Genomic DNA, 43,983 nt, shown 5'->3' with positions numbered 1-43,983 from the left:
AAAAAAACCCATCACAATGACAAAGGGCCCAAAAGCCCTCAAAGAGGGCCCCAGCGGCCCTCTTCGCGTTTAAAAAAACGCAAAACCATCGGTGACGCGGGGTGGAGCAGCCCGGTAGCTCGTCAGGCTCATAACCTGAAGGTCGTAGGTTCAAATCCTACCCCCGCAACCACCGCCATAGAACTGGACGCCTCGAAAAACCGCTGGCGCCTAGCGGCTTGAGCTGATTCACTGCCTTTGCACGACGGTGGAGGCGATGGTGGCGGGACAGCCGAGTTTCTTCGATCTTTCGGACCGATACGAGGCGTTGAGCGCGGCAGGCGATCCGCTTGAACGGCTTGCGGCTGTCGTCGACTTCAAGGTTTTCCGCGGCCCGTTGGTAGCAGCACTGCGGCGGAGTGTCCGCGGCAAGGGCGGCAGGCCGCCGTTCGATCCGGTCCTCATGTTCAAGATCCTAGTGGATTGATTCCAACACTTGTTGCCCGCGCCGTACAGCGGCTATAATTTCGTCCGGATCCGCCTTCCAGATGAAGGGTTGGGGATCCTCGTTATGCTCTTTGATAAAGCGGTTGATGGCGGCCTGCAGATCTACGACGGAATGAAAGACGCCGTTTTTCAGCCGCCGCCGTGTGAGCTTGGCGAAGAAGCCCTCGACGGCATTGAGCCATGAGCACGACGTCGGGACGAAGTGGAAGGTCCAACGCGGATGTCTGGCCAACCAGGCGCGGACCTTGGGCTGCTTGTGGGTCGCATAATTGTCGAGGATGACGTGGATGGCCTTGTCAGCGGGCATCTGGGCTTCGATCGTGTTCAGGAAGCGGATGAACTCCTGATGCCGGTGCCGCTGCATGTTGCGGCCGATCACGGAGCCATCCAGGACATTGAGTGCGGCAAACAAGGTTGTGGTCCCGTTACGCTTGTAGTCGTGCGTCATGGTTGCCCCGCGGCCCCGCTTTAGCGGCAGGCCCGGTTGGGTGCGGTCGAGCGCCTGAATCTGGCTCTTTTCGTCGACTGACAACACAATGGCGTGAGCAGGCGGCGAGACATAGAGCCCGACGACATCGCGCAACTTCTCGGCGAACGCCTTGTCGTTGGACAGCTTGAAGCTGCGCCACCGATGGGGCGCCAGACCGTGGTCGTGCCAGATCTTCACAACCGATGATGCCGCGATACCAATGGCTTTGGCCATCGCACGCACGGTCCAATGCGTGGCCTCATGGCTGGGCGGTTCCAGTGTCAGCGCGACGACCTTGTCGACCAAGTCAGCATCGAGAGGCGCGATCCCCGGAGGCCGGGTCTTATCGCGCAGCAGCCCATCCACGCCTTCGGCCATGAACCGTTCCTGCCAGCGCCAAACGCATGTCTTCGATTTTCCGGTCGCCGCCATGATCGCTTGGGTACCCAAGCCCTGAGCCGTCAAGAGAATGATGCGCGCCCGCCAGACATGCTTCTGCGCCGAACCCCGCGCCGCAACAATCGCCTCAAGCCGCTTCGTGTCCGGTGCAGTGACCTCGATCTCGATACCCGTTCGCATGCCGCATCGTCGCACGGCATCGAAAGCATGGGAATCCCTCAAGCGGACTCATTCGTTCCGATCAATCCACTAGGATCCAGATTCCGATCTCGGAATAGCCCAGATGGATCGTAAAGAAACCGATCTCGTCACGCACGCCCATGATCCCTCATCCATCTGCGCCTTCGCTCGAGCGAGTGCCTCGCGTAACAGATATGTCCCGCCAAGCGCTGGCTCGACAAGCGAGGTACGGGATCGCGCCTTGGTCACAGGCGCCATGGGTTCAGCCCCTTTCCAAGTGGATGAGTTGCACGCCGGTCACCCCTACGCTTCCAAAGCGGCAAGAAACTTCGTCATCAGATCTGCTACTCGGCGTTGTCGGAGGATGCGGAGGTTCTGCACCTCTTCATTACCTGCCGCGTCGGCGTCATTATCCTCAAAGCGGGCAACCGCGACCGGCCCGTCCCTGCGGTAGGACTGACCAGGATCATCGTGGATGAAACGGATCTTGAGCTTCGAGAGGGCCTCCCTCACTGCCTCGGCATGCGGCCCAGCCAGCGCTTCCTTGAACACCCCGATTGCGGCATCTAGGCCTCCCGGATGGTGCTCGAGGCAATAGACGAGATCGTGTGCGTCCTTTCGAGCGTTGCGATGATCGAAGGCGAATGCCTTAAGACAGGTGAAGCTGACGATATTTGCGTACCGGACCGTCTCGGTTGCGAGCCCTTCTCCATCGAGCAACTCGGCCGTCAGTTCGGTCTCATCGTGCAGGTCGAACACCATCGAGGCGTGCGGGATATTGAGCGCGGAGACGTTGCCGTCGGTGGGTAGTACCTTGACCTGCCCTCCCCCGAGTTCGGGATGCTCGGCCAGGAATTCGAGGATCATCGTCGCGCCCGTCTCGAGCCGCGCTTCCCAGCGCCATGAGACTTTCACTCCCTTCTCGTTAGTGCCGCGCTCGAACCCCATCGCTTTGAGGTTCTCCTCCAGCGTACTGTAGGCTTCGGTGTCGGTGAGGATCGCCACATCGACGACGACATCCACGTCTCCCGTGCCCGCATGCCGAGGCACTTCCGGCGGGCGTGCCGCGACGAGATAGCGAGGCGTCAGCCCGCCAACGAGAAAGACCGACTCTTTCCATGGTCCGAACCCGCGAAGGAGAGTGACGAGTACGCGCTCGCACGCCTCGGTGACACCGCCGTCATAGGCGGACATGGTCTTTGGTTTGGTCATTATCCTGACAGTCGTTCTGAACGGAAATGATCGGCCATTTCGCTGGCGCGACCCGAACCCTGGAGGAGATCGAGGTATATCTGGACAATAGGCGCGTAGGCGATCCCATTGAGCCGCTCGCCCACAGCAACGTCATGCTTGCCCACCTCAGCGATCACGCCGAAATTCCAACCCTCCGACACGGATCGCGCATCGAGGCGCGAGAGCACATCATGCTGAACCCGCCCCGCCTGGAGGCGGCATTTCAGCTGCGAGATCGACGAAAGATAAGGCGCATAGACCTGCGCCGCAGCCTCAGCCGTAATGGCATATTGCGCGCCCGCGTCGCGACAGGCGTCCTCGAGCCGACGCGCAATCTCGCCCGCGTCGTTCGCAGGAACATAGTATCGCTCTATCTGTGGTGGCTTTTGGGCCGCAATCAGACGCGCCCACTCGTCCAGAACCAGGGCGCGCTCGCGCAGGCGGCGGGTCTTGGCGGGCCCAGCACCATCGACCTCCAGCCAGTCACGACGCTCCATCTCGGTGAGCGTTTCAGACGTCGTAGCCGCCGAGACGCCCGTGGCTTCCGCCAAATCCTTCACGCTCACCCAGTTCGGAGCCGCCTCGATCACCGCTTGGACGACACGTGCGCGCTGTCCTTGGAAGATCGCCCCGAACATGCGCACCGCCTTCTTCGGTGGAGGGCGATCGATCAAGACATAAGCGCTTGTCGAAGGGATGAAGAGTGAGCCACCCGGATCGAAATAGCCGATCTTCTCTTGCTGGAGGATCTCGCGGGCACCCCTCGAGACTGCGCCGGCGACGAGCATCGCCACCTTCTCAGCCGGCCCATCCATGCCGTCGAGATAGTCCCGTAATAGCCAAATCTGCTGACGCACGTCCCTGGGGAAAAGCTCGCGCTTGGCTTCAACGACGATGGCAAGGTCGCTTTGATTGATGTGAACATCGAGCAGACCATCAGGCTCATATCGGCTGCCCGATCGAGGCTGGTTCATGCGCGGATGCGCGGAAGCCCCCGGCAACGCCGCTATGGCGCTACAGAGTTCCTCGACCAGCTCCTGTTCATCGTACCCAAAATCACGCATATTCGGCCACCAGTGAATAAGGCCATTATGCCGAATATTCGACCGATTGGCAATATTCACTGTGCAGCAAATCTAATTTAAGCGATTTGGACGTTTCACTCGCTCGTTGAAGAGCGGAACTCGAGTGAACGGCACCCAAGTGTCAGACATACCTCAACCGGCTGACGCAGAAGTGGCCCGGCTCGTCTGAACAGCCTTTGACGTTTGATAAGTGGATCGTCTGCGGGTTGGTTGTTCAAGCTGCCGCCTGCGGGGCGTCATGGAGGTCGGGCGTAGCCCGGCCGGAGTGACGCCCCGCAAGTCGCGGCCAATTCACGCTGCCACGGCCTGTGGCAGATTGTCAAAGTAGGTTTGATCGGGCGGACGCCCACCGAGGCTCGAGTGAGGTCTCCGGGCGTTATAGAAGCCCAGATATCAGCCGATTGACCGGCCCCCACCGAGTGGTCCGGGTTGTTTGTTAGTGTAAGATTGCCTCCGGCGCATGGCTGGCCGTAGGTGCAGCGTAGCGGAACCGGAGGGCAGCCATGGCGCCGTTGCCGTCTCCGGGGCCGGCGGTCGATACCCCAGCGAACTATGAGGCCTGACGGTGTTGTAGTGTCTGCGCCAGCCCTCGATCAGGATCCGAGCTTCGGCCAGGGTGTAGAAGATCTCCCCGTTCAAGAGCTCGTCGCGCATCGAGCCGTTGAAGGACTCACAGTAGCCATTTTCCCATGGGCTGCCGGGTGTAATGTAGAGCGTCTTCAAGCCGATCTTCGCCAGCCATTGCTGCACGGCATTGGCGATAAATTCAGGGCCATTGTCTGACCGTATGTGCGCCGGCGGCCCCCGTATGACGAACAACTCGGCGAGAGCCGCCAGCACGTCCTCGCTGCGCAGCCGTCGCGCGATGGGTAGGGCGAGGCACTCGCGGCTGGCCTCGTCGATGATCGACAGGATGCGGAACTTGCGGCCATCATGTGTGCGTCCCTCGACGAAGTCGTAAGACCACACATGGCCCGGATATTCCGGCCGCAGGCGGATACATGATCCGTCGTTCAGCCAGAGCCTTCCACGCTTCGGTTGCTTCTGCGGCACCTTGAGCCCTTCACGGCGCCAGATGCGCTCCACCCGTTTGCGGTTCACATGCCAACCCGCATCACGCAGCAAGGCCGTCACCCGGCGATAGCCATAGCGGCCATACTGCCGGGCAAGCGCGATGATGTCCTCGGTCAGGGCTGCTTCGTCATCCGCCCCACGCGGCGTTTTGCGCTGCGTCGATCGATGTTGCCCGAGCACGCGGCAGACCCGCCGCTCGGACACCGGCGTTATGCCCCGGATATGATCGATACAGCGCCTGCGGCGCGCGGGGCTCAGAAGATTCCCCGCGAGGCCTCCTGCAGGATCAACTTGTCCAGCGTCAGATCTGACACCGCCCGCCGCAACCGAGCGTTTTCCTTCTCAAGCTCTTTCATGCGCCGAGCCTGGTCCATCTTCAGGCCGCCATACTCCTTGCGCCAGCGGTAGTAGCTCTGCTCGGTGACGCCGATCCGGCGACACGCATCCACCACCGTTCCGCCCTGCGCCAGCACGATCTCCGCTTCACGCAGCTTCCCGATGATCTCTTCCGGCTTGTGCTTCCTCGCCATTCCAGTCCTCCTTCGTGGCCAAATCTAAAACAGATTTTGGGCCACTCAGAAGGGGGCAGATCAGTTGGCATGACATTGATGGGCGTCGCCTTGCAGCATGAGAGCAGTTAACGTTGACGGCTGATTTTATGCCTGAGGCGTGACGCGGGCATTGGCAGTTAATCGGAACCGGGTTCTACAGCGGAGGAATTCGGCCCCCGCAACCAACGTGAGTATAACTCACTCAAAATCCCGATTTAAACTGTGATCCAAACAGGGCATTGCCCTGCCGATCTCGGTTGTCCGCGCTCGGAACAGCGCCTCATCGAAAATCGGGAAGCTGGCCATTATGAGTCTCGGCGGAGATCGTGGCGCTGGACATAGCCGATGAGGGCCACCGCAACATTTGTGGCATTGAGATAAGCCCCAACCCGCGATAGGCGCGCGCTATGATGAACATTCCCTGGGATCAGCCCGCGACGCTGATCGATCTGGACGGCAAGACGCCGGTAATCGGATCGATGCTCGAATGCGTGATGCACTTTTCGATCTTCAAGCCATTTGCCAAAGAGCAGGCGCGCATCCTGCTGACGCGCCCCGTGTTCCGCGAAGGCCGCAAGACTCGAACCTGGATTCTCAATCCCGACGAGATCCAGCAGCTCGCCGAGCGGCTCAATGCCGAGAGGGCCGGAGCCCAGTAACCAACCTCGAGCTATCACGCGGCATCACGCACACTTATGGTCGCGAAAAGGGCGAGGATCGTGCGCGCGTGCCGCAAGGCCACGGCTTCGCGGTCCGTGCCGTAACCACCGCCCAGTGTGCTCGCCAAAGGAATGCCGCGCCGCTTCGCCTCCGTCGCCACAAAGCGATCGCGGTCCGCGAGGCCTTTGTCCGTCAAGGACAGGCGCCCAAGCTTGTCGTCCGTATGGGCATCGACGCCGGCCTGCAGCAAGATCAGTTCCGGTCCGAAATAATCGAGGACCATGGGCAGCGATCCCGACAGCGCGTCCAGATAGCCCGCATCGCCCGTTGCATCGGGAAGTCCGATATCGAGTGAAGAGCGCGCCTTGCGTGTGGGGAAGTTTTTCTCGGCATGAATGGAGAGCGTGAAGATGTCGCTGCGCCCTGCGGTGAGGGCCGCAGTGCCATCGCCCTGATGCACATCAAGATCGAGGATCAGGATGCGCGAGACGTCACCTTCCTCGATCAGCCGGTTGGCGGCGAGTACCAAGTCATTGAACACGCAATAGCCCGCGCCGGTATCGACCAGGGCATGGTGACTGCCGCCAGCGGAATTTCCAGCATACCCGTGCTCCAGCGCCAGCTTCGCCGCGAGCCACGTTCCACCGGGGGAGAGCTGCGATCGCCGGGAAATCCGCTCGTCGATCGTAAAGCCAATCCGGCGCTGCTTGGCCGCTGGCACCGCGCAATCGATGACTTCCTCAACATAAGCCGGGTCGTGGACAGCCTCGAGCCATTCCCGCGGCATGACTTCGGGCGCATGGACCGTCATTGCCACTCCGCTTCCCCCCAGCGCCCGCATGACCAGCGCATACTTGTCATGCGGGAAAGTACCCGTGCGCTCGGTTTCGACAGCGTAACCGGGGTGATGGACAACATGCAGCATAGGCCCTGCAGGTAGAACGCCCAGGCGTGCAGGTCGAGCAGCATTACCTATCCGCGGGTGGGCCTGCGGACCTTGCGAAAGGAGGCGAACCTGTGGCTTGATATTCCGATCGATGTGCTGACCAAAGACAGCAATGGCGACGGTGTTTCCGATCTCGTTGCTGCGCACCTTGGCATAGACGTGCACGCCGATGAGGCACCCTTCGTGGTAGGCTCGGATGCGACCACCTGCAACCAGAGTGCTACCGATCCGGTGACAACCGTACGCCGAAAGGTACTACTGATGCTTACCGGCATCGATGAGGCGGCGATCCGCGAGCCTATCGATCGCGCTCCCAACGCCCCGTTGTTTTCCGGAATCTCGCGCGTTTCCAGCGGCGAGAAGTGGCCGCTGTTCGTCAAGGGGCGTCCTGCAGACCTCGCGTGCATGGTGCAATTGCCGATGCCGGTACTGGTCTACGGTGCGAAAGGCGAAGAGGCCCTGCAACGCCGTTCGCCCGATTTCCGTCTCATCGAACTGCCCGCACTGGTCATGAACCGGGAAAAGTCGCGCGGCTACGCGATCTGTTCGAGCGGTTGGGCCGGTGGCACAATCCTGTTCTGGCTGGAAGATGGCGCGTGGCGCTTTGAGACCATTTCAAGCTGGATCACGTGATGATGCACGGATCCTGCTCCGTCAGATATTGTGGGTACAAAAAGGTGCTCTTGCAGGGGGATGGCAACTGTTGATCTCAGAGTACCGCGCCGTGGCTTCGCAGATGCCCTGTGCGGCTCCAGTTATCGCGGCGCTGCACGCCGGTGGGAGGATCGTGCGGCCAGAGCGGCGGAAAGGCACATCATCGTTAGCCCCCCAAGGGCGAGACTGGCTCCGACCGGTCCGGTAGAGGCCCAGCCAAGGCCTGCGGCAATGGCAACGCCGCCCGTCCAAGCCCCGATCGCGTTGGAAAGGTTGAAGGCGGAATGGTTCATCGCGGCGGCGAGCGACTGGGCCTTGGGGGCGACTTCCATCAATCGCGATTGCAGCGCGGGGACGAGTGCGAAGCCGATCCCGATGAGGAACAGCGAAGCCCCGGTCATCAGCGGGCTGGAGACCGCGAACCAGAAAAGCGCGAGAGTGATGGCATTCCAGACCATGATCGCGAAGATGGCCGGGATCAGCGCGCGGTCTGCCATCCAGCCACCCGCGACGTTGCCCAGGCACATGCCAAGACCCCAGAGGGCGAGGAACAGTGGCACACTGCCCTCCGCGATGCCTGTCGCTTCGGTAAGCGTGGGCGAGATATAGCTGTAGACCGCGAACATGCCGCCAAATCCGATGGTGGCCGTCGCCAGCGTCAGCCAGACCTGCACGCTCGTGAAAGCCGAGAGTTCACCTAGCGGGCTGGCGCCATCCTGTGCCGGGATGTGGGGGAGTGCCACGCGGAGGAGACCCACGAGGGCCAGGCCACCGAGCGCAACGAGCGCGAAAGTCGATTGCCAGCCAAAAGCCTGCCCCAGCCAGGTCGTGAGCGGTACGCCGATCAGGTTCGCAGCTGCCAGCCCCAGCATGACCCGTCCGATGGCTTGAGCGCGTTGTTCCCTGGGGACGAGCGCAGCTGCGACGATCGAGGCGGTGCCGTAGTAGGCGCCATGGGGCAGACCCGCGGCGAAGCGCGCGGCGGCCAGCCCCCAGAAGCTGGAGGCACAGGCGCTGAGGGCATTGCCGGCCAGGACGATGAGTCCGAGCAGCATCAAAAGTGACCGCTTCTCCATCCGGGCCGTTACCACGGCCAGCGCGGGCGATCCTATGACGACGCCCAGCGCATAGGCACTGATGAAGTGTCCGGCCTCGGGGATCGAGACCTGTGCGGTGTTGGCCATGCCGGGAAGCAGGCCCATCGCGGCAAATTCGCCGGTGCCGATGAAAAGGCCTCCGAAGCCCAATGCGATCTGGGCGAGGGCAGGGCCATGAGGAGTGGATGGTCTGGAGGATTGCTCATGGGTTTTCACGACAGGAATTGCGATCGGAGAGCGCCCGGAAGAGCAGCTCTTCCAGGTGCGGGGCGGGGCCGGCGGCTTGGCTTGTCTGAGCCTCTCTAACGGGCTGGCAGGGCCAGGGATGCCCTGAAAGAGTTCAACGCAGCGTTCGATTTTGCTCATATTCAGCGATGACCGGCGCCTGCCGGCTCGTGTCCGGGAGTTTGCATTGATAAACTTGTCGCGATCCGATCTGGGCGATCTCAAGGTATTCATGGAGCTTGCGCGCCATGGTGGCTTCCGCAAGGCCGCGCTTGAGATGGACGTGTCCGCCTCGGCGCTCAGCCACGCTTTGCGTGGCCTGGAAACGCGACTTGGCGTGCGCCTCATCAATCGCAATGCGCGCAGCGTGACGCTGACACAGGCGGGTGAGGAACTTCTTGTTCAGCTGGAAACCGGCTTCGCAGCGATCGGCGCAGGCGTCGAAGCGCTCAATCGCTATCGTGCGAGCCCGGCCGGACGTCTGCGGATCAATGCCTTGAGCGATGCGGCAAGGCTACTGCTCGGGCCGGTCGTCGCACGATACAACGCAGAGCATCCCGATGTGGACCTTCAAATCGTGGTGCAGGACGCCATGGTCGATATCGTCGGCGAAGGATTCGACGCCGGGATCCGGTTTGGCGACCGCGTTCCCGAGGACATGATCGCCATGCCGCTCGGATCCCCGCTGCTATGGATCATGGTCGCCTCACCCGACTATCTCGAAGCGGCCGGGGAACCGGAAAGCCCTGATGACCTGCACAATCACCGCTGCATCGGCATGCGAACCGGAACAGGGGCCATGTACCATTGGGAACTCGGCACCGGAAAGACGGCCCGCACGCTCAACCTCGCCTGGTCCGTGGTCGTCGATGAAAGCGCACTGGCGATAGACGTCGCGCGCAATCACGGCGGCATCGCCTATTGCTTGCGCGAACGGGTGGCCGGACTGGTCGAGGCCGGACAGTTGCGGGAAGTTCTCCCGCACTGGTCATCGCCGGGCGAGGCGTTTCACATCTATTATCCAAGCCGGCGCCAGCAACCTGAGGCCCTGCGCCGGTTCATCGCGATGATACGGGAAGAGGCCCGCGGCAGAGGACTGTCTTGGTTACACCAGCGCTAAGGCGTTTCGCCGTTACTGCCGCCAACTCCAATCTGGCGATTCAGCCCCCCATTCTTCCTTCCAGATTGCGGCCCGTATGGTTTCCTCGTCTCTCCGGCCATGATCTGCCGCGCGCGGCGACAGTCCATCCGGCGTTTGAGATCGACGATCAGATCTGCACCTGACCGCCATCGACAAAGAGTTCCACGCCGTTGACGAAGCTGGCGTCTTCCGAGGCGAGGAACAGCACGGCCTTGGCGATCTCCTCGGGCTGGCCGACGCGGCCTGCCGGGATGAGGCTGGCGAGATAGTCCTTTGTCCCCTGCGCCTGCTCGCCGCCGCCGAAAAGATGATCGAGGCCGGCGGTGTCCGTGACGCCGGGGCTGATGGCGTTTACGCGGATGTGCCTATTCTTGAGGTCGAGAATCCAGTTGCGGGCGAAGTTGCGTACCGCCGCCTTGGTCGCGGAATAGACGCTGAAGGCAGGCGTGCCCGATATGCTGGTGGTCGAACTTGTCAGGATGATCGAGGCCCCGTCCTTCAAGAGCGGCAACGCCTTCTGGACCGTGAACAGGACGCCCTTCACATTGGTGTCGAAAGTGCTCTGATAATGCTCCTCGGTGATCGAACCCAGGGCAAGCATCTCGCCGCCACCCGCATTGGCGAACACCACGTCGATCTGCGCATGCTTCTGCTGGACGGCATCATAGAGCCGGTCGATGTCAGCGAGCTTGGCCATGTCGCCCTGCACGCCCGTGACGCGGCCACCGATCGCCGTTACGGCAGCATCGAGCGTCTCCTGCCGCCGCCCGGTAATAAAGACCGAGGCGCCCGCTTCCGCGAAAGCCTTTGCCGTCGCCAGCCCGATGCCGCTCGTGCCGCCGGTTACGACCACCACCTTGTTGTTGAACTTGTCCGTCATCGTCTTTCTCCTTCGGGTTTCGGCGAAGCGCCGTTGCCCTTACGAGATGCCTTCAGAACGATGATGCGTGTAGTCAGCATATATGGCACTTAGTGTTCCGCTGGAGGAACGCTGATGCGGATCGATTTGAATGACTATGCCTATTTTGCCGAGGTGGTGGCCCATGGCGGCTTTGCGGCGGCGGGGCGCGCACTGCGGGAGCCCAAGTCCAAGCTGAGCCGCCGCATCGCTGGGCTGGAGGAACGCCTCGGCCTCCGCCTGATCGAGCGATCGAGCCGGCGTTTCCGCGTGACGGATACGGGCCTCGCTTTCTATGAGCGTTGCCGGGCCATATTGGCTGAGGCGGAGCAGGCCGAGGCACTGGTCTTGCAGGCGCAGGCGGAACCTCATGGCCGGATCCGCTTCAGTTGCCCCACCGGCATGGTCGAGCCGATATCGGGGCTGATATCCTCTTTCCTCGCCCGCTATCCCAGGGTGCGGTTGCAGCTCGTGGCAACGGACCGCGCAGTGGACCTGATCGAAGAGCGGATCGACGTGGCCCTGCGGGTGCGCGCGGCACTGACCAGCGATGCTGCCCTCACCATGCGGTCGCTCGGGCGATCGACCCGTATCCTCGTTGCCTGTCCTCAATTGGCAAGCCAGGTTACGGAAGTGGCCCAAGTGGCGAAACTTCCCACATTGGCGACCGATGATGCAGCAGACGATCTCGAATGGCATCTGGAGACCGAGGACGGCAGCAAACATGTCATCCGGGTCGAGCCCCGAATGGGCTGCACCGACATGGCCGCGGTGCGCAACGCGGCCATTGACGGACTCGGCATCGCGATCCTGCCCGACCATGTCTGCCGTGAAGCACTACTCGCCGGCAAGCTTGTCCATGTGCTGCCTGCCTGGCGCGGGCTTCAGGGAATAGTGCATCTGGTCTTCACGACCCGGCGGGGATTGCCTCCAGCCGTGCGCGCGCTGATCGATCATCTTGCGGCGGGGTTCCCCCGCGAAGTGGTGGCGCCGATATCCTGAGACTTCGCGCGGACGATCCCGCCGCCGATCCGGTGCGATCCGATCCGCCGAAGGACACGGCACCGCGCTGCTTGCAGGTGCCTGAACCGGCGGTTCTCTGGACGTCTGAAGATGCGCTGCTACGATGCGGCGAGGCTGGACATGCCGGAGAAGGGCCTAACCGCCTACAGGATATATCGTCCTGGCGATCCAAAATCGGCTTTCAGTAAAATACGCTTGGTACATTATGGCATGCAGGCGGGAGGTCTCTCCTGCGATACAAAATATTCAAAGATGCCGAAGCATGTCGGCACGAAGGGCTTGCACGTCACAAAGGCGTGTATGGGAGAGTATGGCATGAACGCATCGCAGCGGGCCGCAGCGGCCGGGTGCGCGATCCGGCGGGCCGTTGTCGTGCCGGCTATGGGTGTGATTTTCCGTTCGATAGCGGCTCAGGCCCTCTCGCCGGAGGAGGGCCGGCGTGTTTCGCCAGCGCTAGCATGCCTGCCACGGCAATATCGCATCCTACGCAAGCAAGTTTGGCTGCGATCTGTCCGTCGCGATGAACCCCGGGGCTGCTTCCGTCGATTTCGGGTTTGCCTGCGTCGACGGTTCCCGGCCTGACCTGAGCAAACTTGAACTTCGACCACCTCTTGGCGGGGCCTGGAGAAAAAGCCTCGGGGGTCAGGATGAACATCTTGCTGGAAGCCATTTCAAAGATCTAGTCTGTCGTTGAATATCAAAAACTTATCGTGTTCGGGAGAGAACAACAGGTCATGCTGCGTAAAATCCTCAAGGTCCTGCTTTGGATATTTCTCGCTATCCTCGCCGTGCTCGCCATCGGAGCGTATCGGAACTGGGATACCGTCCAGCGCGTGTTTCTGGGCGGGGTGAAGGTTTATGAAACGACGCCCCCTGCTCTCCCGGCAGAGATCGCGCATCCGGCCATACTCGTCTTCTCCAAAACCAACGGATTCCGGCATGAGGAAGCCATTCCGGCCGCGAACGCGATGTTCCGGAAGCTCGCCCAGGACAATGGCTGGGGCTATTTCCAGACCGAGAACGGCGCCACCTTTTCGCCAGCAATCCTTTCGCGCTTCGATGCGGTGATCTTCAACAACACGAGCGGGGACGTTTTCACGACCGAACAGCGGGCGGCGTTCAAGTCCTTCATCGAAAATGGAGGCGGCTGGGTCGGCATTCACGCGGCAGGGGACGATTCACACAAGGCCTGGGACTGGTACGTCAACGAGATCATCGGCACCCGCTTCATCGGGCATCCCATGGATCCCCAGTTCCAGAAGGCGACGATGCGGATCGAGGACCGTTCGCACCCCGCGACGCGCCACCTTGGCGAGACGCTGGAGCGCACGGACGAATGGTACTCTTTCGACAAGTCGCCCCGTCGGCCGGGAATTCACGTTCTCGCGACGCTTGATGAGAATACCTACGTCCAGAAGGGAATGTTCGGCCAGAAACTCGCCATGGGCAAGGATCATCCGATCGCGTGGTGGCGCTGCGTCGGCAAGGGCCGGGTTCTCTACACGGCAGGCGGTCACACCGCGGCGGCATTCCGCGAGCCGGAATACACCCGGTTGCTCGCCGGCGCTGTTCGCTGGGCGCTCAGGCTTGAGGGCGAAGGCTGCTCGCCCGATCGGAATGCGGGCCGGTGAAGCGCATGGGTGAGGGCAAGATCGTCGGCGCTGTGGGTTACCGCGGCGCGGGTGGGTTTTCCCGCGCAAGCGAAAGGCCTTGCCGCGATGAAAGTCGGTATCAATCTTCTGCTCTGGACCGGTCACGTTACCAGCGAGCACACTCCGGTCCTGGAAACAATCGGCGAGATCGGTTTCGACGGTGTTGAAGTGCCTGTCTTCGATGTGTCGGATGCCGGGCATTATCGCGGGGTCGCGCAAACGCTCGACGATCTCGGTCTTGAACGCACGGCCGTGGCGATCATGCCGGATGCTTCGCACAATCCGATTTCGGCCGAACGCTCGCACCGGAAGGCGGCGGAGGACCATCTGCTTCGGGTTATCGATTGTACGCACGCGCTTGGCGGCACCGTATTGGCGGGCCCCTGGTTCCAGCCGCTTGGCCTGTTCACGGGGGAACGCCCGAGCGAGATCGAACTCGAACGCTGCGCCGAGGTCCACCGGCGCGTCTTGCCGGTGATGGCGCAAGCGGGAATTACCCCGGCGCTCGAACCGCTCAACCGCTTCGAGGCGCACCTGCTCAACACCTGCGAGCAGGCGATTGCCTACTGCGAGCGCGTGGGTGAGGGGCGGATGGGCATCCTGTTTGACACGTTTCATGCGAATATCGAGGAAACGGATCCGGTTGCCGCGCTGGTTGCCCTTCATGCCTCGGGCCATCTCACGCACGTCCATATATCGGAGAACGACCGCGGCACCCCCGGACAGGGCCACGCGCCGATCCGCGAGACGATCGCGGCCCTGCGCGGCGCCGGATACGATCAGTGGCTGACGATCGAGGCATTCGGGCGGGGCGTCCCCGAACTCGCAGCGGCCACACGGGTCTGGCGCGATTTCTTCGCATCTCCCGAGCAGCTTTGCCGCGATGGCTATAGCTTCATCCAGAATTGCTGGGAGCAGGCCGCGTGACGCCTTCATCCCGTACCATTCCGTCCCGCTCCTTCAGGAGAACACCATGACAGATCCGATGACGCTCGATCGGCGCAGCCTGATCGAGAAGTTGCTGGCACTTGCCGGCGCCAGTACCGTGACCGGGTTCTCCTGGCCGGCGCTTGCCGAGCAAGCGGAAGCGGGCAAGCCTGCCCTCGATCCGGACAGTTTCATGGTGCTGTCGGCGGTTGCCGACACGATAATCCCGCGCACGGACACGCCCGGCGCGTCGATGTGAAAGTTCCCGCTCTTTTCGACGGCCTGCTGACCAATTGGGCGGCGCCTGAACGGCGGCAGGACCTGATCCGTGCCCTGAAGGAAGTGGATGAATTGGCGAAGACATCGCACGCCAGGCCATTCTCCGCGCTGACACCTGCGCAGCGCCTCGATCTGCTGAAAGTCCATGAGGCCGAAGCGCTCAGGATCGATCCGACCAGGAAGCTCTCCGGCGTAGCGGCCATGATGGGCGGCCCGGCCTACGTCAATCCGGGGTACGGAAAGCTCAGGGACCTCATCATACTGCTGTACTATCTCTCGGAACCCGCGCTGACGCTGGAACTGTCCTACGTCCATACGCCGGGTGAGTGGAAACCCTCGATCCCCGTTACGCCCGATACCCGCCCCGCCGGCGGCGGCCTGTTCTGAAAAGGTGAGCATCATGTTCGACGCAATCGTTATCGGATCGGGAATGAGCGGCGGCATCGCCGCCAAGGAACTGTGCGAACGCGGCCTCAAGACCCTCGTTCTCGAACGCGGCCGCAAGCTGGAGCACGGCGGGGAATCCTACACGGACTGGATGCAGCCGTGGGACTTGCCCAATGCAGGCATGGTCCCGGAGGAGGAACTGGCCCGTGATTATCCGGTCCAGAGCCAATGCTACGCCATGACTTCGGCAACCCAGCAATATTGGGTCAAGGACAGCGAGCACCCTTACACCACGCCTGAGGACAAGCCGTTCAGCTGGATCCGCGGTTATCATCTGGGCGGACGGTCGATCATGTGGGGCCGTCAGTCCTACCGGCTCTCGCCGATGGATTTCGAGGCGAATGCGCGGGATGGCCACGGTTCGGACTGGCCGATACGATACGATGATCTCGCCCCCTGGTACGATCATATCGAGAAGTTCATCGGCGTGGCGGGATCGCGCGAAGGCCTTGCGCAGCTTCCCGATGGAGAGTTCCTGCCGCCGTTCGATCTCAATGATGCCGAGGTGATGTTCAAGCAGGCGATCGAGGGCAAGTTTCCCGGACGCAAGGTGATCCCCGGGCGGGTGGCGAACCTCTCAAAGGCGCAGCCTCATCACGAGGCGCTGGGCCGGTCGAGCTGCCAGGTCCGCTCATTCTGTGAACGCGGTTGCAGCTACGGGGCCTATCATTCCAGTCTCAGCTCCTCGCTGCCCGCAGCCGAGCAGACCGGAAACCTGACCATAGTGACCGATGCGATCGTCCACTCGATCGTCTACGACCCGAAGACCGGCAAGGCGACCGGGGTGCGGGTAATCGATGCGCATTCCAAGGCGGGCAAGACCTACGAAGCCAAGGTGATCTTCGGTTGTGCCTCCACGATCGGAACGGCCCAGATCCTGCTCAATTCGAAATCCGAAGCGATGCCCAACGGTCTGGCGAATTCGTCCGACATGGTGGGCCGTAACCTGATGGACCATCTCTACGCGCTCTCCGTTGCGGGAATCCTGCCCAAGGGTCCGGACAGCTATTACTTTGGCAGGCGGCCTACCGGGCTTTACATCCCGCGCTATCGCAATGTCAGCGAAGATGCGCCGTTCCTGCGCGGCTATGGCTATCAGGGCGGCGCCATGAGGACCGGGGGAAGCAGGGCTACGGCGGGCGCGATCGGCGCGGATCTGAAGGCAAAGGCCCGGAAACTGGGGCCATGGATGGTCTTCATTTCAGGCTTCGGAGAAATGCTGCCCAATCCCGAAAACCGGGTCACCCTCAACGCCAACAAGGTCGATCAATGGGGCATCCCGACAGTCCACGTTTCCTGCGCGCTTGGCGAGAACGAGCACAAGATGGCGGAGCAGATCATCACTGATGGCAAGGCGATGATCGAGGCGGCCGGCGGCATGGTGGTGAGCGCGGCTTCCGAACCGGGAGTGCCCGGGCTTGGAATTCACGAGATGGGTACGGCCTGCATGGGCAAGGACCCGCGGCGGTCCGTTCTGAACAAGTACAATCAGGCGCACGATGTCCCGAACCTGTTCATCACTGATGGATCGGCGATGGCTTCAAGCGGCTGTCAGAACCCTTCGCTTACTTACATGGCGCTGTCGGCGCGGGCGGCGCATCACGCAGCCGAGTTCCTCAAGGCGGGAACGATCTGACGCAACCGGAGCGCTTCCGGCGATAGGTGTGCGGAACGCACCCATGCTGCGATATGGCTATCCTGGAACGATAGCCATATCGTAGACGACGACCCTGGCCCAAAGGTGTTCGCAGGATTTCACGAAGTCCTGGTGGATCGGGTGATCCTGGTAGGTCTTCTGATCCTGCACGCTATCGAAGAACATCAGTTCCGACACGTCGTAGCTGGCGTCCACGACGTCGCGGTTTTCCGTTTCGGCGGGAATTCCGATTTCCAGTCCACGGATAACGGGAATGCCCCGCAAGGTGCGGAGGCCCGCAATGAGCTGTTCGCGGTCCGCTTGCGATCCGGGGCGTTTCAGCCAGAAGAACACGTGGTGGACCAGGGCGGGCTTCGCAGACGGCGTTTCCGCTTTTGCCGACGAAACGGCAATGCCTGCGCTACCCAATGCGATCATCGCCGCCAATTCCCGTCTGCTTGCTTCCATGGTGCAGCTTCCCCTGCAAGTGGTGAACTGTGAATGTGCGGTGCGATGGAGATCATTGCGCGGGCGGACATGCGATGGATTGGCGCTGCATGATCTCGTGATCGAAAATCTCGTCGCTCACGCCGGTTTCCGCCTTTCCAAGCGCCGCGATCAGGCATTGGGCGGCGCGAAAGGCCATGTCCTCGACCGGCTGGCGCACGACCGTCAGCGGCGGCCAGATCCGCGATGCCAGAATGGTGTCGTCGAAACCGGTGACCGTCAGATCCGCAGGCAATTGCAGCCCGAGATGATGGGCCTGCGCGATCACGCCGGCGGCGAGGTCGTCGCTGCTGCAAATGATCGCGGTCGGGCGGTCCTTGCCGGAGAGAAGCCTCTGCCCCGCCGCTTTGCCCGCTTCATAGTCGAACTCCCCATGCCGCACGATCAGGTCGGCCTCGTCGGGAAGGCCGGCCTGCTGCAGAGCCGCCCGGAAGCCGTCGAGGCGGGCCGCCACCACGCTGTAGTGATCGGGACCGGCGACATAGGCAATGCGGCGGTGGCCATGCGCGATGACCTGCTGCGTGATGGAGAACATCGCCGCCCGGTTGTCGATCCTGACGGTGGTGACGTCTTGCATCGCGGTGCCGGTCGCGATGGCGGCGAGGGGGACGCCCAGAGCCGGGAGGATTTCCGATCCGCTCAATTGTTCGGCAAACGGCGGGATGAGCAACAGCGCGTCGGCGCCGGAGCGGACGAGATCCTGTGCCAGGCGTTCGGCCTCGTCGCGGCGAACGCCGTCGCCGTCGCGCAGGATCAACTGGAGGCCATGGGCATTGGTCGCGCGCAAGGCGCCTACCAGCACCGCATCCAGGAAGGGCGTGCGCCGGTTGCTGTAAAGCAGGCCGACCGTGGTGGCCCGCGCCTTGGCCAGTCGCCGGGCGGCCAGATTGGGGACATAACCCAACTCCGCAATCGCCGCCCGAACTGTCTCCACGGTGGCCGCACTGGCCCGGCCGGCGCCGTTGAGGACATTGGATACCGTCATCGCGGATACGCCCGCGCGCTGCGCGACGGCGCGGATCGTTACACCATTCTCGTTTCGTCTTGCCATCAGGTCTTCGTTCCCATCCCTCCTGATAGCGTGTTTCGAGCGCCGTGATAGCGCCGGAAAACGGCAACTGGGCGTGCCTGTCAGATCGTGCCGGCCTTGAGCCCTTTCACGGCATGATCCACCGCCCGTGCGGTCAGGGCCATGAACGTCAGGGATGGGTTGACGCAGGAAATCGACGCCATCTGCGCACCGTCCGTGACGAAGAGGTTCGAGGCGTCATGCGCCTGGCTCCACTTGTTGAGCACCGAGGTTCGCGGGTCGTTGCCCATGCGCGCACCGCCCATCTCGTGAATGGCATCGCCCGGAACGTGTTCCTTGACCTTGCTCTCGACGTTCTTCAGTCCGGCGGCCCGCAGCATCTTTTCACCCTGCTCGCGCGCGTCGGCCATCATGCGCAGTTCGTTGTCGCGGAATGTCACGTTGAACTGCATCAGCGGAATGCCGAAGCGGTCCACCTTGTTCGGGTTCAAGGTAACCCGATTGTCCTCGTAGGGCAGGCATTCGCCAAAAGCCCCCATCTGGAACTTCCACCCGCTGTAACGGCGCATCCCTTCTTTCATCGACGCGCCGAAGCCGACCGGCTTGGACGGTTCGCGATAGGCGCGCCCTGATAGCCGTAGCCGCGCCGGAACCCGAGGTCTTCGTCCCGGCCGTTGTTGCGAAAGCGCGGGACATAGATGGCGCCGGGGCGGCGGCCATATTCGATGAACTCCTCCATGCCGGGAATGTCACCCTTCACGCCGACACGGAAGATATGGTCCATCACATAGCGGCCCAACGTGCCGCTGGTGTCGAAATGGCTGCGTTCGCTGCCCTGGGCACGCGAATTCATGAGAATCTGCACCGAACCGAGCGTCGAGGCGTTCAGGAAGACGATCCTGGCGCGCACCACTTCCGCCAGCCCGGTCTTGGCATCTACGAAACGGACGCCGGTGACTTTCCTGCTGGCCGGATCGTATTCCAGGTTGGTGACAACCGCATCCGAGCGCAGCGTCAACCGGCCGGTCGCGCGTGCGGCAGGCAGGGTGACCGCCTGTGTCGAGAAATAGGCGCCGAAGGAGCAGCCGTTGCTGCACTGGTTGCGCAACTGGCATTTGGAGCGGTTCTGCTCGGGCTTGTCCTCGGTAATGTTGGACAGGCGGGCGTTGATCATCTTGCGGCCGGGGAATGCGGTTTCCAGCCGCTGTTTCATCCATTTCTCGGCGATGTTCATCGGCATCGGCGGCTGGAATTCGCTGTCCGGCAGATAGTCGAGATTTTCGCGCGATCCCGATACGCCGATGTACTTTTCGACATAGGTGTACCAGGGCGCGAGATCGTCATAGCCGATGGGCCATTCGCCGCCGATGCCGTCGCGCTTGTTCGCCTCGAAATCGGCTGCGCTCCATCGGAAGCTCCAACGGCCCCATATCAGCGACTTGCCGCCGACTGCCGCCGGACGAATCCAGTAGAACTTGCTGCCCTCCTCGTAATCGTAGGGGTTCAGCCGGTCATTGTTGTAGAAGGCCTGGTTGCTGGGGGCGACATAGCCATGCTGGGCGATGAAATAATCGCTCTCCCTCAGCCCGTCCGGCATGATGTTGCGAGCGGGCACCTCATAGGCAGGCTTGCCGTCGTAAGCGTAGCCTTCGCCGTGCTCGACCATGTGGCCGCGATCGAGCATCAGCACCCGCAGTCCCTTTTCGGTCAGTTCCTTTGCGGCCCAGCCGCCGCTGATGCCCGAGCCGATGACGATTGCATCGAAGCTGTCCGTTGAAGCCATGGTGATCCTTTCCGCCGTCGATGGTCAGAAGCGCAGGGCGCTGAGCGTTCGGAAGCTCTGGGTGATGTCGGGCAGGTAAGGCGCGGGGGACTGATCGTTCTCGACATAGAAATGCCGTGCTCCGGCAAGCCCGTTCAGCTTGAAGATGCTGGCGAAGTCGATCGTTCCGGCGCCGACGGATGTCATGCTCCGGTCCGCGCGCATATCCTTCACATGATAGGCATAGACACGTCCGGCAAGGCTGCGGATCAGCGCCTGCGGATCCTGCCCCGCATAGATGGCCCAGTAGAGATCGAGCTCGATCTTGACGTGCGCGGGATTGCAGGCCTTTACCAGCCGGTCGAACAGGCTGATGCCGTCCGGTTTGACGGTGAATTCGAAGTCGTGGTTGTGATAGGCGAAGCCCAGACCCGCCGCTTTCAGTTTTTCGCCGATGCGGTTGATATTGGCGGTTGCGGCGTCCCAGGCGGGGCCGTTGCGGTGCTTGTCGACCATGTAGGGCAAGACGATCGTGTCGGCGCCCAGCGTTCTGGCCATGGTCAGGCTGGCGTCGAAATTGTCCATCAGCGCGTCATAGCCGACATGGATCGAAGGGCTCTTCAGGCCGAGCCTGTCCATGGTCCTGCGAAGCAGCGCGTGGTCCATGGTATCGTAACCGCCGCCGCCATATTCGACTTCGCGATAGCCGATCTTCGCGACCGTTTCGAGCGTGGCGACCGGATCGGCGGCGAAGAGTTCGCGCACGGTGTAGAGTTGCAGCCCGATGCTGCGCAGCTGCGCGGCGCGAGCGAGGCCGGCGAGGAAGGGCTGGCTTGCGAGCGCGGCGAGGCCGCCGGCACCCAGCATCACGGAACGACGGTTCATGATCATGCGGAATAGACCTTGTTGACCTGTGAATAGGGGAAAGCGCCGTTGTATTCGCCCGGAACAGGCAGATACTCGCGCTCCTGCGTGATACCGATTTCAGAGGTGTAATAGCCTACGACCACCATCTGTCGGAACGGCTTGAAGAACAGGACGCCGTCGGGAAGCTGGTCGTTCATGGCCAGCGTCAGCAGCGCGTCCTGTTGCTCCGGCGTGGCCTGCACCGCGGGCAGCCCGTAATCCTGCCGGCTGCGTGCATCGATTTCCGCCAGGCCGGAAAGGATCGGGTCGCGATCTTCGGCGAAGGCCCAGTCGGCCAGCAGCTTCTCGATATAAAGGGGAACGCCTGCGGCGATGGCGCCGGGGGTGTCGGTCGCCGGGATGATCCGTTCGCTCAGCGCGGTCATCAGCGCACGTTGTTCGGGCGTGAAGACCTGGATGCTGGGAGCGCCCTGATCGATCGCCGGAATGCTGGCTGCCGATGCGATTCCTGCCGCGCGGGCGAGCGGGGCGAACAGCTGGGCTCCGAACATGGCGACCATGCCGGCAAGCGCGTTTCTGCGATCCATTATCGTGCTGCCCCTTTCAGGTCCTGTGCGATGGCCTCTTCCGGCAGGGGGCGTACCCAGATGTTGCGGAAGGAAACGGGGGAATCGTGATCCTGCAACTGGATCGGGGCCTTGTCGCCATGCGCTTCATACTGCGCGACCTTGCGCCATGCCGTGGTGCCCAGCATGGCCTGATGATTCTGCACCAGAACGCCGTTCAGCAGCACCGTGACATAGGCCGGGCGCTGCAGGCCGCCGTTCGCATCGAAGCGCGGGCGCTCGAACACGATGTCGTAGCTTTGCCATTCTCCCGGCGGGCGGGACGGGTTAACCAGCGGCGGCTTCCACGCATAGACCGCGCCCACGGCGCCATCGGCGTATGTCGGGTTTTGAAAGCTGTCGAGAATCTGGACCTCGTAGCGCTGCATGAACCAGATTCCGCTGTTGCCGCGGTTCTGGGAACTCTTCTGCGGCGGGTTGGGGGAGCGGAATTCGAGATGCAATTGCACGTCGCCGAATTCCTGCCGGGTGACGAGATTGTTCTCGCCCCCGCTCTGGGCGCGGGGCGGGACCGTCATCACGCCCTTCTCCACAGTCCAGGGACCGCGCTCGCCGCGCCAGGCATCGAGCGAAGTGCCCGAGAACAGGACGACGGCATCGGACGGCGCGCCGCCCAAAGCGGCAGCTGGCACGACTGCGGGCGGAGCCGGCCGATCGGGATCGTGGACATGCCAGTTGCCTCCCGGCAGGATCGGCGTGTCCCTGAAGCCCGGCTTGTCCTCTGCGTGAACGAGCGTACCGGCCAGGATGGTTCCCGCCATGAGCACGCCGATCGGGATGTACTTCATCCTCTCGCTCCCTGTTTATGTTCTGTCGATGGCCCGATAGGCGGCGATCAGTCGGTCTTCGCCCTCTCGCCCGGCTACGGAGTTGCCATGCTCCATGCCGATCACGCCGGTATAGCTATGGGCGCGCAGCCAGCGCACGATGTTGGCGAAGTTGATTTCGCCGGTTCCGGGTTCCTTGCGGCCGGGATTGTCGCCGAACTGGATATAGCCGATCTCGGCCCAGCAGGCGTCCAGCGTCGGGATCAGGTTCCCGGACTGGATCTGCTCGTGATAGATATCGGCCAGGATCTTGACGCCCGGACTGTCGGCACCGCGCGCGACGGCATAGCCCTGGGCGATGGACTGCATGAATACGCCGGGATGGTTGGTGCGCGTATTGAGCGGCTCCATCACCAGCGTCAGCCCGTGCGGCGCGACTATGTCTCCGGCGCGGCGCATGCAATCGATGATCCGCCCGGTCTGGATGGCTTCCGGCACCTTGCGGTCCATGAAGCCGGTAACGACCGTCATGTGCCGGGCACCCAGCCGCTTCGCGACCTCTACGGATGTTCGGATATCGGCCAGGAAGGCGTCCCGGTCGGCTTCGTCGTTGCTGCCCAGTACCGGCCGGAAATCGGCCCACTTCGGCATGCTGGCGACGAAGACGCCCATGGTCATCCCGCGCTGCGAAAGCGCGCGGGCCATGGCTTCCTGTTGTTCGACCGGCCGCTTGCGCGCCTCGTTGTCCTCCCAGGCGCGGAAACCCTGGTCGGCTGCGAAGGCGATCTGTTCCAGCAGGCCGCCCCGGCTGGCGAAGCTGCCTTCATGCGGGGCATAGCCGAGCGAGAAATGGGCGGCGTTCGATCCGCCTGTGCCTGCGGCTGCCGAAATCGCCGGAACTGCCGCCGCGACCAGTCCGGAGGCGATCGCCGTGCGCCTCGTCATCGTCATGCCACGCCCTCCGCGATGCGATCCGTTCGGCGCCCGGCGCGCCGTTCGGCCAGCCAGATGGCGCCGAATACCAGCAGCAGCGCCAGCGGCACGAAAGTCAGCCGGGCGAACGACTGGGACGCTGCGGCATCTTCCACGGCGCGCAGCGCGGCGCCGCTCAACCGTGTGAAGGCTTCCGGCCCGCCCGCAATCTCGACTTTCGCCTGATCGAACATTTCGCCAAGGCGCGGCAGCACGAAGAAGCTGGCCAGCGCGCCGGCCGATCCGACCAGACCCAGCGCCCAGGAGTCGCCGCGCGGATAGCGTTCGGCGACGGACGCCAGCATCGTCGGCCACATGGCGCAAACGCCCAGGCCCCAGACCGTCGAAGCCATGATCGCGGAAACCGGTGACTGGGCCTGCGACAGCAGGAACAGGCCGATCGCGGCAAGGAGGCTCGACATCCAGAGCAGGCCGGGATTGGACAGGCGGCCCGCGATCCGCCCGGCGAAATGGCGGAACACGAACATCAGCGCGCTGACGTAGACGAGCAGCAGGATGCCCCGCATCCCCACCCGGTTGCTGAGCGCAACGTCGATCCACTGGCCGGGCGCCAGTTCGGAGGAGGCGGTGAGGAACATGGCTCCGAACCAGACGAAGAAGCTGGGACGGCGGACGACTTCCAGCATCATGTCCTTCATCGCCCGGTCGCCGGTTGCCGCAGGAGGATCGGGAAACCGGGTCGTCGCGCCAATCAGGATCACGCCGATGGCAGGCAGATAGACCAGCGCCATGATCGCCTGCCAGGGCATCAGCGGCGCCAGGAACACGCCTGCAAGTCCGCCGACGATCAATCCGCCCGGATACCACGCGTGCAGTACGTTCAGGCGATGGGTCGTGTCTTCGGGATAGAGCCGCGCCGTCAGCGGATTGATCGAGGCTTCGGCAAAGCCCCAGCCGATGCCGCTCAGCAACATGCCCAGCCAGACCAGATGATAGATGGCCATGCCGGTGGCGAACAGGCCCGCGCTTACGATCAGCGAGGTGCCGATCAGGAAGGCCACCCCGCAGCCGATCAGGACGCGGCGGATGCCCACCCTGTCCAGCACGGCGCTGACGACGAACACGGTGATGGAAAAGCCGAGGAAAGCGGAGCCGAGTGCCGCACCGATCATTTCTCCCGCCGCGATCGGCGCGATGGGATCGATCCACTCCCCTTTCAGGCTGCTCGCCACCGCGGCGCGCAGGGATGCGCTCATCGACGCGGTGAAGAGCGCCAGAACGCTCAGCCAGAATAGCCTTTGCCGGTTTATGCCCGTCATGCCCGCTCCTCTTCCCTGTCCCCGTCTGATTTCTGTTATCGGGTTCGTGCTTGCCGCTCCGTCAGGTCAGGCCCAACCAGCGGCGATTGTTGGCGGGGTCTCCGCCTCCTGCGAAATCGTCGAATGCCCGTTCCGGCCTGCGGATCATGTGCGCCTCGATGAAAGGCGCGCCTTCGCGCGCGCCGTCTTCGGGATGCTTGAGGCAGCATTCCCATTCCAGCACGGCCCAGCCTTCGTATCCATACTGGGTCAGGCGTGAAAAAATGCCGGTAAAGTCGACCTGGCCGTCGCCCAGCGAACGGAAGCGGCCGGGGCGATCGACCCAGTCGGCATAGCCCCCGTACACGCCCGCCCGTCCGGTGGGATTGAACTCCGCATCCTTCACATGGAACATCTTGATGCGGTCATGATAGATGTCGATGAACTGGAGGTAGTCCATCGCCTGAAGCACGAAATGGCTCGGGTCGTAGAGAATATTGGCGCGAGGATGATCGCCGACCGCGTCCAGGAACCGCTCGAAGGTCAGGCCGTCGTGCAGGTCTTCGCCGGGATGCAGTTCGTAGCAGAGATCGACACCTTCCGCGTCGAAGGCATCCAGGATCGGCCGCCAGCGTCGGCCCAGTTCCGCGAAGGCTTCCTCCACCAGTCCGGCAGGGCGCTGGGGCCAGGGATAGACGAAGGGCCAGGCCAGCGCCCCGGAAAAGGTCGCATGCGCAGTCAGCCCCAGACGGCGGCTGGCCTTGGCCGCCAGCTTCAGTTGATCCACGGCCCAGGCCTGCCGCTCGGCCGGCCGGCCGCGCAATTCGGCCGGAGCGAAATTGTCGAACGCCGCATCGTAAGCGGGGTGAACGGCCACCAGCTGGCCCTGCAGATGGGTGGACAGCTCCGTGATCTCGACCCCTGCCTCACGGCAGCGCCCGGTCAGTTCGTCGCAATAATCCTGGCTTTCCGCAGCCAGGGCGAGATCCATGCAGCGGGGATCGTTGCTGGGCACCTGAATGCCCTTGTAACCGGCCTCGGCCATCCACCGCGCGGCATTGTCCAAAGTGTCGAAAGGGGCATCGCCCATGAACTGCGCCAGGAAAACTGCCGGACCCCGCATGGGCTTTTGCCTTGCCACTTCAGATTTTCCGATCATTTCAGGGTTTTGAGATAAGCGATGATCGCGGCCCGCTTGGCCCGATCGGGAGTGGCGATCGGCATGCGCGTGCCGGGCACTTTCTTGGTCGGTGCTGTCAGGAAGGCATCGAGGCTTTGATCGTCCCAACGCAGCTTCGAACCCTTGAGTGCGGGCGAGTAGTTGAACCCGGCCACCGATGCCGCAGGTCTGCCCGCAACGCCGTTCAGATTGGGGCCGACGCCGTTCTTGCCGCCTTTGTCCACGCTGTGGCAGGCACGGCATGTGTTGAACGCGGCAGGCACCGACTGCGCCATGCCCGGCGTGGCCGGAATTGCCGCCGCCATGGCGATAGCTGCCAGGCTGAGGTTTGCTGTCATGCGCATCCTCGACTCTCCATCTTATTCTTATTGCCATACGTTTACCGGTAAATCATACCAGATCAAGGCCTGAAATCATGGCCCTGCTACAAGCACGGAAAAGGAGGAGAGGAGATGACGACAAGACCCCTGCGTCTCGCGATGGTCGGAGGCGGCGAAGGTGCTTTCATCGGCGCCATCCACCGGGCCGCCGCCGCACTCGACGGAGACTGGCGGCTTGTGGCCGGTGCGTTCAGCAGCGATGCGGATCGTAACCGCCGCTCCGGCGAAATGCTGGCGATCGCGCCGGACCGTACATATGCCTCGCTCGAAGCAATGCTTCTGGCGGAAGCGGCGCTGCCTGTCGGCGTGCGCGTGGATGCGGTGGCGGTCGTTACGCCCAATCATCTGCACGCCCCCATGGCGATCGCCGCGCTCGATGCGGGCTTCCATGTCTTCTGTGAAAAGCCGATGGCGCTCGATCTGGACGAGGCGCGCCTGATCGCGCAGGCGGCGGCGCGATCGGGTCGCCAGTTTGGCCTCGCCTTCACGTACAGCGGCTATCCCCTGGTCGAAGAGGCGCGTGCCCGCGTGGCGCGCGGCGATTTCGGCAAGATCCGGCTGGTGCAGGTCGAATATTCGCAAGGCTGGCTCAGCCGTCCGGTCGACCGGGAGGGCAACAAGCAGGCGGAATGGCGGACCGATCCCGCACGGGCCGGGCTTGGCGGGTGCCTCGGCGATATCGGCACGCACGCATTCCATCTGGCTGAACATGTTTCGGGGCTGCGGGTGCAGGAACTCTGCGCCGATCTTGCCACGCACGTTCCCGGAAGGCGGCTGGACGACGATGTCAGCGTGCTGTTGCGGCTGGATGGCGGCGCGCGCGGCATACTCAGGGCGACCCAGGTCGCCGCCGGCGACGAGAACGGACTGAGCCTGCGCATCCACGGGGAACTCGGCGGTCTGGAATGGAACCAGATGGAACCCAATACACTGACCTTGCGCTGGCTGGATCGCCCGGCCGAAACCGTCCGCGCCGCCGGTCCGGGACTGGCGGCTTCAACCCTGCACCGGCTGCGCACCCCCGCAGGACATCCGGAAGGCTATATCGAAGCCTTCGCCAACCTCTATCGCGCCTTCGCCAACCGGATTTCGGACGGGGCCGACGAGCCGTACGGGCCAGACGCGTTCCCTTCGATCGAGGCCGGCTTGCGGACAATGGCCTTCGTAGAGACCGTCATCTCGAACGACGCATCCGATACGAAATGGACGAAACTTGCGACCTAGTTCGCAGTCGGCTGGTCGTGCTCCAGAACGTCACCACGTCGTGCAGGGCCTCGGCATATTTGCGGCCGTTGAAGGGCTTGACCACGTAACAGCTCGCGTGGCGTTCATAGCATTCGCGGATGTCTGTGGGGGATTCCGAAGAAGTGAACATCACCACGGGAATATGGCGCAGCCGATCGTCCGCCTTGACCGCGGCGAGCAGTTCCTTGCCGTCCATCCGGGGCATGTTGATATCCAGCAGGATCAACTGGGGGATTGGCGGGGCCGGCGTGCCCGGCTCGTGACGAAGCAGGTCGAGCGCTTGCAGGCCATCATGGGCGATGGTGAGCGAGCAGGGGGGCTGCGCGGTCGACAGTGCGCGCTGCGTCATTTCCACGTCACCCTCATTGTCTTCCACGATCAGGATCTTAAACGGCTTCATGATTGCGGACCTCCTTGCATGGGAGCGTGAAGTAAAAGGTACTGCCCCGGCCCGGCACCGAGCTGAAATCGATATCGCCGCCGCAAAGCTGGATGAACTTGCGGCACGTGGACAGCCCGATGCCGGTGCCGGGATAATCCTCCTTGCGGTGCAGGCGCTGGAAGATGGTGAAGATGCGCGTGCGGAAGTTCTCATCGATGCCGATGCCATTGTCCCTGACCGAGAAACGCCAGAGATTGCCCTGTCTGGCGGCGGCGATGGCGATTTCCGGCGGGTGGCTTCCATTCTGGAACTTGAGGGCATTGCCGATAAGGTTCTGGAGCAGAACCCGGGCGAGCGTGGAACTGGTTTCCACTCTCGGCAGGGATCCATATGTTACGCTGGCGCCGCTTTGCTGGATGGTGTCTTCGAACTCTGACAGGATTTCATCCACGATCGCTTCGAAATCCACGGTCTCCAGAAGAATGTCCTCGCGGCCGACGCGTGAAAACGTCAGGATATCGCTTATCATCTTCTGCATACGGCGCGCATTGTCGAGAATGAAGTTCAGATACCGCTTGCCGCCTTCATCAAGGGTATGTTCCGAACTGTCGGCCAGCAACCCGGCAAAGGCGTTCATCATGCGCACCGGTTCCTGCATGTCGTGCGAGCAGATATAGGCGAAGCGTTCCAGTTCCTCGTTAGACTGGGACAGGACCGCGTTCAGATGCATGATCTGTTCGCGTTGCACATAAAGGTCGAGGTAGACCTTGACCTTGCTTTTCAGGATATCGGGATTGATCGGCTTGAAAATATAATCGACCGCGCCGATCTCGGCGGCTTTCGAGGCGTACTTGTCCTCCTTGGAGATCGCCGTCACGAAAATGATCGGCACACCCGCCATGCTTTCGTGCTCCTGCATCAGCATGGCGGTTTCGAACCCGTCCATCTCGGGCATCTGCACGTCGAGCAGGACAATCGCAAAATCATGCCGCAGAACCAGCGAAAGCGCCTCGTTGCCCGATGTCGCCTTGAAGATTTCCGCTTGAAGGGGTTTCAGCACCTTCTCTGTGGCCAGTAGGTTCTCCCAGCGGTCGTCAACCAGCAGGATCTTCGGGCGGGCCTCCGCAATGGCAACCGGCCCGGTCTGCTGCGGTGCGCTCTTGAGGATCGCGGTTGTCATGTCGGGCTCCCGTCGTCTTGGTCTTTATTGTTATGAGGGGCTGTTCGTCCGCTGGCCGACAAGCCTGCCGAGCAGCGCGGCGATGTCGGACAAAGGGGTAATGTCGTCCACAGGCCCCGCATCCAGCGCGGCGCGCGGCATGAAGGGGGAGGCGGCTGTCGCCGGGTCCTGAACGATGGTGTGCCCGCCCTTGGAGCGGATATATTGCAAGCCGCGCGCGCCGTCCTTGTTGGCGCCCGTGAGCAATACGCCGATCAGGCCCGCTCCGAAGGCATCGGCCGCCGTTTCGAAAAGGGGATCGATCGCCGGACGGCAGTAATTGACCTTCTCGTCGACGGAGAGGCTCAGGCTGCGATCGGATTCGATCAGCAAATGATAGCCGGCGGGAGCCAGATGCACGGTGCCGCGCCGGAAATCCGATTTGTCTTCCGCCTCGATAATGGCAAGCCTGCAGTCCCTTGCCAGGATATCGGCGAGATAACCTCTCGAACTGGCGTCGATATGCTGGACCACCGCGATGCGCAGGTCGAACTGCTCCGGCAGCGCCGACAGCAGCAGTTTCAGCGCCTGAAGCCCCCCGGCGGACGCGCCCATGACCACGGCTTCGTAACGTGGCTCAGCCATGCGTGACCAGCCCGCGTTTCTTGTAGATCTTCTGGCGCCCGTCCAGGGCCTCATAGAGAGGTTTGACCTCCGAGAAGTTGAGGCTCTCCTTGGAGCCGAGGCACAAGTAGGCGCCGTGGCGCAGCGATTCCGTAAACAGCCGCAGAACCTGTTCCTGAAGCGTCTTGTCGAAATATATCAGTACGTTGCGGCAGGTGATCAGGTTCATCTCGCCGAAGATGCCGTCAGTCACCAGGTTATGGTATGAGAAGGTGATCCGGTCGCGGAGGAAGCCCTTCATTCGCACAAAATCGTAGCTCGAACTGTAGTAGTCCGAGAAATCGGCGCGTCCGCCCGATTGTTGGTAATTGGCGGCATAGCCGGCCATGACCCGTTCTGGGTAGATACCCTTTTCCGCGATATCGAGGGAGTTCTTGTTGAAGTCCGTGGCGTAAAGGCGGGTGCGTTCGAGATAGCCTTCCTCGTGCAGCAAGATGGCGAGCGAGTAGACCTCCTCGCCGGTGGCGCAGCCCGCGCACCAGATCTTGATGAAGGGAAAGGTCTTGAACACCGGGATCAGACGCTCGCGCATGGCCCGGTAGCATGGCGGATCCCGAAACATCTCCGTGACCGTGACGGACATGTAGCGCAGCAACCGGTCGAAGAAGCCATCGTCATGCAGGACGCGGGCGAGAAGCTCGCTGAAGTTCGCAAGCCCGGCGGAACGCCGCGCCTGATCGAGCCGGCGGCGAAGCGAGGCGTGGGAATAATGCGTGAAGTCATAGCTCCAGCGGCGGCGGATGGCTTCGAGCAGCAGGGAAATCTCGATGGATTCGATATCCTCGCGCGGGACGGGCGCGGATGCGTTTGCCGCGCTACCGGGTTCCGGCGCGGCGTCTGCGGGTGATCCAAAGGGGGCGGCGGCCAGCGTCATGCCGCCTTTTCCTGACGAAACAGCCAGACCCGCAAGAGCGTCAGGAGCCGGTCAATGTCCACGGGCTTCATCATGTAGTCGTTGGCGCCGGCTTCCATGCAGCGATCGACTTCTTCGGGCATGGCGCGCGCGGTCAACGCGATGATCGGCAATTGCGCCCACTCGCGATTGCCGCGAATTTCCCGCATGGTCTGATAGCCGTCCATCACGGGCATCATGATGTCCATGATGACGAGTTCGATCTGATCGTTTTCCTTCAGCTTCTCCAGCGCCATTTGCCCATTGTCGGCAATGACCAGGTTGAGGCTGTGCTTCTTCAGCGCTCTCGACAGCGCGAAAGTGTTGCGCATGTCGTCATCGACAAGCAGCACGGTGCGGTTCTTGAGTGACTGGTCGGGATCGTGGTGCATGCGGATCAGGGCCTGCTGGTCGCGCGAGAGGCTTGCCTCGATGCTGTGCAGGAACAGCGTGACCTCATCCAGCAGGCGTTCCGATGAAGAGGCGCCCTTTATCACGATGCTCCCGGTATATCGGGCGAGATTGCGGTTTTCCTCTTCGGTAAGGTCGCGCGCGGTGTGGACGATAACGGGCGGCCGCCATCTTCGCCAATCACGCCTTCCGCGAGTTTCAGCCATTCGAACCCGGTCATGTCCGGCAGGCTGAGGTCGAGGATCACGCAGTCGAACGCTTGCAGCTTCATCTGTTCGAACGCGCTGGAACCGGTTTCCGCTACGGTGATCTCGATATTCTTCTGGCCCAGCAGACGGCGGATGGCTGTTTGCGTCACGCGGTCGTCCTCGATCAGCAGGACATGCTTGATCTCGGCGCGCAGCATGGCCTCGATCCGGGTGAAGGCGGTGTCGATCTCTTCCTCGGCCACAGGCTTGGCAAGGAAACCCACCGCCCCCTTGCGCATGGGCGTGAACGGCTCGGCGTCGTCTGCGCCGGAAATGATGTGCACCGGGATATGGCGAGTGTTCAGCGCGTGCTTCAACTGGTCGAGGACGTTCAGGCCATCGATATCGGGCAGCCGCAGGTCGAGCAGGATGGCTCTGACGGGATAGTCGGCGGCCAGGATGAGCCCGCTCTTGCCGTCTCCGGCGGCAAGCACCTTGTAACCCCGTTTGCGCGCCGTCTTCATCAGGGTCATGGCGAATTCGGGATCGTCCTCGATGATGAGAAGGACCCGATCTCCCGGTTTCAGCGACTGGCGGTCGTCGTCGAGAAACCGTGTCGCGGGGCCGCGTTCCGTGCCTGCGGGCAGGACGGTCTCGGGTTGTGCGGGTTTCGAATGCCGGTCAGCCGTGGCCATGGATGTGCCTGCCTCGCCGAGCGGAAGGAACAGGGTGAAGGTCGATCCCTGCCCCTTGATGCTCCGCACGTGGATCTCCCCGCCCAGCACCTGTGCGAATTTGCGGGCGATGGTCAGGCCCAGCCCCGTGCCGCCATAGTGGCGATCGGTGGAGCCATCTTCCTGCTGGAAGGCCTCGAAGATATCCTTGAGCTTGCTCTCGCCAATGCCGATTCCGGTATCCGTCACCGAAAGCTCGATGGTCCGGGCCGGATCGAGATCGGCCCGTTGCAGTGTCACGCCTTCGGCGGCACGTTCCAGGGCCAGTGTGACCGAGCCTTGCTGCGTGAACTTGAACGCGTTGGACAGCAGGTTCTTCATGATCTGTTCGACGCGCTGGGCATCGGTATGGAGGCGCGCGGGCAGGGCGGGGTCGCACGCGATGTGGAAGGCCACGCCCTTGTCCCGCGCGACAGGCTCGAAGCTCTGGCTCAGATGGCTGACGATGGCATCGATGGGCGTGTCTTCGGCAATGATATGGATCTTGCCTGCCTCGACCTTGGACAAATCGAGGATATCGTTGATGAGGTTGAGCAGTTCCAGGCCGCCATTGTGGATGACCCGCGCCTCTTCAACCTGTTCGGAGGTCAGGTTGCCGGTTTCGTTGGCGGCGAGCCCGCGTGAGAGGATCAGCAGGGAATTGAGCGGCGTGCGCAGCTCATGGCTCATGTTGGCGAGGAACTCGGACTTGTATTTCGAGGATTGTTCGACCTCGCGCGCCTTTTCCTCGATCAGTCGCTTGGCTTCCTCCAGATCGCGCGCCTGTGCCCGTATACGCTCGTTCTGCTCTTCCAGCGCCCCTGTCTTTTCCTCAAGCTCCTCGTTGGACGCTTCAATTTCCTCGTTCGAGGCCTTGAGCTCCTCCTGCTGCATCTTGAGCTCTTCCTCGCGCTGTTCTAGCTCGCGCGTGTAAAGCCGCTGCTGTGCCAGCGACCGGGCGCGGCTGCGCTGATAGAGCCATACCGCCAGGACAATGGCGACGTAGGAAATCAGCGTGATGATGCCCATCAGCCATTTGTTGTGACCAAGGCTGGTGGCATCGACCTCCTGCCGCTGCCTCAGCAGGTGCTCTTCCTCGGTGGTCATGATGCTGAGCTGTTCGCGTACCCGCTCCATCAGGTACTTGCCGTGCGCCAGCGTGGCTTCGGCCACTTCCGCAGCGCCGGCCTGCTGGCCGTTCCGGAGGGTGCGCGCCCTTATGGTCGAGGCCAGATAGTCGAGCAGGGCCTGGCTTCGCAGGTCCAGCTCGTCGAGATTGGCCTGTTGGGAGGGATTGTCGGCCGTCAGGTGGCGCAGCAGGGCGAGTTCCTGCCGGATGGAGCGGCGTATCGGCGTGCGGGCGTCATCGAGCGGTGCGTTCCTGGCGTCTCGCAGGGCATCGTGGTAGGTCTGGAGAAAGTCGGGATTGCCGGTCAGGAGATAGCCGGGCTGCCCGGTCTCGGCGTTTTCGTAAAGATCCCGCAAGAGTGAGATATGGCGGCGAACCGTATAAGTATGGTCCACCCAGTTTCGCGCGCGACTGAGGGTCGCGTCCTGGCTTACGAACATCAGTGCCGCGAACAGGAAGGCGGCGGTGATCACGCCGATCGCAATGGCCGTGGCATGGCGGGCTAACAGGTTTTCCCTTGGCGGCGCAGGCGTCATTCAGGGCTCCCGGATGCTGCGGGCCGCGTTATCGGGAACCGTTGCGGCCGGCTCATATGGAACGGAAAAAATCACAGCCTGCATTCGTGCGGCGTCCGGCTCCTCCCCGGGGCGCCCGCGCTCCGGTAACGAGCTTCCGATGATGGCCCGAAAACACACTTTATTGTCTAACGACGCCTTAGGTTTTGGTACGCAGTCGCCTGAACATGCGCCTCAGTCCGGGTGTCGGGGCTCGGCGAAGTTCAGTTCCAGTGCAACGCCATGCGGGTCCATGAGAAAGATCTGGGCAAGGCCGGGCGTGATGTGATCGGCTTCCGCATACTTGATGCCGGCACCATCAAGCCGGGCCTTCATCGCCGGCCGGTTGCTGCAACGAAGGGCAACGTGATCGATCGCGCCGGTGCTTGCGGTGTCTGCGGCTTTCTCCCGGAAGTGGATCACCGCATTGCCTTCGTCATCGTAGAGCCAGTGGGACCGGTTTCCCATGACGGCCGGCCCGGGCCTGTAGACCAGGCCAAGCGCACGTTCGTAGAATTGAGCCGAACTCTCAGGATCCATGGTCCTGATGTTAACATGGTCGATTCCCGCGATCCCCATCCCCAACTCCTTCCCGCGCATCATTCCCTGATGCGCTTTGGCGGCAAGATTACCGCGAGGCGGGAGCGCCAGACCTCGGGGCGTGCGCGGTATGGATTGTCGTGATCGGTCAAGTCGCGATGGGAAATCGCGGCAATTGTCATCCCGAAGCCTGCCGTTGGACGGCATTCGCCGGCAAGCAGATATAGCCGGCAATTGGGAGATATGGCGTGAGCGCAAGCGAAACCCCGGTCCGGATGGACATCAGCGACGTAGAGTGGCGCCTTGGGCACAAGGTTGGCGGCGGCGAACTGTGGGAGCCGTGCAACAAGACCGACATTCGCCGCTGGGTCATGGCGATGGACTATGTGAATCCGCTGCACTGGGACCAGCGGTTCGCCGCGCAGACGAAGTTCGGCGATATCATCGCGCCGCAATCGATCTGCGTCGCGCTCGACTATGGGCACGGCAACAACCAGGCCTGCGTCGCCGGATCGACGGCCAGCACATGATCTTCGGCGGTGAGGAATGGTGGTGGTACGGCACCCATGTCCGCCCCGGAGACCATCTGAGCCATGAGCGCATCTTCACCGGCTACAAGCTGACGGATACCAAGTTTGCCGGGCCCACCCTGTTCCAGCGCGGCGATACGATTCACCGCAACCAGCGCGGCGATCTGATTGCGAAATCCTGCCCCACGGTGATCCGCTATCTGGCGAAGGAAGCCGAAAAGCGCGGCATGTATGCTTCCACCGCCGGTACCCCGCACAAGTGGACGGCAGCCGAACTGGACGAGATCGACAAGATCCGCCGCGACTGGTTCCTCTCGAACCGCGAAGGCAAGTCGCCGCATTTCGAGGAAGTGTCGGTGGGAGACAAGTTGCCCCGCCGCGTGATCGGTCCGCACTCCATCGCCAGCTTCACCACCGAGTATCGCGCCTTCATCTTCAACATCTGGGGCAGTTTCTACTGGCAGGGTGTGGAGGGTGTTCCCGATTGCTGGGTCAATCAGGACATGGGCTGGATAGACGGCTTTTCCTTCGACGAGGAAGGCGCAATGACCGATCCGCGCCTGCGCGACGGGCTCTACCTCGGCCCATCGCGCGGACATATCGACGATGGCCGCGCCAGCGAGATCGGCATGCACCGCGCTTATGGCTACGGCGCGACGATGGCCGCCTGGAACACCGATTATCTGGCCTTCTGGGCGGGGCATGACGGCATGGTGCGCCACGCCAAGACCGAGTTTCGCGGTCCTGCCTTCGAGGGCGATGTCACGTACATCGAGGGCGAGGTGATCGAGAAGATCGAGAACTCGGAATGGGGCTTCCCGGTGGTTCGCATCGAGGTGCGCATGACCAACCAGGACGGCAAGATCGTGGTCACCGCGGTCAACGAAGTCCAGCTTCCGTACTGAGGGACGGACATTGCCTGTACACGATGCGTCTTCGCACCGCTTTGTCGCCGATCGCTCCGTTTCCATTGCGCGCGGGATTCCGCTGAGCGAGGAGACGGGCATTGGCCCCCTGACGCTTGGCGGCTTCCTTCGGGACGTGACGTCTCGCCATGGAGGCCGCGAAGCGCTGGTCCACCGGCTGGACGACGGTTCGCGGGAGCGGTGGAGCTATTGCGACTTGTGGGATCGTTCCTGCGAGGTGGCCCGATCGCTCATTGCGTCGGGGCTGGGCAAGGGGGAGCGTGTCGGCGTCCTCATGACCAATCGGGCGGAGTTCCTCTCGGCGGTGTTCGGTACTGCACTGGCGGGCGGCGTCGCCACGCCGCTCAGCACATTCTCCACCCCCGCCGAACTCGAATACCTGATCGCGCATTCGGCGGTGTCGTGCCTGCTGTTCGAACGGGGCGTGCTGAAGAAGGATTTCCTCGAAATCCTTGGCGATCTCGACCCGCAGATCGGGACGGGCGTTCCGGGAGGCTATGGTTCCAGCCGGTTTCCGTTCCTCAGGGAACTGGTTGTGCTGGGCGGGGAAAGGCGCGGTGCCGTTCGTTCCTGGCGCGAGTTCCTCCAACTGGGGCAGGCGATCGGCGAGGACAGGCTGGAGGCCCGTTCGCGAAGCGTGGTCCCGGCCGATCCGGGGGCGCTGTTCTTCTCGTCCGGTTCTACCGCGCGGCCGAAGGGCATTCTTTCCGCTCATCAGGGCGTATCGTTGCAGATGTGGCGGATGGGCCGCCAGCAAGGCCTTGGTGACGGGGTGCGCAGCTGGACTGCCAACGGGTTCTTCTGGTCCGGCAACTTCTCGATGATCATCGGCGGAACCCTGTCGATGGGCGGCTCGCTGATCCTTCAGCGCACGTTCCATCCGGTGGAGGCGCTTGACCTCTTCCAGTCGGAGCGGGTGACGTTTCCCTTCGCCTGGCCGCATCAGTGGGAACAGCTTACCGCTGCTCCGAACTGGCAATCGGTGGACCTGTCTTCCGCGACCTTCGTGGACATGGCATGCCCGCTCGCCTCTCATCCGACTGTCACCACCAGCTGGATCGAACCGCGGCACTGCTACGGCAATACCGAGACGTTCACGCTGAGCGCGGCGTTCAAGGCCATGACGACGGCCGATACCGCAGGCGAAAGCCACGGAATTCCGCTGCCGGGGAACCTCATCAAGATCGTCGATCCGCTGATGGGCCATGCAGTTGCGCTGGGGCAGAACGGGGAGATCGCGGTGAAGGGACCGACGCTGATGCTCGGCTATCTCGGCACGCCGCTGTTCGAGACACTGGACGAGGAAGGCTATTTCCGCACGGGGGACGGCGGCAGGCTCGACGAAGAGGGCAGGCTGCACTGGCAGGGCAGGCTCAACGACATCATCAAGACCGGCGGCGCGAACGTCTCTCCGCTGGAGATCGACGAGGCGATCCGCGCGCTTCCGGGCATCAAGATGAGCCAGACGGTCGGGGTGCCGCATGAGACGCTGGGCGAGATCGTGGTCGCCTGCGTGGTTTTCCATGCCGGCGCCGAAGCAGGCGAGGATGTGCTGCGCGAAAAACTGCGCACCGTGCTGGCAAGCTACAAGGTGCCGCGCCGGATTATCGGCCTCGACGAAGCGCAGATGGGCTTGACCGGATCGGCAAAGATCAAGACCTCCGAACTGCGCGCGCTTGCGGCAAACTGGCTGGCGAACGAACCTGGCTGAGGCTGTTCGGCCGGGGCCGTCGCCCGCGCCTGCGAGCCACGGGGAAAGAGGGCTGGCGCGCATCAAGCTGGGTGAAGGCGTGATGGGCTCTGGAACTGACCGGCCGCCCCATTTTCTCCAGACCGGCGACACCTGGAGCATGAACTGGACAGCTTCGGTGCGGACAATCGCGGGGGCGAAATACTTGCGGGAAACAGGCGATTGTCGCGATCGGTCAAGTTTGCGGGCGTGCTGCCCGGCACAGGGAACGACTGCGAGCAGTGCCCTGCACCGCAGCCGGGAGAGCTTGGAAATGACTGGTCGGTTCGGTCCGCAATCTGTGCCTTTGCCCGCAACCGACCATGGCGAATTCGGCCCGGCCGGAATGACCGAACGCGGCGTTGCATCGAACGCGCAAGGGGCGGATTATCGATGAAAGCGCTGCGTCTACAGGCAGGCCAGGACAGTTTCTCTCTTCTTGATTTGCCATCCCTTTCGGCAGGGCCGGGCGAAATCCGCGTTCGTATCCGTGCCGTATCGCTCAACTTTCGTGACGGGCTGGTGTTCTCGGGCCTGTTTCCCTCGCCGCCCGGCCTGATCCCCCTCTCCGATGGCGCGGGTGAAGTGGTGGAAGTGGGAGAAGGCGTCACCCGGTATGCGGTTGGCGACAGGGTCATCAGCCTGTTCCACCCCAATTGGGGCGATGGCCATATCGACCGCGCCGACCTGGACAATTCGCCGGGAGGCCCGGCCGACGGTTTCGCTTGCGGGGAGGTCGTGCGGCCTGCCTCGCATTTCACGCCGGCACCGCGGAACCTCTCGTTCGTGGAGGCGGCTTGCCTGCCCTGCGCGGGGGTGACGGCCTGGCGCGCGGTGGTGGCCGACGGCGCCGTGAAGCCCGGCGCCCGCGTGCTCGTTCTGGGAACCGGCGGGGTTTCCCTGTTCGCGCTCCAGTTCGCCAAGGCGGCGGGCGCCACCGTCATCGCCGTCAGTTCGTCGCCTGCTAAACTGGCGCATCTGCGCCGTCTTGGCGCGGATCATGTGATCGACCGCAATGAAACGCCGCAATGGGCCGAGGCCGTGCTCGAACTGACGGGAGGGCTCGGCGTGGAACATGTCATCGAAGTAGGCGGTCCGAACACGTTGCCGCAAAGCGTGCGCGCAGCAAGGACGGGCGCCCACATCGCCATCATCGGGGCGACGGCCGGTTTCGAGACGGACTCGATGCCCTTCGCGGCCGTGCAGGCCAAGCGCCTGTGCCTGCAAGCCGTGACCGTCGGCAGTCGCCGCGACCAGATCGACATGGTTCGCTGCATCGAGGCGCATGACCTCCATCCGGTGGTGGACCGTGTCTTCCCGCTTGCGGAATTTGCCGAGGCAATGGCGCACATGCGGTCGGGCTGTCAGGTCGGCAAGGTCAGCCTGGAGATATGAAGCGCAGGACCATGAAGCGCCGGGAGCGCGCCCCCATCCGCATATCCCCCCACCCCACGCAGCATGCACACGCCATGGCCAGCGGGTGAAACAACCTGGAGAAACACATGACTGATCGCCGCTTCGATGGACGGGTCGTCGTCATCACCGGCGGGGCGCGGGGCCTCGGCCGGGCTTATGCCGAGCTGCTCGGCTCGCTGGGTGCGAGAGTCGTCATCAACGACAACGGCAGCGCCTTGTCGGGCAGCGGTTCGGACGCCGGGCCTGCCGAAGAGGCCGCCCGCGCTTTGCGCGATGCCGGATATGAAGCGGTTGCCTGCTCCGACAGCGTTGCGACACCGGAAGGCGGAAAGGCGATCGTCGAGGCGGCGCTGGATGCCTTCGGCCGGATCGACGTTCTGATCCACAACGCCGGGAACAACCGGTTCGCGATGCTGGAGGAGATCAGCTACGAGGATTTCCGCGCGGTGGTGGATGTCCACCTGCTCGGAGCCTTCCACGTCGTGCGCCCGGCGTTCGAACGCATGGTCGGGGACGGCTATGGGCGCATCGTGCTGACGGGCTCGATCGGCGGCCTCTATTCGATGCCCAGCGTGGTGAATTACGCGGTTTCGAAGTCGGGCATGATCGGTCTCAACAACATCGTCGCCATCGAGGGCGCGGCGCGCGGGGTGAAATCGAACATCATCCTTCCCGGAGCCGTGACGCGCATGGCAGAGGGGCTCGACATTTCGCAATATCCGCCCATGGGACCGGACCTCGTCGCGCCCGTGGTCGGCTGGCTCGCGCACGAGAGCTGCTCGGTCACGGGTGAAATGTACGTCTCGATGGGGGGGCGGGTGGCCCGTGCCTTCATCACCGAGACCGAGGGCCTTTACCGGCCCGACTGGACGATCGACACCGTGGCCGAAAGCATCGGCGAAATCCGCGACACGAACCGTCTGTGGACGTTCCATCCCGCAGAAAACGGCTTTTCCGAGCACATCGCGCGCAGTTTCCAGCTCGTGCGGGGCGGGTGACGGGATGCGGTGATCTCCGCGCCTAAGGGGCTGACTTTCGCGTCAGGAAGCCCTGCATCGCGAGCCACGCGGTGAACTCGTCGATGAGGAGCGTGGTCGTCGTGTTCGGCTTGCCGAGGCCGAAACCATGGCTGCCCTGCTGGTAGCCGTGGATTTCGACCGGGCGCTTCGCGGCTTGCCAGGCCTGCGCGATGGGGAAGCCCATCGAGGGGAACAGGGGATCGTCTAGCGCGATGGCATCGAACATCGGGGAGGCATCGGCCGGAACGTCGATCTTGGCCTGCGGGCCATAGATGTAGCCGAAGAATGCGGGACGCTCTCCGGGTTTTGCGGCGAGTACCGTCTGGAGCGAAGTCATCGCTCCGGCCGAAAACCCGATCATGCCCACCCGCGCGCGATCGATGCCCCACTTCGCGGCATTTTCCCGCACCATGGCAAGCGCGGCCAGACCATCCTCGGTCGCCTGCGGGTTGCCCAGCACCGGCGGCCGGCTTGGATCGGGCATGCCCTCCATCATCTTGGCCCAGACGTATTTTCCGGCTTCCTTTTCGTCCTTCGGAGTGGGCAGCAACCGATACTTGAGGACGAAGGCGGCGATGCCGCGATCGGCAAGGGCCTGGGCGACATCCCAGCCCTCGTGCGACATCGACAGCGCCATGAACGCGCCGCCGGGCGCCACGATCACGGCCGCGCCGGTGGCCTTGGCCGGATCGGGTAGAACCGGGGTCAAGGTCGGCCGGGTGACGTTGCGGACGGCGTAGTCCTTGCCGAAGTACTTCGCCCACACCTCGCTATCCGCGGAGCCCGGCGTGCGGGCGCCGTAGAGCGGGATGGCACCGGCTTCCTGCGGGGCGCTGGCCGGCGATGGTGCAGGGTAATCGGAAGGCTGCGCATTCGCGGCTGCCGATGCCAGGATGCACGCCATGGCCAGTGTGAGATATCCTGTCCTGCCCGTCATGTTCCAACCTCCCCGTTCATCATGCTTTGGCACGGGAATGACATGTGCGCAGGGCGGTGGTCAAATACGCAGACCTTGGAACGGCATAGGCATTTTCTATGGCTGGCGGCTCATCTCTGCCCGGCGCGGGATAGCATCCTCAAGAATTGGCCGGGTGCTCCCGCAAGGGTTTGCGGAAGCACCCGAGGCGGCAAACGCGGCACCTTGCCCCTACCGTGAGCGGATATCGGGCTGCCGGCATGTGCTGCCTTGGGGCCGTTGCTGCACGCCGCGTTGGCTACCGCGATGAGATAGCGCGTACGCCGGTCAAGGCCAGGTCGGTTCCAGATTTCCGCAAAGATGAAGTCCCGTAAACTCGCTTCGACCGGACTTGCCGGCTGGCAAATCTCACGCGCGGTCACTGCCCGGCCAATGGCCTTTCCACGCTCGGTTCGCGCGTGGGGAACCAGCAATTCCATCGAATTCCTCGCGGTTTCCCTGTTCAGACCTTGATCGAATCGATCACGTCCTGCGTGATGCCGGGGCGGCCCGGATCGCCTGCGAGGAATTCGCGGTGTTTCTTTTCGACGAAGGCATCCGGATCGGCGGCAACCTCCACCAGCATTTCCCATGCCTCTTCGTGGGTAGGTATGAGAATGCAGCCGGCTTCCATCGCATCGGATAGGACCGTTGCGGTTTCCTGCTGGGTCTTGACCGAAAGATGGCTGCCCGGCGCGCGCATCACGTAATTCTCGCTGAAGTGCTTCATGGCATCGGGAGAAGTCGTCATGACCGGGCCTGGACAGAGGCAGCTTACCCGGATGCCGTACTGCTTGAGGTAGAGCGCGAGATTCTGCGACATCGACACGACCGCCGCCTTGGAAGCGGCATAATGGACACGGCTCGCCGCGAAGGGATAGAGCCCTGCGAAGCTGCCGGTGTTGACGATATGGCCGGACCCGCGCGCGATCATGCGCGGGACGATCACATTGTTGGCTCGCACCATGCCGAAGAGGTTCACGTCGAACATCCGCTGCCATTCCGCCATCGGAATGTCCTGCGGGTTACCGCCTGAAAGGATGCCGGCATTGTTCATGTGAATGTCGAGCGGCCCGAGCGCCTGTTCGGCGGCGTCGATGGTCGCCTCTACCGAGGCATCGTCCAGCACGTTGCAATGCAGCCCGATCGCCTCGCCGCCTGCCCGCCGGAGGATCTCGGCGGTTTCTTCCGCGCCCTCTCGGCTGATGTCGGCCACGGCGACACGGGCCCCGCGCGCCGCCCATTCCTGCGCGATGCGGCGACCGATGTTCTGGCCTGCACCGATGATGAGCGCGGCCTTGCCTGCGAAAGTCTCGGACATTCCAACCTCTCCCTGCCCGCTTTCGGGCCATTTCGTTCAGATGCGTGGGGTTTTCAGATGTTCATGGCATGGAGCAGGTCCGAAGCGGCGGAGATTCCGGCGCGCAATTCGTCCTCGTTCGTATTCGCGGTGTAGTCTGCAGGCACGACCTCGAGGTCGAAGACGCCTTCGTAGCCCGCGTCCAGCACGTCGCCCATCATGCGTTCCAGCGGCAGGTCGCCCTGGCCGATATGGGAACGGCCGCCTGTGCCGGAAATCGCGATGTCGCCGATCTGGACGAGTGCGATATGAGGCATCGCCCGTTTCAGGGTTCCCCGAAGGCCGCGTTCCATCCAGTTGTTGCTGAAGTCGGAAACGATGCCCAGCCCTGTCGCCTCGGCGATCTCCACGGCATCCGCCAGCGTCGTGCAGAACGAGGCGCTGGTTCTGAGGCTCGGCTCGAATGCCGCGATGACGCCGCGTTCGCGGGCATGGGCCACGGTCGGCGCGACCGCTTCGGCAAAAAGCGCGAAATCTTCATCCCAGTCGCAACTGACCGTCCGTCCGGTCGTGAAGTAGATCGAGTGCCCACGGTGAGCCGCCACGAGGTCGATCATCGCGCGGTGTATGGCCCGCGTCGCGCTCCAGGACGAGGGATCGCCGAGCTGGAAGCCGGCGGTGATCAACGTGCTGACGCGGATACCGGCATCGCCGAGAGCCTTGAGGTCGCGGTCGGGATCGTCGGCGATCTTGTTCATCAGCAGCCCGGCATGACGCAGGCCCATGTCCTTCCACAGTGCCAGTTCGCGCGCGAACGGCCACTGGAACGAACACATCGCATCGACCGAAAGGCGAGGGTGCACCATTATTCGCCCCCTGCCAGTGCCGCTTCGAGGCGGCGGATTTCGCTTTCGAGCCAGCGTACTTCGCTGAAATTCTCGCGTCCGGCGGCCTCGAGTATGGCGTGCTGTGCGGCGAGCTGGATTTCCAGTGCCCGGCGATCTTCAGGCGCTGCCGCGGTGACGGCTTCTGCGACATGGAGAGCCTTGAGCGGCTGGTTTCCGCCGAGATAGCGCGCGGCAAGGTCGAGCGCGGCCGCGGGTCCACCGGCAAGTTCGATGAGATCGCCGAGCACGGCCTGCGGCGGCACGGCATAGAGTTCGGTCGAGGAATCGTAGCGGAACCAGCCGAGATGCTCCTCCCAGATCGAACGGACGATCCACGAAACCTTGCCGTGACCCTGCGGGATGGCAAGGTTCTCGGGCAGCCGGATGGTTTCCATCAGTTCCCAGAGAGGCTTGCCGGCGTTCATGCCCTTGAAGGTCGCATCGCGCAGATACTGGGCCGCATCGCGCATCCTGCTGAGGCTCGTGCGCACCTTGTCGCCCCGCGAACCGGCTCGCCGTGGCCGGTTATCAGCACTTCGGCGCCGAGGTCGATCACGCGCTGGACGCTGTCGATGTACCACTGGACATAGCGGTAGCGGTCGCCGCGCAGGGTATAGAGGTTGGGAACATGGCCGAACATCGGGCCGGTCATGTTGCCGGTGAAGACGATCCTGTCGTCCGGCAGCCAGATCACCAGCGAGTCTACCGTTTCGCCGCCGGGGACCGCGTAGAGTTCGAACCGCCGCCCACCCAGTTCGAAGGCGTGGCTGTCATGGAACGTGGTCGTCAGCGTGGGTTCGGGCCGTTCTGTCAGTTCCCGCTTCTGGTCGCGGCTCCACAAGCGCCGCGAACGGGCAGCCATGGCCGGGCCGAGGTCGCGGAACTGGGTGCGCACGAAAGGCTGGTTGGCCT

Annotated in this window: 43 protein-coding genes, 1 tRNA gene and 2 pseudogenes (1 of these 46 cut by a window edge); 17 read left to right on the top strand and 29 right to left on the bottom strand. The window is 63.0% G+C overall.

Features of this window, described 5'->3' with window-relative positions; all coding sequences use genetic code 11:
- Positions 1–95 precede the first annotated feature (95 nt).
- Together ADT71_RS15285 and ADT71_RS15280 are read left to right on the top strand one after the other, a co-directional pair.
- Positions 96–172 (top strand) — tRNA-Met (locus ADT71_RS15285).
- 87 nt (positions 173–259) lie between these two features.
- Positions 260–460, top strand: a pseudogene (locus ADT71_RS15280) (IS5/IS1182 family transposase); the annotation flags it as partial.
- On the opposite strand, the gene ADT71_RS15275 reads toward ADT71_RS15280, so the two are convergent.
- The 4 genes from ADT71_RS15275 to ADT71_RS15260 all read right to left on the bottom strand — a co-directional run bounded on the left by ADT71_RS15275 (position 455) and on the right by ADT71_RS15260 (position 5,456).
- Entirely contained in the window at positions 455–1,534 is a 1,080-nt protein-coding gene (locus ADT71_RS15275) for an IS630 family transposase (protein WP_054438125.1), read from the bottom strand. The pseudogene ADT71_RS15280 and the gene ADT71_RS15275 overlap by 6 nt on opposite strands.
- A 303-nt stretch (positions 1,535–1,837) precedes the next feature.
- The gene (locus tag ADT71_RS15270; RefSeq protein WP_054438123.1) at positions 1,838–2,746 is read right to left on the bottom strand and encodes a hypothetical protein; all 909 of its coding nucleotides are present in this window, start codon (positions 2,744–2,746) and stop codon (positions 1,838–1,840) included.
- Positions 2,746–3,891: a MarR family transcriptional regulator gene (locus tag ADT71_RS15265; protein WP_231635912.1), complete on the bottom strand. Its 1,146-nt coding sequence runs from the start codon at positions 3,889–3,891 to the stop codon at positions 2,746–2,748. Before ADT71_RS15265 ends, ADT71_RS15270 begins: the two co-directional genes overlap by 1 nt.
- A gap of 354 nt (positions 3,892–4,245) precedes the next feature.
- Positions 4,246–5,456, bottom strand: a protein-coding gene (locus ADT71_RS15260; protein WP_369818271.1) for an IS3 family transposase whose coding sequence is annotated in 2 segments (ribosomal slippage) — positions 4,246–5,189 and positions 5,189–5,456 — 1,212 coding nt in all. Because the reading frame shifts where the segments join, the coding sequence is not laid out codon by codon here.
- A 428-nt stretch (positions 5,457–5,884) separates the two neighbouring features.
- Here ADT71_RS15260 and ADT71_RS15250 point away from each other — a divergent pair.
- On the top strand, positions 5,885–6,136 hold the full coding sequence (locus tag ADT71_RS15250) for a hypothetical protein (protein ID WP_054438117.1): 252 nt from the start codon (positions 5,885–5,887) through the stop codon (positions 6,134–6,136).
- Between the two features lie 14 nt (positions 6,137–6,150).
- Here the strand turns inward: ADT71_RS15250 and ADT71_RS15245 are convergent, their stop codons facing one another.
- Positions 6,151–7,062, bottom strand: a complete 912-nt coding sequence (locus ADT71_RS15245; protein WP_054438114.1) for a histone deacetylase — start codon at positions 7,060–7,062, stop codon at positions 6,151–6,153.
- A 57-nt stretch (positions 7,063–7,119) separates the two neighbouring features.
- Here ADT71_RS15245 and ADT71_RS15240 point away from each other — a divergent pair, with 57 nt between their 5' ends.
- Positions 7,120–7,716 (top strand): hypothetical protein, encoded by a 597-nt coding sequence (locus ADT71_RS15240; RefSeq protein ID WP_054438112.1) that lies wholly within the window; start codon positions 7,120–7,122, stop codon positions 7,714–7,716.
- A 122-nt stretch (positions 7,717–7,838) separates the two neighbouring features.
- Here the strand turns inward: ADT71_RS15240 and ADT71_RS15235 are convergent, their stop codons facing one another.
- Entirely contained in the window at positions 7,839–9,050 is a 1,212-nt protein-coding gene (locus ADT71_RS15235) for an MFS transporter (RefSeq protein WP_054438110.1), read from the bottom strand.
- A 205-nt stretch (positions 9,051–9,255) separates the two neighbouring features.
- Between ADT71_RS15235 and ADT71_RS15230 the strand changes: the two genes are divergently transcribed.
- A complete protein-coding gene (locus ADT71_RS15230; RefSeq protein WP_197283037.1) occupies positions 9,256–10,179 on the top strand; it encodes a LysR family transcriptional regulator in 924 nt (307 codons plus the stop codon).
- A gap of 148 nt (positions 10,180–10,327) precedes the next feature.
- Here the strand turns inward: ADT71_RS15230 and ADT71_RS15225 are convergent, their stop codons facing one another.
- Positions 10,328–11,080, bottom strand: coding sequence for an SDR family NAD(P)-dependent oxidoreductase (locus ADT71_RS15225; RefSeq protein WP_054438109.1), 753 nt, complete (start codon positions 11,078–11,080; stop codon positions 10,328–10,330).
- A 114-nt stretch (positions 11,081–11,194) separates the two neighbouring features.
- On the opposite strand from ADT71_RS15225, the gene ADT71_RS15220 reads away from it, so the two are divergent.
- From ADT71_RS15220 to ADT71_RS15195, 6 genes are all read left to right on the top strand, one after another.
- Positions 11,195–12,100, top strand: coding sequence for a LysR family transcriptional regulator (locus ADT71_RS15220; RefSeq protein ID WP_054438107.1), 906 nt, complete (start codon positions 11,195–11,197; stop codon positions 12,098–12,100).
- Between the two features lie 755 nt (positions 12,101–12,855).
- Complete coding sequence (locus ADT71_RS15215) at positions 12,856–13,752, top strand: ThuA domain-containing protein (RefSeq protein WP_054438106.1); 897 nt, start codon at positions 12,856–12,858, stop codon at positions 13,750–13,752.
- Between the two features lie 9 nt (positions 13,753–13,761).
- Positions 13,762–14,700, top strand: coding sequence for a sugar phosphate isomerase/epimerase (locus ADT71_RS15210; protein ID WP_197283036.1), 939 nt, complete (start codon positions 13,762–13,764; stop codon positions 14,698–14,700).
- Between the two features lie 46 nt (positions 14,701–14,746).
- On the top strand, positions 14,747–14,959 hold the full coding sequence (locus ADT71_RS32190) for a hypothetical protein (RefSeq protein WP_054438104.1): 213 nt from the start codon (positions 14,747–14,749) through the stop codon (positions 14,957–14,959).
- Positions 14,956–15,366 (top strand): gluconate 2-dehydrogenase subunit 3 family protein, encoded by a 411-nt coding sequence (locus ADT71_RS15200; protein ID WP_054438103.1) that lies wholly within the window; start codon positions 14,956–14,958, stop codon positions 15,364–15,366. Before ADT71_RS32190 ends, ADT71_RS15200 begins: the two co-directional genes overlap by 4 nt.
- 13 nt (positions 15,367–15,379) lie before the next feature.
- Positions 15,380–17,062: a GMC oxidoreductase gene (locus ADT71_RS15195; protein WP_054438101.1), complete on the top strand. Its 1,683-nt coding sequence runs from the start codon at positions 15,380–15,382 to the stop codon at positions 17,060–17,062.
- A 57-nt stretch (positions 17,063–17,119) separates the two neighbouring features.
- Here the strand turns inward: ADT71_RS15195 and ADT71_RS15190 are convergent, their stop codons facing one another.
- The 10 genes and pseudogenes from ADT71_RS15190 to ADT71_RS15145 form a co-directional block, all read right to left on the bottom strand.
- Positions 17,120–17,530: a Dabb family protein gene (locus ADT71_RS15190; protein WP_231635910.1), complete on the bottom strand. Its 411-nt coding sequence runs from the start codon at positions 17,528–17,530 to the stop codon at positions 17,120–17,122.
- Between the two features lie 52 nt (positions 17,531–17,582).
- Positions 17,583–18,620 carry a LacI family DNA-binding transcriptional regulator gene (locus tag ADT71_RS15185; protein WP_054438097.1) on the bottom strand — a complete coding sequence of 346 codons (1,038 nt, stop codon included), beginning with the start codon at positions 18,618–18,620 and terminating at the stop codon, positions 17,583–17,585.
- Between the two features lie 80 nt (positions 18,621–18,700).
- A pseudogene (locus ADT71_RS15180) lies at positions 18,701–20,382 on the bottom strand (GMC family oxidoreductase).
- A gap of 24 nt (positions 20,383–20,406) precedes the next feature.
- Positions 20,407–21,246 (bottom strand): sugar phosphate isomerase/epimerase, encoded by an 840-nt coding sequence (locus ADT71_RS15175; RefSeq protein WP_231635907.1) that lies wholly within the window; start codon positions 21,244–21,246, stop codon positions 20,407–20,409.
- Positions 21,247–21,248: 2 nt separating this feature from the next.
- Positions 21,249–21,818, bottom strand: a complete 570-nt coding sequence (locus ADT71_RS15170; RefSeq protein WP_054438093.1) for a gluconate 2-dehydrogenase subunit 3 family protein — start codon at positions 21,816–21,818, stop codon at positions 21,249–21,251.
- On the bottom strand, positions 21,815–22,642 hold the full coding sequence (locus ADT71_RS15165) for a DUF1080 domain-containing protein (protein ID WP_054438090.1): 828 nt from the start codon (positions 22,640–22,642) through the stop codon (positions 21,815–21,817). Before ADT71_RS15165 ends, ADT71_RS15170 begins: the two co-directional genes overlap by 4 nt.
- Positions 22,643–22,657: 15 nt before the next feature.
- Positions 22,658–23,572 carry a hydroxypyruvate isomerase family protein gene (locus tag ADT71_RS15160; RefSeq protein ID WP_054438088.1) on the bottom strand — a complete coding sequence of 305 codons (915 nt, stop codon included), beginning with the start codon at positions 23,570–23,572 and terminating at the stop codon, positions 22,658–22,660.
- Entirely contained in the window at positions 23,569–24,873 is a 1,305-nt protein-coding gene (locus ADT71_RS15155) for a sugar MFS transporter (RefSeq protein ID WP_054438086.1), read from the bottom strand. The genes ADT71_RS15160 and ADT71_RS15155 overlap by 4 nt, the downstream gene beginning before the upstream one ends.
- A gap of 61 nt (positions 24,874–24,934) precedes the next feature.
- Positions 24,935–25,975: a sugar phosphate isomerase/epimerase gene (locus ADT71_RS15150; RefSeq protein ID WP_165913314.1), complete on the bottom strand. Its 1,041-nt coding sequence runs from the start codon at positions 25,973–25,975 to the stop codon at positions 24,935–24,937.
- A gap of 32 nt (positions 25,976–26,007) precedes the next feature.
- Positions 26,008–26,376 (bottom strand): cytochrome c family protein, encoded by a 369-nt coding sequence (locus tag ADT71_RS15145; RefSeq protein WP_369818268.1) that lies wholly within the window; start codon positions 26,374–26,376, stop codon positions 26,008–26,010.
- 108 nt (positions 26,377–26,484) lie between these two features.
- On the opposite strand from ADT71_RS15145, the gene ADT71_RS15140 reads away from it, so the two are divergent.
- Positions 26,485–27,636 (top strand): Gfo/Idh/MocA family protein, encoded by a 1,152-nt coding sequence (locus ADT71_RS15140; RefSeq protein ID WP_054438082.1) that lies wholly within the window; start codon positions 26,485–26,487, stop codon positions 27,634–27,636.
- On the opposite strand, the gene ADT71_RS15135 is transcribed toward ADT71_RS15140, so the two are convergent.
- The 7 genes from ADT71_RS15135 to ADT71_RS15105 all read right to left on the bottom strand — a co-directional run bounded on the left by ADT71_RS15135 (position 27,587) and on the right by ADT71_RS15105 (position 34,348).
- Positions 27,587–28,057: a response regulator gene (locus ADT71_RS15135; protein WP_054438080.1), complete on the bottom strand. Its 471-nt coding sequence runs from the start codon at positions 28,055–28,057 to the stop codon at positions 27,587–27,589. The genes ADT71_RS15140 and ADT71_RS15135 overlap by 50 nt on opposite strands.
- Positions 28,044–29,219, bottom strand: a complete 1,176-nt coding sequence (locus tag ADT71_RS15130; RefSeq protein WP_082370368.1) for an ATP-binding protein — start codon at positions 29,217–29,219, stop codon at positions 28,044–28,046. Before ADT71_RS15130 ends, ADT71_RS15135 begins: the two co-directional genes overlap by 14 nt.
- Before the next feature lie 30 nt (positions 29,220–29,249).
- The gene (locus tag ADT71_RS15125; protein WP_054438078.1) at positions 29,250–29,843 is read right to left on the bottom strand and encodes a chemotaxis protein CheB; all 594 of its coding nucleotides are present in this window, start codon (positions 29,841–29,843) and stop codon (positions 29,250–29,252) included.
- On the bottom strand, positions 29,836–30,756 hold the full coding sequence (locus tag ADT71_RS15120) for a protein-glutamate O-methyltransferase CheR (protein ID WP_082370367.1): 921 nt from the start codon (positions 30,754–30,756) through the stop codon (positions 29,836–29,838). The genes ADT71_RS15125 and ADT71_RS15120 overlap by 8 nt, the downstream gene beginning before the upstream one ends.
- Positions 30,753–31,271 (bottom strand): response regulator, encoded by a 519-nt coding sequence (locus ADT71_RS15115; protein ID WP_054438076.1) that lies wholly within the window; start codon positions 31,269–31,271, stop codon positions 30,753–30,755. The genes ADT71_RS15120 and ADT71_RS15115 overlap by 4 nt, the downstream gene beginning before the upstream one ends.
- A complete protein-coding gene (locus ADT71_RS15110; protein ID WP_054438075.1) occupies positions 31,268–33,751 on the bottom strand; it encodes a response regulator in 2,484 nt (827 codons plus the stop codon). Before ADT71_RS15110 ends, ADT71_RS15115 begins: the two co-directional genes overlap by 4 nt.
- 213 nt (positions 33,752–33,964) lie before the next feature.
- Positions 33,965–34,348 (bottom strand): VOC family protein, encoded by a 384-nt coding sequence (locus tag ADT71_RS15105; protein WP_165913315.1) that lies wholly within the window; start codon positions 34,346–34,348, stop codon positions 33,965–33,967.
- 209 nt (positions 34,349–34,557) lie between these two features.
- On the opposite strand from ADT71_RS15105, the gene ADT71_RS33735 reads away from it, so the two are divergent.
- From ADT71_RS33735 to ADT71_RS15085, 5 genes are all read left to right on the top strand, one after another.
- Entirely contained in the window at positions 34,558–34,839 is a 282-nt protein-coding gene (locus tag ADT71_RS33735; RefSeq protein ID WP_231635906.1) for a MaoC family dehydratase N-terminal domain-containing protein, read from the top strand.
- The gene (locus tag ADT71_RS15100; RefSeq protein ID WP_231635905.1) at positions 34,836–35,744 is read left to right on the top strand and encodes an acyl dehydratase; all 909 of its coding nucleotides are present in this window, start codon (positions 34,836–34,838) and stop codon (positions 35,742–35,744) included. The genes ADT71_RS33735 and ADT71_RS15100 overlap by 4 nt, the downstream gene beginning before the upstream one ends.
- Before the next feature lie 10 nt (positions 35,745–35,754).
- Entirely contained in the window at positions 35,755–37,476 is a 1,722-nt protein-coding gene (locus ADT71_RS15095; protein ID WP_054438071.1) for a class I adenylate-forming enzyme family protein, read from the top strand.
- A 411-nt stretch (positions 37,477–37,887) separates the two neighbouring features.
- The gene (locus ADT71_RS15090) at positions 37,888–38,889 is read left to right on the top strand and encodes an NAD(P)-dependent alcohol dehydrogenase (RefSeq protein ID WP_054438070.1); all 1,002 of its coding nucleotides are present in this window, start codon (positions 37,888–37,890) and stop codon (positions 38,887–38,889) included.
- A 107-nt stretch (positions 38,890–38,996) separates the two neighbouring features.
- Positions 38,997–39,908 (top strand): SDR family NAD(P)-dependent oxidoreductase, encoded by a 912-nt coding sequence (locus ADT71_RS15085; RefSeq protein ID WP_054438068.1) that lies wholly within the window; start codon positions 38,997–38,999, stop codon positions 39,906–39,908.
- A 22-nt stretch (positions 39,909–39,930) separates the two neighbouring features.
- Here the strand turns inward: ADT71_RS15085 and ADT71_RS15080 are convergent, their stop codons facing one another.
- The 5 genes from ADT71_RS15080 to ADT71_RS32180 form a co-directional block, all read right to left on the bottom strand.
- Positions 39,931–40,866, bottom strand: coding sequence for an alpha/beta hydrolase fold domain-containing protein (locus tag ADT71_RS15080; protein ID WP_231635904.1), 936 nt, complete (start codon positions 40,864–40,866; stop codon positions 39,931–39,933).
- Between the two features lie 481 nt (positions 40,867–41,347).
- Positions 41,348–42,205: an SDR family NAD(P)-dependent oxidoreductase gene (locus ADT71_RS15075; protein ID WP_054438062.1), complete on the bottom strand. Its 858-nt coding sequence runs from the start codon at positions 42,203–42,205 to the stop codon at positions 41,348–41,350.
- Between the two features lie 53 nt (positions 42,206–42,258).
- On the bottom strand, positions 42,259–43,050 hold the full coding sequence (locus ADT71_RS15070) for a sugar phosphate isomerase/epimerase (RefSeq protein WP_054438061.1): 792 nt from the start codon (positions 43,048–43,050) through the stop codon (positions 42,259–42,261).
- A complete protein-coding gene (locus ADT71_RS32185; RefSeq protein WP_197283035.1) occupies positions 43,050–43,541 on the bottom strand; it encodes an alkyl sulfatase dimerization domain-containing protein in 492 nt (163 codons plus the stop codon). Before ADT71_RS32185 ends, ADT71_RS15070 begins: the two co-directional genes overlap by 1 nt.
- Positions 43,493–43,983: the 3' portion of an MBL fold metallo-hydrolase gene (locus ADT71_RS32180; RefSeq protein WP_197283034.1), read on the bottom strand. 184 nt of this gene lie beyond the right edge of the window; only the last 491 of its 675 coding nucleotides appear in the window; the start codon falls outside the window, past its right edge; it ends in the stop codon at positions 43,493–43,495. The genes ADT71_RS32185 and ADT71_RS32180 overlap by 49 nt, the downstream gene beginning before the upstream one ends.

Source organism: Novosphingobium sp. ST904 (assembly GCF_001298105.1).
GTDB lineage: Bacteria > Pseudomonadota > Alphaproteobacteria > Sphingomonadales > Sphingomonadaceae > Novosphingobium.
The sequence above is the reverse complement of the archived record's forward strand: the minus strand, read 5'-3'. Positions and strand labels throughout refer to the sequence as shown.

Excerpts from the sequence above, each read along its gene's own strand:
- ADT71_RS15275 (WP_054438125.1), bottom strand. The coding sequence starts at position 1,534 with ATGCGAACGGGTATCGAGATCGAGGTCACTGCACCGGACACGAAGCGG.
- ADT71_RS15270 (WP_054438123.1), bottom strand. The coding sequence starts at position 2,746 with ATGACCAAACCAAAGACCATGTCCGCCTATGACGGCGGTGTCACCGAG.
- ADT71_RS15250 (WP_054438117.1), top strand. The coding sequence starts at position 5,885 with ATGATGAACATTCCCTGGGATCAGCCCGCGACGCTGATCGATCTGGAC.
- ADT71_RS15245 (WP_054438114.1), bottom strand. The coding sequence starts at position 7,062 with ATGCTGCATGTTGTCCATCACCCCGGTTACGCTGTCGAAACCGAGCGC.
- ADT71_RS15225 (WP_054438109.1), bottom strand. The coding sequence starts at position 11,080 with ATGACGGACAAGTTCAACAACAAGGTGGTGGTCGTAACCGGCGGCACG.
- ADT71_RS15220 (WP_054438107.1), top strand. The coding sequence starts at position 11,195 with ATGCGGATCGATTTGAATGACTATGCCTATTTTGCCGAGGTGGTGGCC.
- ADT71_RS15215 (WP_054438106.1), top strand. The coding sequence starts at position 12,856 with ATGCTGCGTAAAATCCTCAAGGTCCTGCTTTGGATATTTCTCGCTATC.
- ADT71_RS32190 (WP_054438104.1), top strand. The coding sequence starts at position 14,747 with ATGACAGATCCGATGACGCTCGATCGGCGCAGCCTGATCGAGAAGTTG.
- ADT71_RS15195 (WP_054438101.1), top strand. The coding sequence starts at position 15,380 with ATGTTCGACGCAATCGTTATCGGATCGGGAATGAGCGGCGGCATCGCC.
- ADT71_RS15190 (WP_231635910.1), bottom strand. The coding sequence starts at position 17,530 with ATGGAAGCAAGCAGACGGGAATTGGCGGCGATGATCGCATTGGGTAGC.
- ADT71_RS15185 (WP_054438097.1), bottom strand. The coding sequence starts at position 18,620 with ATGGCAAGACGAAACGAGAATGGTGTAACGATCCGCGCCGTCGCGCAG.
- ADT71_RS15175 (WP_231635907.1), bottom strand. The coding sequence starts at position 21,246 with ATGAACCGTCGTTCCGTGATGCTGGGTGCCGGCGGCCTCGCCGCGCTC.
- ADT71_RS15165 (WP_054438090.1), bottom strand. The coding sequence starts at position 22,642 with ATGAAGTACATCCCGATCGGCGTGCTCATGGCGGGAACCATCCTGGCC.
- ADT71_RS15160 (WP_054438088.1), bottom strand. The coding sequence starts at position 23,572 with ATGACGATGACGAGGCGCACGGCGATCGCCTCCGGACTGGTCGCGGCG.
- ADT71_RS15155 (WP_054438086.1), bottom strand. The coding sequence starts at position 24,873 with ATGACGGGCATAAACCGGCAAAGGCTATTCTGGCTGAGCGTTCTGGCG.
- ADT71_RS15150 (WP_165913314.1), bottom strand. The coding sequence starts at position 25,975 with ATGCGGGGTCCGGCAGTTTTCCTGGCGCAGTTCATGGGCGATGCCCCT.
- ADT71_RS15145 (WP_369818268.1), bottom strand. The coding sequence starts at position 26,376 with ATGCGCATGACAGCAAACCTCAGCCTGGCAGCTATCGCCATGGCGGCG.
- ADT71_RS15140 (WP_054438082.1), top strand. The coding sequence starts at position 26,485 with ATGACGACAAGACCCCTGCGTCTCGCGATGGTCGGAGGCGGCGAAGGT.
- ADT71_RS15135 (WP_054438080.1), bottom strand. The coding sequence starts at position 28,057 with ATGAAGCCGTTTAAGATCCTGATCGTGGAAGACAATGAGGGTGACGTG.
- ADT71_RS15130 (WP_082370368.1), bottom strand. The coding sequence starts at position 29,219 with ATGACAACCGCGATCCTCAAGAGCGCACCGCAGCAGACCGGGCCGGTT.
- ADT71_RS15125 (WP_054438078.1), bottom strand. The coding sequence starts at position 29,843 with ATGGCTGAGCCACGTTACGAAGCCGTGGTCATGGGCGCGTCCGCCGGG.
- ADT71_RS15120 (WP_082370367.1), bottom strand. The coding sequence starts at position 30,756 with ATGACGCTGGCCGCCGCCCCCTTTGGATCACCCGCAGACGCCGCGCCG.
- ADT71_RS15110 (WP_054438075.1), bottom strand. The coding sequence starts at position 33,751 with ATGACGCCTGCGCCGCCAAGGGAAAACCTGTTAGCCCGCCATGCCACG.
- ADT71_RS15105 (WP_165913315.1), bottom strand. The coding sequence starts at position 34,348 with ATGGGGATCGCGGGAATCGACCATGTTAACATCAGGACCATGGATCCT.
- ADT71_RS15100 (WP_231635905.1), top strand. The coding sequence starts at position 34,836 with ATGATCTTCGGCGGTGAGGAATGGTGGTGGTACGGCACCCATGTCCGC.
- ADT71_RS15090 (WP_054438070.1), top strand. The coding sequence starts at position 37,888 with ATGAAAGCGCTGCGTCTACAGGCAGGCCAGGACAGTTTCTCTCTTCTT.
- ADT71_RS15085 (WP_054438068.1), top strand. The coding sequence starts at position 38,997 with ATGACTGATCGCCGCTTCGATGGACGGGTCGTCGTCATCACCGGCGGG.
- ADT71_RS15080 (WP_231635904.1), bottom strand. The coding sequence starts at position 40,866 with ATGACGGGCAGGACAGGATATCTCACACTGGCCATGGCGTGCATCCTG.
- ADT71_RS15075 (WP_054438062.1), bottom strand. The coding sequence starts at position 42,205 with ATGTCCGAGACTTTCGCAGGCAAGGCCGCGCTCATCATCGGTGCAGGC.
- ADT71_RS15070 (WP_054438061.1), bottom strand. The coding sequence starts at position 43,050 with ATGGTGCACCCTCGCCTTTCGGTCGATGCGATGTGTTCGTTCCAGTGG.
- ADT71_RS32185 (WP_197283035.1), bottom strand. The coding sequence starts at position 43,541 with ATGCGCGATGCGGCCCAGTATCTGCGCGATGCGACCTTCAAGGGCATG.